The sequence below is a fragment of the Neorickettsia helminthoeca str. Oregon genome (assembly GCF_000632985.1).
Classification (GTDB): domain Bacteria; phylum Pseudomonadota; class Alphaproteobacteria; order Rickettsiales; family Anaplasmataceae; genus Neorickettsia; species Neorickettsia helminthoeca.
Genome location: NZ_CP007481.1, coordinates 461,374 through 519,044 on the forward strand (window position 1 = coordinate 461,374; position 57,671 = coordinate 519,044).

Annotated in this window: 53 protein-coding genes and 4 tRNA genes (2 of these 57 only partly in view); 22 read left to right on the top strand and 35 right to left on the bottom strand. The window is 40.7% G+C overall.

What is annotated here, in order from left to right; translation table 11 throughout:
- Positions 1-472: the 3' portion of a hypothetical protein gene (locus NHE_RS02230; protein ID WP_156927346.1), read on the top strand. It extends 1,085 nt beyond the left edge of the window; 472 of the gene's 1,557 nt are visible here — the last part of the coding sequence; the start codon falls outside the window, past its left edge; its stop codon occupies positions 470-472.
- Positions 473-482: 10 nt separating this feature from the next.
- On the opposite strand, the gene NHE_RS02235 is transcribed toward NHE_RS02230, so the two are convergent.
- The 4 genes from NHE_RS02235 to recA are packed head-to-tail and all read right to left on the bottom strand — an operon-like array spanning position 483 to position 2,883.
- Positions 483-938: an MlaD family protein gene (locus NHE_RS02235; RefSeq protein ID WP_038559549.1), complete on the bottom strand. Its 456-nt coding sequence runs from the start codon at positions 936-938 to the stop codon at positions 483-485.
- Positions 935-1,195, bottom strand: coding sequence for an NADH-ubiquinone oxidoreductase subunit NDUFA12 family protein (locus NHE_RS02240; RefSeq protein WP_038559552.1), 261 nt, complete (start codon positions 1,193-1,195; stop codon positions 935-937). The genes NHE_RS02235 and NHE_RS02240 overlap by 4 nt, the downstream gene beginning before the upstream one ends.
- 13 nt (positions 1,196-1,208) lie before the next feature.
- The gene (locus NHE_RS02245) at positions 1,209-1,832 is read right to left on the bottom strand and encodes a ribonuclease D (protein WP_038559555.1); all 624 of its coding nucleotides are present in this window, start codon (positions 1,830-1,832) and stop codon (positions 1,209-1,211) included.
- A 46-nt stretch (positions 1,833-1,878) separates the two neighbouring features.
- Positions 1,879-2,883: a recombinase RecA gene (gene recA / locus NHE_RS02250; protein WP_198014734.1), complete on the bottom strand. Its 1,005-nt coding sequence runs from the start codon at positions 2,881-2,883 to the stop codon at positions 1,879-1,881.
- Between the two features lie 176 nt (positions 2,884-3,059).
- Between recA and NHE_RS02255 the strand changes: the two genes are divergently transcribed.
- Together NHE_RS02255 and NHE_RS02260 are read left to right on the top strand one after the other, a co-directional pair.
- Positions 3,060-4,661: a sensor histidine kinase gene (locus NHE_RS02255; protein WP_051579581.1), complete on the top strand. Its 1,602-nt coding sequence runs from the start codon at positions 3,060-3,062 to the stop codon at positions 4,659-4,661.
- A 58-nt stretch (positions 4,662-4,719) separates the two neighbouring features.
- Positions 4,720-4,809: transfer RNA gene (locus NHE_RS02260), tRNA-Ser, on the top strand.
- A gap of 261 nt (positions 4,810-5,070) precedes the next feature.
- Here NHE_RS02260 and NHE_RS02265 read toward each other — a convergent pair.
- Complete coding sequence (locus tag NHE_RS02265; protein WP_038560532.1) at positions 5,071-5,841, bottom strand: succinate dehydrogenase iron-sulfur subunit; 771 nt, start codon at positions 5,839-5,841, stop codon at positions 5,071-5,073.
- 440 nt (positions 5,842-6,281) lie between these two features.
- Here NHE_RS02265 and dnaJ point away from each other — a divergent pair, with 440 nt between their 5' ends.
- The 5 genes from dnaJ (at position 6,282) to NHE_RS02290 (ending at position 14,152) form a co-directional block, all read left to right on the top strand.
- Entirely contained in the window at positions 6,282-7,424 is a 1,143-nt protein-coding gene (gene dnaJ / locus NHE_RS02270) for a molecular chaperone DnaJ (protein ID WP_038559558.1), read from the top strand.
- Positions 7,425-7,570: 146 nt separating this feature from the next.
- Positions 7,571-9,088 (top strand): ribosome biogenesis GTPase Der, encoded by a 1,518-nt coding sequence (der, locus tag NHE_RS02275; RefSeq protein WP_051579582.1) that lies wholly within the window; start codon positions 7,571-7,573, stop codon positions 9,086-9,088.
- 209 nt (positions 9,089-9,297) lie between these two features.
- The gene (gene ileS / locus NHE_RS02280) at positions 9,298-12,417 is read left to right on the top strand and encodes an isoleucine--tRNA ligase (RefSeq protein ID WP_038559561.1); all 3,120 of its coding nucleotides are present in this window, start codon (positions 9,298-9,300) and stop codon (positions 12,415-12,417) included.
- Positions 12,418-12,480: 63 nt separating this feature from the next.
- Positions 12,481-13,101, top strand: a complete 621-nt coding sequence (gene pyrE / locus NHE_RS02285) for an orotate phosphoribosyltransferase (protein WP_051579584.1) — start codon at positions 12,481-12,483, stop codon at positions 13,099-13,101.
- A gap of 145 nt (positions 13,102-13,246) precedes the next feature.
- Positions 13,247-14,152: a hypothetical protein gene (locus NHE_RS02290; RefSeq protein WP_038559564.1), complete on the top strand. Its 906-nt coding sequence runs from the start codon at positions 13,247-13,249 to the stop codon at positions 14,150-14,152.
- A 69-nt stretch (positions 14,153-14,221) separates the two neighbouring features.
- Here the strand turns inward: NHE_RS02290 and ffh are convergent, their stop codons facing one another.
- The 5 genes from ffh to NHE_RS02315 form a co-directional block, all read right to left on the bottom strand.
- On the bottom strand, positions 14,222-15,568 hold the full coding sequence (gene ffh, locus NHE_RS02295) for a signal recognition particle protein (protein ID WP_038559567.1): 1,347 nt from the start codon (positions 15,566-15,568) through the stop codon (positions 14,222-14,224).
- 14 nt (positions 15,569-15,582) lie between these two features.
- A complete protein-coding gene (locus tag NHE_RS02300) occupies positions 15,583-16,974 on the bottom strand; it encodes a hypothetical protein (RefSeq protein ID WP_038559570.1) in 1,392 nt (463 codons plus the stop codon).
- Between the two features lie 76 nt (positions 16,975-17,050).
- Positions 17,051-17,659 carry an RDD family protein gene (locus tag NHE_RS02305; protein ID WP_051579586.1) on the bottom strand — a complete coding sequence of 203 codons (609 nt, stop codon included), beginning with the start codon at positions 17,657-17,659 and terminating at the stop codon, positions 17,051-17,053.
- Positions 17,660-17,678: 19 nt separating this feature from the next.
- On the bottom strand, positions 17,679-18,737 hold the full coding sequence (locus NHE_RS02310) for a methyltransferase (protein WP_038559573.1): 1,059 nt from the start codon (positions 18,735-18,737) through the stop codon (positions 17,679-17,681).
- A 112-nt stretch (positions 18,738-18,849) separates the two neighbouring features.
- Complete coding sequence (locus tag NHE_RS02315; protein ID WP_038559576.1) at positions 18,850-19,842, bottom strand: NAD(P)H-dependent flavin oxidoreductase; 993 nt, start codon at positions 19,840-19,842, stop codon at positions 18,850-18,852.
- 207 nt (positions 19,843-20,049) lie between these two features.
- On the opposite strand from NHE_RS02315, the gene ftsY reads away from it, so the two are divergent.
- A complete protein-coding gene (gene ftsY / locus NHE_RS02320) occupies positions 20,050-20,979 on the top strand; it encodes a signal recognition particle-docking protein FtsY (RefSeq protein WP_038559579.1) in 930 nt (309 codons plus the stop codon).
- Positions 20,980-21,044: 65 nt separating this feature from the next.
- Here the strand turns inward: ftsY and NHE_RS02325 are convergent, their stop codons facing one another.
- The 3 genes from NHE_RS02325 to odhB all read right to left on the bottom strand — a co-directional run bounded on the left by NHE_RS02325 (position 21,045) and on the right by odhB (position 23,625).
- Positions 21,045-21,695 (bottom strand): RlmE family RNA methyltransferase, encoded by a 651-nt coding sequence (locus NHE_RS02325; protein ID WP_038559581.1) that lies wholly within the window; start codon positions 21,693-21,695, stop codon positions 21,045-21,047.
- Complete coding sequence (tmk, locus tag NHE_RS02330; RefSeq protein WP_038559584.1) at positions 21,685-22,269, bottom strand: dTMP kinase; 585 nt, start codon at positions 22,267-22,269, stop codon at positions 21,685-21,687. Before tmk ends, NHE_RS02325 begins: the two co-directional genes overlap by 11 nt.
- A gap of 99 nt (positions 22,270-22,368) precedes the next feature.
- On the bottom strand, positions 22,369-23,625 hold the full coding sequence (gene odhB / locus NHE_RS02335; RefSeq protein WP_038559587.1) for a 2-oxoglutarate dehydrogenase complex dihydrolipoyllysine-residue succinyltransferase: 1,257 nt from the start codon (positions 23,623-23,625) through the stop codon (positions 22,369-22,371).
- A gap of 318 nt (positions 23,626-23,943) precedes the next feature.
- Here odhB and NHE_RS02340 point away from each other — a divergent pair, with 318 nt between their 5' ends.
- The 4 genes from NHE_RS02340 (at position 23,944) to NHE_RS04290 (ending at position 27,780) form a co-directional block, all read left to right on the top strand.
- Positions 23,944-25,263 carry a TldD/PmbA family protein gene (locus NHE_RS02340; RefSeq protein ID WP_232214955.1) on the top strand — a complete coding sequence of 440 codons (1,320 nt, stop codon included), beginning with the start codon at positions 23,944-23,946 and terminating at the stop codon, positions 25,261-25,263.
- A 364-nt stretch (positions 25,264-25,627) separates the two neighbouring features.
- A complete protein-coding gene (locus NHE_RS02345) occupies positions 25,628-26,185 on the top strand; it encodes an SCO family protein (RefSeq protein ID WP_038559591.1) in 558 nt (185 codons plus the stop codon).
- 71 nt (positions 26,186-26,256) lie between these two features.
- A tRNA-Pro gene (locus tag NHE_RS02350) sits at positions 26,257-26,331 on the top strand.
- Positions 26,332-26,349: 18 nt separating this feature from the next.
- A complete protein-coding gene (locus NHE_RS04290; protein WP_232214956.1) occupies positions 26,350-27,780 on the top strand; it encodes a replicative DNA helicase in 1,431 nt (476 codons plus the stop codon).
- 78 nt (positions 27,781-27,858) lie between these two features.
- Here NHE_RS04290 and NHE_RS04475 read toward each other — a convergent pair whose 3' ends face one another.
- The gene (locus tag NHE_RS04475) at positions 27,859-28,158 is read right to left on the bottom strand and encodes an HK97 family phage prohead protease (RefSeq protein WP_232214957.1); all 300 of its coding nucleotides are present in this window, start codon (positions 28,156-28,158) and stop codon (positions 27,859-27,861) included.
- 438 nt (positions 28,159-28,596) lie between these two features.
- Here NHE_RS04475 and NHE_RS02365 point away from each other — a divergent pair, with 438 nt between their 5' ends.
- Complete coding sequence (locus NHE_RS02365) at positions 28,597-29,910, top strand: hypothetical protein (protein WP_038559593.1); 1,314 nt, start codon at positions 28,597-28,599, stop codon at positions 29,908-29,910.
- A gap of 166 nt (positions 29,911-30,076) precedes the next feature.
- Here NHE_RS02365 and NHE_RS02370 read toward each other — a convergent pair whose 3' ends face one another.
- The 5 genes from NHE_RS02370 to ndk form a co-directional block, all read right to left on the bottom strand.
- Complete coding sequence (locus NHE_RS02370; RefSeq protein WP_038559595.1) at positions 30,077-31,000, bottom strand: RluA family pseudouridine synthase; 924 nt, start codon at positions 30,998-31,000, stop codon at positions 30,077-30,079.
- Between the two features lie 103 nt (positions 31,001-31,103).
- A complete protein-coding gene (gene trxB / locus NHE_RS02375) occupies positions 31,104-32,039 on the bottom strand; it encodes a thioredoxin-disulfide reductase (RefSeq protein ID WP_038559598.1) in 936 nt (311 codons plus the stop codon).
- A 20-nt stretch (positions 32,040-32,059) separates the two neighbouring features.
- The gene (locus tag NHE_RS02380; RefSeq protein WP_038559602.1) at positions 32,060-32,662 is read right to left on the bottom strand and encodes a peroxiredoxin; all 603 of its coding nucleotides are present in this window, start codon (positions 32,660-32,662) and stop codon (positions 32,060-32,062) included.
- Between the two features lie 27 nt (positions 32,663-32,689).
- Positions 32,690-33,823 carry an FtsW/RodA/SpoVE family cell cycle protein gene (locus NHE_RS02385; protein WP_051579591.1) on the bottom strand — a complete coding sequence of 378 codons (1,134 nt, stop codon included), beginning with the start codon at positions 33,821-33,823 and terminating at the stop codon, positions 32,690-32,692.
- A complete protein-coding gene (gene ndk, locus NHE_RS02390) occupies positions 33,820-34,245 on the bottom strand; it encodes a nucleoside-diphosphate kinase (protein WP_038559606.1) in 426 nt (141 codons plus the stop codon). Before ndk ends, NHE_RS02385 begins: the two co-directional genes overlap by 4 nt.
- Positions 34,246-34,586: 341 nt before the next feature.
- Here ndk and murJ point away from each other — a divergent pair, with 341 nt between their 5' ends.
- The 3 genes from murJ to NHE_RS02405 all read left to right on the top strand — a co-directional run bounded on the left by murJ (position 34,587) and on the right by NHE_RS02405 (position 38,134).
- Positions 34,587-36,107, top strand: coding sequence for a murein biosynthesis integral membrane protein MurJ (gene murJ, locus NHE_RS02395; protein WP_038559609.1), 1,521 nt, complete (start codon positions 34,587-34,589; stop codon positions 36,105-36,107).
- Positions 36,108-36,209: 102 nt separating this feature from the next.
- On the top strand, positions 36,210-37,634 hold the full coding sequence (locus NHE_RS02400; protein ID WP_038559612.1) for a proton-conducting transporter transmembrane domain-containing protein: 1,425 nt from the start codon (positions 36,210-36,212) through the stop codon (positions 37,632-37,634).
- 104 nt (positions 37,635-37,738) lie between these two features.
- Positions 37,739-38,134: a hypothetical protein gene (locus NHE_RS02405; RefSeq protein ID WP_051579593.1), complete on the top strand. Its 396-nt coding sequence runs from the start codon at positions 37,739-37,741 to the stop codon at positions 38,132-38,134.
- A gap of 6 nt (positions 38,135-38,140) precedes the next feature.
- Here NHE_RS02405 and NHE_RS02410 read toward each other — a convergent pair whose 3' ends face one another.
- The 6 genes from NHE_RS02410 to NHE_RS02435 form a co-directional block, all read right to left on the bottom strand.
- Positions 38,141-38,704 (bottom strand): hypothetical protein, encoded by a 564-nt coding sequence (locus tag NHE_RS02410; protein ID WP_038559615.1) that lies wholly within the window; start codon positions 38,702-38,704, stop codon positions 38,141-38,143.
- Entirely contained in the window at positions 38,701-39,867 is a 1,167-nt protein-coding gene (locus NHE_RS02415; RefSeq protein ID WP_038559618.1) for an NADH-quinone oxidoreductase subunit D, read from the bottom strand. Before NHE_RS02415 ends, NHE_RS02410 begins: the two co-directional genes overlap by 4 nt.
- A gap of 92 nt (positions 39,868-39,959) precedes the next feature.
- Positions 39,960-40,032, bottom strand: a tRNA-Asn gene (locus tag NHE_RS02420).
- Between the two features lie 185 nt (positions 40,033-40,217).
- Entirely contained in the window at positions 40,218-41,474 is a 1,257-nt protein-coding gene (serS, locus tag NHE_RS02425) for a serine--tRNA ligase (RefSeq protein ID WP_038559622.1), read from the bottom strand.
- Positions 41,475-41,482: 8 nt separating this feature from the next.
- Positions 41,483-42,412 (bottom strand): tRNA (adenosine(37)-N6)-dimethylallyltransferase, encoded by a 930-nt coding sequence (locus NHE_RS02430; protein ID WP_051579595.1) that lies wholly within the window; start codon positions 42,410-42,412, stop codon positions 41,483-41,485.
- A gap of 8 nt (positions 42,413-42,420) precedes the next feature.
- A complete protein-coding gene (locus tag NHE_RS02435; protein WP_232214958.1) occupies positions 42,421-42,735 on the bottom strand; it encodes a hypothetical protein in 315 nt (104 codons plus the stop codon).
- Between the two features lie 446 nt (positions 42,736-43,181).
- Between NHE_RS02435 and ccsA the strand changes: the two genes are divergently transcribed.
- Positions 43,182-44,999, top strand: coding sequence for a cytochrome c biogenesis protein CcsA (gene ccsA, locus NHE_RS02440; protein WP_038559626.1), 1,818 nt, complete (start codon positions 43,182-43,184; stop codon positions 44,997-44,999).
- Here ccsA and NHE_RS02445 read toward each other — a convergent pair.
- Positions 44,996-46,000 carry a hypothetical protein gene (locus tag NHE_RS02445; protein WP_038559629.1) on the bottom strand — a complete coding sequence of 335 codons (1,005 nt, stop codon included), beginning with the start codon at positions 45,998-46,000 and terminating at the stop codon, positions 44,996-44,998. The genes ccsA and NHE_RS02445 overlap by 4 nt on opposite strands.
- 64 nt (positions 46,001-46,064) lie before the next feature.
- Entirely contained in the window at positions 46,065-47,213 is a 1,149-nt protein-coding gene (locus tag NHE_RS02450) for a D-alanyl-D-alanine carboxypeptidase family protein (protein WP_198014736.1), read from the bottom strand.
- A gap of 74 nt (positions 47,214-47,287) precedes the next feature.
- Here NHE_RS02450 and ruvA point away from each other — a divergent pair, with 74 nt between their 5' ends.
- Together ruvA and ruvB are read left to right on the top strand one after the other, a co-directional pair.
- Complete coding sequence (gene ruvA / locus NHE_RS02455) at positions 47,288-47,866, top strand: Holliday junction branch migration protein RuvA (RefSeq protein WP_038559632.1); 579 nt, start codon at positions 47,288-47,290, stop codon at positions 47,864-47,866.
- Between the two features lie 105 nt (positions 47,867-47,971).
- Entirely contained in the window at positions 47,972-48,958 is a 987-nt protein-coding gene (ruvB, locus tag NHE_RS02460) for a Holliday junction branch migration DNA helicase RuvB (protein WP_408633468.1), read from the top strand.
- A 319-nt stretch (positions 48,959-49,277) separates the two neighbouring features.
- Here the strand turns inward: ruvB and NHE_RS02465 are convergent, their stop codons facing one another.
- The 6 genes from NHE_RS02465 to rpsD form a co-directional block, all read right to left on the bottom strand.
- Positions 49,278-51,956 carry a 2-oxoglutarate dehydrogenase E1 component gene (locus tag NHE_RS02465; protein ID WP_038559638.1) on the bottom strand — a complete coding sequence of 893 codons (2,679 nt, stop codon included), beginning with the start codon at positions 51,954-51,956 and terminating at the stop codon, positions 49,278-49,280.
- 159 nt (positions 51,957-52,115) lie between these two features.
- The gene (locus NHE_RS02470; protein ID WP_038559641.1) at positions 52,116-52,679 is read right to left on the bottom strand and encodes an L-threonylcarbamoyladenylate synthase; all 564 of its coding nucleotides are present in this window, start codon (positions 52,677-52,679) and stop codon (positions 52,116-52,118) included.
- Positions 52,676-53,473: an MBL fold metallo-hydrolase gene (locus tag NHE_RS02475; protein WP_038559644.1), complete on the bottom strand. Its 798-nt coding sequence runs from the start codon at positions 53,471-53,473 to the stop codon at positions 52,676-52,678. The genes NHE_RS02470 and NHE_RS02475 overlap by 4 nt, the downstream gene beginning before the upstream one ends.
- Positions 53,470-53,673 carry a Fe-S cluster assembly protein IscX gene (gene iscX / locus NHE_RS02480; protein ID WP_038560570.1) on the bottom strand — a complete coding sequence of 68 codons (204 nt, stop codon included), beginning with the start codon at positions 53,671-53,673 and terminating at the stop codon, positions 53,470-53,472. Before iscX ends, NHE_RS02475 begins: the two co-directional genes overlap by 4 nt.
- Positions 53,674-53,696: 23 nt before the next feature.
- Positions 53,697-53,781 (bottom strand) — tRNA-Leu (locus tag NHE_RS02485).
- Positions 53,782-53,791: 10 nt separating this feature from the next.
- Positions 53,792-54,409 (bottom strand): 30S ribosomal protein S4, encoded by a 618-nt coding sequence (gene rpsD, locus NHE_RS02490; RefSeq protein WP_038559647.1) that lies wholly within the window; start codon positions 54,407-54,409, stop codon positions 53,792-53,794.
- A 312-nt stretch (positions 54,410-54,721) separates the two neighbouring features.
- Between rpsD and NHE_RS02495 the strand changes: the two genes are divergently transcribed.
- Entirely contained in the window at positions 54,722-55,663 is a 942-nt protein-coding gene (locus NHE_RS02495; protein ID WP_051579599.1) for a D-alanine--D-alanine ligase, read from the top strand.
- Between the two features lie 59 nt (positions 55,664-55,722).
- Entirely contained in the window at positions 55,723-56,439 is a 717-nt protein-coding gene (locus NHE_RS02500; protein ID WP_038559650.1) for a cell division protein FtsQ/DivIB, read from the top strand.
- A gap of 232 nt (positions 56,440-56,671) precedes the next feature.
- Here NHE_RS02500 and folE read toward each other — a convergent pair whose 3' ends face one another.
- Both folE and NHE_RS02510 read right to left on the bottom strand, forming a co-directional pair.
- Entirely contained in the window at positions 56,672-57,214 is a 543-nt protein-coding gene (folE, locus tag NHE_RS02505) for a GTP cyclohydrolase I (protein ID WP_038560576.1), read from the bottom strand.
- A protein-coding gene (locus NHE_RS02510) for a F0F1 ATP synthase subunit gamma (protein WP_038559653.1) crosses the window boundary here: on the bottom strand, positions 57,198-57,671 show its 3' portion. It continues 345 nt past the right edge of the window; 474 of the gene's 819 nt are visible here — the last part of the coding sequence; its start codon lies beyond the right edge, outside the window — the gene reads right to left on this strand; the stop codon is at positions 57,198-57,200. Before NHE_RS02510 ends, folE begins: the two co-directional genes overlap by 17 nt.

Here is a 57,671-nt window from a genome sequence, read left to right on the forward strand (position 1 = left end):
TTCGGCTTCAATGGCCTTTATCATTTTCCAAGCGATCGCGGCAACCACAATGCTCCTTGTTGCAGCCAAAAGCGCCTCTGAGGTGATCAAATATCGTAAAGAGAAAAATACTGGAAATGTTACAGCATCTTTAAATAAGACAAGCCTTGAACTTTTAGTTGCTGGCTCTCTTTCGCTGCCATTTACAATTGCGCTGTTGGGGTTTTATATAATCGGAATTAAGGTAGATGCTACATTGCAATCGTCACTCATGAAAGGGATATCCGTGTGTTTTGTGTGCTCTATTGTGACTGGAATTGCTTTGCCAATACTTTACAAATTATATGCTGATGGGTATTTCAGGGGATCATACGTACCTGAATCCAAAAACTCAGCGGCTGCAACAAAGCCTGAACAAGTGGAAGGGTGTTGGCACACCTCAATCAACGATAGCTCCTTTGTGCCAGGCTTAGTTGCCGGCGCAAGTATCTAGACAATCTAACTTATGCGTTTATCCTCGAAGAGATGAATTCTCTGACTAGCTTTTCCAGATCTAGGACAGAGCGGGTGGCACAAAAAGTGTCACCCGGAGACAATTTTTCATCTTCCCCGCCGACATCGATATCTATGAACCTCGCTCCAACAAGGAGGTTCTTTGTAGATATTGTAGCAACACTATCTACGGGCAACTGAACACTTTTATCTATACACATTTTTACAAGAACTCTTGAAGAATCATCCAAACCTATCTTAGTGACTGATCCGATTTTGACTCCGGACAACAAAATATCACTTCCCAGAGTAAGACCTGAGACGTCATTGAAGCTAGCAGATAGTTCATAGCAAGAGCTTCTCTTTAAAAAATCGAAACTACTACTCAAGAAGAGAAATATAAACACTGTCACTAAGAGCACAAGAGCTCCCAAAAAACTCCCAGAACCCGCAATCACAGATTTCATTCTGGCCTCCAAGGAATATAGGTGTCCATAGGTTTTTTCACCAAGACCTCCTCAATATCTTCAGACGAACCAATAGGTAAATCCTGACTCACTGTAGGGAGGAGATCCGATGCATTATGCAACCACAGATACCACTTTGTAGAAATCGTTGTTGGATCACAATCTTTCGAAGCATAAACCACGAACCTTTTAGTTCCCTTTTTGTAATAGCGGTTACCAGAAGCATCCTTACCAACGAAGGTATCACGATAAAACATTGAAAAATTTCTGTTATTGTATTTTATGACTGAAAATATCTTGTGCCTCCCATCCTAGGAGGTCCAGCTCCGCCCTGTAAGGTAAGAACTGAAAACATGCTTCTGCGAGTTTGAATCTATTTTCTCTTTTAAGCATTCCGTCTAACGCTTCCTTGATGGCGTGTAGATACAGTACATCCGAAGCGGCATAACTCATCTGCTCACGACTCAAAGAAGAAGCACCCCAATCGGAGCTCTGTTTTCCTTTATTAAGTTTCACACCCAGCAACTCAGAACAGAGCTCCTTTAAACTATGGTGATCCGTATAAGTGCGAGCCAACCTGGAAGCAATTTTCGTGCAGTAGCAATTTATTGTAAGCGCTCCGATATAGTGACGTAGGATGGCTATATCAAACCTACCAAAATGAAAAATTTTCGTTACACAGGAATCCAAAAGCAAATCTTTAAGACGCGGCGCCGAATAATCCTTTCCATTGAACTTCACTAGATGCGCTGCTCCATCACCAACTGAAAGCTGAACAAGACAAAGTCTATCACGCCTGTTTATGAGTCCCATAGACTCAGTATCAATCGCAACTGAGGCAGAGATTGGAAAATCTTCAGGTATATCATTTTCATAGATGTAATACTTGTTCACGGCTAATAATAAAAAAAAGAATAGATAATAATGTATCTCGGTTATCTCAGACAGGCACAACCAAAAGAGAGCCTCTTATTTTATCTTCAATCTCTTGGGATAGCACCGGGTTATCTCTCAGATATTGTTTGACATTTTCTTTCCCTTGTCCGAGCTTTATATCCCCGTAGGAATAGTACGAACCAGCCTTTTCTATGATTTTGTTTTTGGCGCCAAGTTCGACCATCTCACCAAGTTTTGAAATGCCCTCATTGTAGATGATATCGAAGTCAACCTGTTTAAAAGGAGGAGCAACCTTATTCTTAACAACCTTAACTCTTGTCTGACTACCAATGACATCCTCTTTTTCCTTAATCGAGCCTACCCTGCGTATATCAAGGCGGACAGAAGAATAGAATTTCAGCGCATTACCGCCAGTAGTTGTTTCTGGGCTACCAAACATGACTCCGATCTTCATGCGGATCTGGTTAATGAAGATCACAACACAATTACTTTTGGAAACAGAAGCTGTGATTTTCCTAAGAGCTTGACTCAATAGTCTTGCTTGTAGACCCACATGCAGATCTCCCATTTCTCCTTCCAACTCAGCTTTGGGAGTAAGAGCTGCTACAGAGTCAATGACTATCACATCTACAGCGCCTGACTTTATCAAACTATCGACTATCTCTAGAGCTTGCTCACCGGTATCAGGCTGTGAGATCAATAATTGATCAATCTCCACGCCCAATCTTCTCGCATAGATCGGATCTAGTGCATGCTCGGCATCAATGAACGCACAAGTACCGCCATTTTTCTGAGATTCTGCTATCACATGAAGTGTCAGAGTCGTCTTTCCAGAGCTTTCTGGACCAAAAATTTCTATTATTCGACCTTTTGGTATTCCACCACCCAGCGCGTGATCCAAACCTATGGAACCTGTAGAAATGCACTCTACCATAGCCGGCTCCTGATTAAAGGTCATGATAGATCCCTTTCCGAATGCCTTCTCAATCTGAGCTATGACGTTCCTGAGGGCACTTTCTCTTTCCATAGAATTCTTGTGTTCACCCATAATGCAGACATTGTATGACACAATTCAGGAGCGTACAATGGCCACCCATTTTCATCACTTTTTCAAAAGAAAATCCAGTATTTAAAAAATATTCCCTTGCATAATTTAGAAAACTCTCTATATTTCCTATTATATTTAGGTGTTGCTAGTGGAAAAAAACTATATAGTGTATACCGATGACCTTTAAGAAGCGTGATATGGATCTCAAAAGATGTATAAGGTACATCAAGTTTCTTCTTTTCTTTCTTGCTTTTGTCTCGATATTTTCATCCTTGGCATACAACAATGGCAACTTAAGAAATTATAATAAGATCAGGGAAATTGAATCCTCCAGTGCGTTTAAAGTCGCGCAGAACACAATAGAAAATTTCTATTCGGGTGTGCAAAACGAAATCTCACTTGTGAACTTCATAGCGGGACACGGAGCACCAACCGATACGAACATCCAATACTTGGATACCATTCTACAATACGGTGGCTTCATGTTTCTGAGTGATACCGGCAAAGTCACCGAATACGAAACAGGCCCGCAGCTGGTAGAAACAGTCAAAGACGACAAGCTTGGAGTAATAAAAAATGTCACTCTCAATAATGCGCTTGTGCATCACTGTGTCAGGCACCAGGACAACCACAATAATTACGATGTCGGACGTGGGCGTATACTTTATCATTTACCTCTTAGCTCCCTTTCACGCAAACTCGCGGATGCTTTATCAAAAATCGGTGAACAAGATAACTTCTCGATTGTAGACAAGAACTACAATGAGATATATCAGTCTAGCAAGGCAGCTGGGAAAGCAAATTTGAAGAAGTGTGGTAGCATCTACTCTTCCTTCGATAGTGGTTTTCACTTTTGCCAGGAGGATTTGAGCTCCATCCCATATAAGGAAAGCATTATTGGAGTCTTTAGTTTTTTATTGCCACTTTCCGTTGCCCTTGTGATACTCTCTTTTTTAAATAGGGTGGAGTTAGCGTTAATGAATAGCAAAGCTGTCGAAACATCGAATGGAAATATTAATCCTCTACTTGCTGATAGGACTCCGAGTAGCTGCAGTAACTTCATCTCCTGCATCACGCATGAGTTGCGCACGCCGCTCAATGTGATAATCGCATTTTCCGAGATGATCAAAGATGAATGCCTTGGAAGCATCAACAATAAACGATATGTATGCTACGGCAAGGAGATTTTTGATTTTGGAACAAACTTGCTGAAAACTGTCGATAATATAATCGATGTCACCAAATCGAACAGTATGCTTTTAACTCCAAATAGGGATTCCTCTAGCATTCAAAAGATCCTGGGTGAAGTTGTGAGAAGTTGCAGAAGTATCATTTTGGAAAAAGAGATAGAGCTATCCAAAGATATCGATCCACTACTCCCTGAAATCTTCATAGATCATAATCAAGTGAAAAAAGCGATCACAAATATCCTTAGTAACGCAGTTAAATTCAGTCCAAACGGAGCTACTGTATCAATAGAAGCGTCCCATGACCCGATCGATGATAGTATCCACATCGTGATAGAGGACTCTGGAATAGGAATGACTATAGTGGAAGGAATGCCAACTCCGGAAAAATCATTAACACAGAAAGCCGATGGCCTTGGCATTGGATTACTTCTGTCAAGAAACATAATACGACTAAATAATGGTAATCTAGAGATATATTCTCAGGTAGGAAAGGGAACTAGAAGTGTCATTACTTTTTATAGGCAGAAGAATGCGGGACTCGAAAACACTTCTCAGGAATCACAGAATGAAACTTCTCGCGTGAATTAGTGTCCTACAAATTCAAAAAAGAATGGTAAAATGCGATAATATGGTATACAATCCTTGTGGAAGAATGGCCGAGTGGTCGAAGGCGCACGCCTGGAAAGTGTGTTCAGATGTAGTACATCTGACAAGGGTTCGAATCCCTTTTCTTCCGTTACCTTTTCTTCCGTTATTATTCTTTCGTTATTGCAGTGCTGCGTTCACATGCAGCTTGGGCACCACGCCCATAGGATGTAGGCTCGCTTTTAGTACCCTGTGCGTTCATCATCTGTGCGCGACAGCTGCAGGTCTCTCGCGTGTGCTCTGTCGTGTGCGCGGTTTATCATCCGCAAGGGCGTACCAGAATAAGAAATAAACCTCTGGAAGGGGAAGAGGAAGAGTCCCAACTTGCTTCTCTTACGTACTCGCTCCAACGCTAATCCAGCTGACGGACAAGCATTTTTTTTATTTCAGCTATTGCCTTAGCAGGATTAAGCCCTTTCGGACAAGTCTGAGTGCAATTCATGATCGTGTGACAGCGATATAGCTTGAACGCATCAGCCAGGAACGCTAATCTTTCCTGCCTTTTCACATCTCTCGTATCAGAGAGCCAACGGTAAGCCTGTAAAAGCGCAGCTGGACCCAAATATTTAGTACCATTCCACCAGAAACTCGGACAACTCGTTGAGCAGCACGCACATAATATACAATCATGCAAGCCAGTCAACTGCTCCCTCTCATCAGGGGATTGAATATGCTCCTTACCATCCTCAATTTTATCCGACTGCAGCCACGGCTCTATAGAATGATAATGCTGATAAAAAACCGCAAGATCAGTCACTAAATCCTTGATCACCGGCATATGTGGCAAAGGATAGATCTTTACTGGACCCTTAATATCAGCCATCGACTTGGTACAAGCGAGAGTGTTTCTACCATCAATATTCATTGCGCAGGAACCGCAGATACCCTCCCTACAAGAGCGCCTGAATGTAAGAGTAGGATCCACCTCATTCTTGATTTTTAACAAGGCATCCAGAACCATCGGAGCACAATTTTTGCTATCTACATAATATGTATCCCGTCTTGGATTTTCATCACCAGGAGAAAACCTGTATATGACCAACTCTTTTGCTCCCGCGAAGGAAACATTATGGACTTTCCCATCAACCACGCGGGAATTTTTTGGTAACCTGAACTGAGCCATATCTCGAATAGGAACGAACCTGAGCATATCCTATCACTTTATCCAATGCACGTAAACAAAACTCTGAAGCCATTTTGGAAGAAAAAGATACCTAGAAAATACTATCAAAGTGGATCCTTTTATACCCAGAAAATCTGCATCTATGCATATTATCTTTATCTTGCATTCCAGGTGATAATGAGAATAATACCTTTTGAAACTTCCCGCGTACGTTGGATTTAAAAAAACAGCTCTTAGATTAGAGTCGCAAGGAAATTCTGGTTTATGTATTAAGCTCAAACTCGAGGTGTCTCAAAATTCCAGATCCAATTCAGGTATGTAGAGCCAAATTTTAAAATTACAGAGAGATTTTTATGCTTTCACCTTGTTTTTTTGGATTTTGATAACTACCTATGTGTAGGATTGCTATTTCGTTCTCATAAGTTCTCCACTAATTGAAAATGTCAGAAAAGAAAAAAGATTATTACGATCTATTAGAGGTTAGTAAAAGCGCTTCGCAAGAGGAGATACGCAAGGCATATAAAAAGCTAGCACTGAAGTATCATCCAGATCGTAACAAGGATGATAAAAATGCAGCAGAGAAATTCAAAGAAATTAATGAAGCCTATAGTGTTCTAAGCGATCCTGAAAAGAAGGTATCATATGATCGATATGGACATTCTGCATTCAATGGTAGCAGCGCTGGTTTTGGTAGTACAGGTGGTTTCTCTGGAGATTTTTCGAGTATGGATTTCTCTGATATCTTCAATGATCTTTTCGGAGGGACAAGAAACAGGAGAAAGGCAGACTTCAGCGAAGCAATGAAGGAAAATGGTTCAGACCTCAGATATGATGTCTCTATCAATCTACAGGATGCTTTTAGAGGCAAGGAAGTAAAAATCTCTTATGCGAAACTCGCTGAGTGCATACACTGTAGCGGCACCGGATGCGAAGGAAAAGCCAAACCTGTACAATGTAACACATGCAACGGGGTAGGAGCCGTAAGATCGCAACAGGGATTCTTCACTGTTGAAAGGACATGCGGCACTTGTGGCGGAAGCGGCATGATTGTTGAAAACCCTTGTAAAAAATGCGGTGGAGAAGGTCGCAGTAGGAAAGAAGTTACCACTTCAGTGAAGATACCACGTGGCATCAGTGACGGCGCAAAAGTAGTTCTTAGAAGTCAAGGAGAGGCAGGCTTAAGAGGTGGAAAAGCGGGAGATCTGTATGTAGTTGTACATGTGAAAGAGGATTCCTTTTTCCAGAGAAAAAATAACGATCTCTACTGCGATGCTCCAATAAGAATGTCCTTAGCTGCTTTGGGAGGTGAAATAGAAGTACCAGCCCCGGAAGGAGCAAAACTGAAAATCAAAGTACCTGAGGGAACTCAAACAGGGGATAAACTAAAATTAAGAGGGAAGGGTATGTATCTACTAAATTCTGAGCATAGAGGTGATATGTATGTCCGCATCACTGTAGAAACACCAGTGAAACTCAGTAAAAAACAAAGAGAAATTCTTGAAGAATTTGAAAAGGAATCCCAAGGTTGTAGCCCAAAGTCTGAGAAGTTTTTTAGCAAAATCCGCTCTATGTTCGGACTCTGATTCATGGATATCCCTCTCGATTTATAGGAAAAAGCTGCAGTCAGCTACTGTGAGAATCGATTCAGGCCTTCGTAGTATAATTCGAGGAACCACGATATACTTAACGGTGCTAGTAATCGTAGTGGTATCCTTTTATCACCTTAAAGATGCATTCTGTTTTTAGAGTCTCCATAGTTGGAAAGGCTAATGTTGGTAAGTCTACCTTATTCAATAAACTCACAAAGCAAAGGTTATCTATCACAATGGATAGAAAGGGTGTAACTCGTGATGTGTTAGAAAAAAAAGTCTCCCTGCAAAATGGCGAATCATTTTTGTTGCTAGATACCGCAGGTTTCAATCCTAAGCGCTCCGACACCATTGATAGGACTCAATATGCCATAAAAAAGAGCGAGATCATTCTGTTCGTGATCGATGATAAAATCGATGCAGAAGATCTGTTTTTTGTGAGCTGGCTCAGGAAAAATGCTGGAAATTCAAGGATAATCCTAGTAAGAAATAAAATCGACTGTAAAAACAAGGATGACTGTTCAGTTTTCGGATTCAAAGAAGTCTTTCAGATCTCGGCTGAGCACTCTACTGGAATTCAAGAGCTCCTCGCGTATATTGAATCCTCATTACCACAGCGTAGTAGTAGCGAAGATTTCACAGAGAAAATAGAGGAAAAATTCAGAAAAATCAGAATTACCATCTTGGGACAGCCTAATGTAGGTAAATCGACGCTAATGAATAAATTCATGGGTACGGACAGGGTATTAGTCTCGCCTGAGGCTGGTACTACAAGAGATCCAGTAAATGATGAATTTTTATGGAATGGTCATACTATATTCGAATTCATTGATACGGCTGGACTACGTAAAAAACGAAAAGTTTCAGATAAATTAGAATCAGTTTCTAACTCAAGAGCGCTCCAGGCTTCAGCTGAAAGCGATGTAATACTTTTCATGTACGATGTCTCTAATTTCACACTCGAAAAACAGGACTTCATACTGATAAATAGAGTCCTGGAAAATGGTAAACCAGTGATCCTCATAGGGAATAAAAAAGATGCAGTCAAAAATGCAGACCTGAAAAATATACAAGACTTCATCAAATTACAGGGTAATAAATTACTTTTAGAAAGGATGCCAACTTTCTTCATTTCTTCATTACGCGAGAATGACTTTTCAGTGCTTTTAGAGGAATGCAGCAAATTATACGACAGCGCAAAGAAACATATCCCCAAACACAAGCTGAATAGATGGCTCCAAGAGGTGATAAATAAACATCCACACCCAATTGTGAACTCCAAATCAGTGAAACTGAAATATATCACCAAAGTAAAAGATAAATTTTCTTTTCTAATCAGAGCAAACCATCCTGACCTGGTTGCCGATTCGTATTTGAACTATATCAAAAATTCCCTAGCGAAAGATTTTCAAATCTACGGGATCCCAATCAAGTTTGTGCTGGAGAAAAATAAGAATCCGTACGCAACAGAGCGGTCGGTTCCACGAGAAAGTCAGCAGTTTGGTACAGCTCCGAAAAGTATCAGAAAGGAGAAAATAGTAGATAGGAAAGTATCTCAATCAAAAAATGCTGTAAGGAATCGTGTAACAGATAAGAACAGGAAAACACTGAAAGCTGTACCAAAGCAGAAATCTCCTCTAAGTAAAGCATCCAGATAACCTGGGCATAATAGCCACTAAATGTTTCCAGAGAGAATGCCAGTCACAGTTAGTTAGAATCTGGAGAGCTATACCGTATTCTAGATAGATTAGGCACAATAAATGTTTACAAAAAAAATACTATTACCAATAGGAAGGAGTAATTGTGGTGTAAGTCACAATTAGTTAGAATCTGGAGAACTGTACCGTATTCTTGGTAGGCCCATAGAATGAAAACTCCGTTTTTTTATCCTGATATACATGATTCAAGCTTTCCGGATATAGAAAGAAAAATTCTGCAGTTTTGGAAAGAAAATGATACCTTTAGCAAATCAATTTCCACGCGGGATGGTCGAAATGAATTCGTATTCTATGATGGACCGCCTTTCGCTAACGGTCTACCACATTACGGCCATCTACTGACGGGTTTTGCTAAAGATACCATAGCCAGATATCACACCATGCTGGGCAAAAAAGTGGAAAGGAGATTCGGTTGGGATTGTCACGGACTACCAGCTGAAATGTACACAGAAAAACAATTAAGAATCTCTGGAAAAGATGAAATACGGAAATTTGGAATAGAGGATTTCAACGCTGAGTGCAGGAAGTCGGTCATGCTTTTCTCCTCAGAATGGGAGGAGTATGTTTCCAGACAAGCAAGATGGGTTGACTTCCATAATGACTACAAGACCATGGACACATCCTTTATGGAATCAGTAATATGGGCGTTCAAGGAAATGTATAGGAAAGGCCTAATCTATGAATCCGTGAAAGTAGTTCCATACAGTTGGGCGTGTCAGACACCTCTGTCGAATTTTGAGACCCGTATAGACAACTCTTATAGGGAAAAGAAAAGTAAAGCAGTAACAGTAGCCTTCAAGCTGGAAGAAGATCTCTTTGAAGATGGAAAAAAATCATATCTTCTGGCGTGGACCACCACACCATGGACTCTACCTTCTAATATGATGCTCGGAGTTTCAAGAAATACAAAATATAAACGATTCGAAAAAGATGGAAGGTATTATATAGCTTCTGCATCTTTCTATAAAGAGGACCCGGAAGGGGTAGAAATCAGTACTGACTTGCTAATTGGGAGAAAATATAAACCGCTATTTGACTTCTTTTCAGATGAGAAAAATGCATTCTTTGTGCAACATGCTGACTTCGTTACGGATGAGGACGGAACTGGAATAGTCCATATAGCACCAGGCTTTGGAGAAGAAGACTTCGAGCTCGCACGTGAATACAATGTTAAACCGATCTGCCCAGTGGACGATTCCGGGAAATTTACTGATGAAGTTCCTCTGTTCAGCGGTAAACACGTCTTTGAAACAAATAATGAAATCATCTCTATACTAAAAGAAAAAAGACAACTAATAAAAGTAGAGGAATATCTTCACAGCTATCCGCACTGCTGGCGAACAGATACACCACTCATATATAAAGTTGTCCCATCCTGGTATGTGAACGTCACAAAAATAAAAACCAGGATGCTTGAATTAAATAAAACAATCAATTGGATACCATCACATCTAAAGGATGGTCTGATGGGTAAGTGGTTGGAAAATGCAAAAGATTGGGCAATCTCAAGAAACAGATTCTGGGGTGCACCTGTACCAGTCTGGAAATCAACAGATCCAAAATATCCTCGAGTCGACGTGTATGGAAGTATCGCCGAAATCGAAAAAGACTTTGGAACAAAAATATCAGATCTACATAGACCTTTCATAGATCAACTTACTAGACAAAACCCTGATGATCCTAGTGGAAAATCCATGATGGTAAGAGTGGAAGCCGTTCTAGATTGTTGGTTTGAATCGGGCTCTATGCCATTTGCGCAAATTCACTATCCCTTTGAGAATAAAAAATGGTTTGAAAAACACTCTTCCTCTGATTTTGTCACGGAGTACGTAGCACAGACTCGTGGATGGTTCTATACCTTGATTGTGCTCTCCACCGCATTGTTCGATAAAGTACCGTTTAAGAACTGTCTAGCACATGGAGTTATATTAGATAAGGATGGAAAAAAACTCTCTAAGAGACTCAATAACTATAAGGATCCAAGGGAAATATTCGATGAGTATGGCGCAGATGCTCTAAGGTTTCTTATGCTATCGTCATCGGTAATGAGCGGAGGCACTCTACTAATAGATAAAGACGGCGTAATGATCAAGGATGTCCTCCGATTAGTTATAAAGCCAATATTCAGTACTTATAACTTCTTCATGACTTATGCTAACTTTCATGCTCTCCAGATCACCGAAGGTGCCTGCAAATCCGATAAAATACTGGATAAATATATCATCTCCAAGTATGCACAGTCAGTCCAAGAGATAAAAATAGCCATGGATGCTTATAATCTACATTCAGCATGCAAGGGCATCCTGGATTTCTTTGATACCCTCAATAACTGGTATATCAGACGCTCTAGAGATCGTTTTATCAATGGTGAGAAAATCGCATTCAGAGTGCTTTATTTCGTATTTTCAGGAGTACTAAAAGTACTCGCTCCACTCCTTCCAATGATGTCAGAGAGAATCTGGCTGGCTCTGAGCAAAAATGGAACCTCTATACATCTGGAGGAGTATCCTCAGGTGGATTCGATAACGGTAGATGAGCAGATCATCGCTAGCATGGACATCTTGAGAGAAATATGTAACTCTGCCCTTTCAATAAGGAATAAGAACAATATCAGGATAAGACAACCACTGAGGCAATTGGAAGTCATAGGAAAAGTCTCGGATTACGCCTCCCTATTAGAAGATACAGAATTGCAAACTATACTCAAAGACGAAGCAAACGTGAAAGAAGTTCTATTCAAAGAACACGACCCCGAAATAAAACAGTCACTCAAGCTGAACTTTCCAGTACTGGGTAAAAGATATCCAGAAGATGTAAAGAAAATGCTTAAGGAACTCAAAGAGTGTAATTGGCACAATGAATCAGGTAGAGTATCCATAGGAGGTAAGCTTCTAGAGAAAGATGAGTACAGTATCATCTTTCATTCCGAAAGTAATGATGTTCATCAGGTTGGCGATCTGGACTTAGTAGTAAGAATAGATCTCTCCATAGATGATACTTTGATCATAGAAGGAAACTCCAGGGATCTGATAAGAATGATACAACAAGTCAGAAAATCAGCTGGTCTTACTATTCATAAAAAGGTCAGGGTAAAATTGTATGCTCCAGAAGATTATTTAAAAGCACTCCGTCATTGGAAAACCTCAATCATTGGAGCCACTTATACAAATGAGATCATCACAACCTCGGAATGTGATTTTTCTGATTGTTCCTTTGTGGGGGAGATTTCTCCATTGATAAAAATAGGTATAATTAGGGGTGATTCTTGATGCTGCTTCAGAGGTGCGACGTCGTGTAGTCGGACTTTGTAGAAGGAAGGGCACTGTGGCTTTATGAAAGAAAAAATAGAAGAGACGGAATTACTGGAAGACCTATATAACTGCAAGGCAATACTCAAAGGACACTTCTTGCTTTCATCTGGATTGCATAGTGATATGTATATTCAGTGCGCACTGCTTATGAAGAATCCTAAACTCGCAACAAAGTTCGCGTCTGCTCTAATCGAAAAGATCCCTGAAAAGGTGAAAAATAAGCTGGATCTTATTGTATCACCAGCGCTTGGAGGCCTAATTATAGGTTACGAAGTAGCACGGTTATTGAACAAAGAGTTCATGTTCTTTGAGAGAGTTGCTGGTGAATTTCAGTTGAGACGGGGTTTTGTCATAGAGAAAAATCAGAGGGTCTTGTTGGTCGAAGATGTAGTTACAACAGCTGGATCATCTGTGGATGTGTTAAGAAAGATTCTAGAACTCGGCGGATTAGTCATTTCAGCAGCATCGATCATCGACAGATCCAGTGGCTGCGCTAAGAAAAAATTCGAAGAATTTGGATGTCATTTTGTAAGTACCATTGAGCTTGAGTGCAACATTTTTAATGCCAGTAGCGTTCCACAAGAACTAAAAGATATTCCGTGTGTGAAGCCAGGCTCAAATACTTTACACATAGAGGAATAGTCGTTTCTTCTCTTTTTTTGTTTACATTGATTTTCCATAATCCAAATTATGTGTTTGTTATTAATGCCACCACTAATGCTACTAATGCTATTGCTATTCATGCTACATTTGATAAGTAGTATAATTATGAGATATCCATACTATTATGTATTATGAGATATCTGCAGTAATCAAATCAAAGGAGGCTAAAATGCAGATGCGAAAAGTTTATAAAATAGAAAAATGCATCAATGGAGTAGTGCGGCAGAAAAATGCAAAAAACTGGGAGTTTGCTGTGGGCGTGCCGTATTCAACCGATGAGCATCTACTGATTGTGGCAAACAATACCACTCCAGAAGCTCTAAATTATGCTGGCCTGCCTGTGAGAGCGATTTTACAGAAAGCTTATGACATTTTTGGCGGACCCGTATCTATGTTGATGTATGACGGAGAGAATGTCGCGCTATTCACAAATAGCCAGAGTAGTTTTTCACTTCTAAGTAAGACCTGCCACTATACTAATTATCGTGTGCTTCGAGGGGTATTAAATACTACACTCTCTGGAACTTTATATATACCTCTGTGGGAAGACGGCAGGTATAGGGTAGAACAGTTCGATAAAGCTGACTTAAAAGTAAGTAAGTTAGCAAATGGCTTTAGGATGGATGTACTGAACATCAAGGATCTTAAGGATAGGGATATCACGCGAAAGTATTCGTTGCCCGGTATCAAAATGGCTTTCGATTCTGGAGAAGAGTACCGCTTCTTTATTGGGGAGTACGGACTTTTTGAACACAGCGGTACTTACTACAACTTTAGTGATACTAGAAACAAATTCAGAAAGCCATCAAACTTCGATGATTTAGTGGCTATGCTAGAGGCGTCTTCTTTACACGCTTTCCGAGACGAGTGTTTCGCTTCCAAGCGCAACGAGATATTATCTAGCAGTAGTAAATGCCCTGGATCACAAGACAGCAGTTTCAATATCACTCCGGAAACATTACCAAATACCACTCTAGATACATCAAGCGCGCCAGACGCTCCTGCGAAAGCAGGCTGTTGCATCATGTGATAAGGGTCTGTTGCAAGGAGATAGAGAGGCGCATGAGTTTTTAGGGTACGCTATGAAAGATGGGAAATCCTATTTTTTAAAAAGCGTCCCTAAATCCTCTGTTTCCAATATCTTCTTTTTCGTGCTAGATTTTCCAAATTTCACAGCGAGCGCTCTTGCCTGCTCGAAGTTTCTCATCAGTTTATTCACATCGACCGTCTTTACTCCAGCGCCGGCGGCTATGCGCAACTTTCTCGACTGATTAATTACATCTACGCATTTTCTCTCCCGCTTTGTCATGCTTTTGATTATAGCTAGGTTCCTTTTGAGCACGGTATCGTTTGTGAGTTGTTCCATTGGAATCTTATTGATGCCCGGAATGAACTTTAATAATTTGGCTATCCCACCGAGCTTATCAATAGTCTTGAATTGCATCACTAGATCATCGTAATCAAACTTGCCAGATTCAATTTTCTTCTTCAGAGAGTCCACCTTTTCCTCTCCCATCTCGGATGATGCGTACTCCATTAAGGATTCAACATCGCCCATTCCGAGTATTCTTCCCGCAATTCGATCTGGATGAAATTCTTCAAGATCATTTACTTTTTCTCCAGCACCACAGAATTTGATCGGAAGTCCTGTACAATGTTTAATTGAAAGCATAGCCCCACCACGAGTATCGCTATCCACCCTACTCACTATTACACCGGTGGTCCCGATTTCATCTTTGAACGTCTTTGCAACGTTCAGGGAATCCTGACCCATCATAGAATCGACCACCTGCAGGATCTCGCATGGTTGTAGGTCCTGCTTCACAAGCTTGAGCTCATTCATGAGCTCAAGATCAATCTGTGAACGCCCAGCTGTGTCCAAGATAAGAACGTCATAACTATCATCGAACATATTCATGGTGCGATCCAAGATCATTCTCACGTCGTCATCTTCGACAATCGGGACACTCGCAACATCTATCTGTCTCGCCAGGATCTCGAGCTGTTTACGCGCTGCTGGTCTATAGACATCTATAGAAGATAAAAGAATATTTTTTTTCTTGAACTTCTTTCTCATGAAGAGAGCAAGCTTTGCTGCAGTCGTTGTTTTTCCGACCCCCTGCAGACCGACAAGCATCAGGATACTTTTCCCGTCTTTTGGGAGTTCAAACTTGGAAACTGTACCACCCAAGATCTTTATCAACTCATCCTTAATGACATTACTTATAGTCACTGACTGCGAGACACCTCTCCTCAAAGATTTACCCACAACTTCCTCTTTGACATTAGAGATAAACTCCTTTGTCACCGAAACCGGAACATCAGCTTCTAAGAGGCTTAAACGCAGTTTCCTGACAAAATTATCAAAATCTTTTTCAGTAACGATCCCTTTACTCTTGATTCCATCAAGAGCGCCACTGATTTTTCTGGAAAGCGAACCAAACATATAATCAAATAAAGTCAAATACCTATGACTAGGAGTAACGCAACAAAGCCGGCAAATAGGAAAGTAATAAAACTCAACGAGACACTAAACAAATTCCGATAATAAGGTAAAGCACCAGTGCAGAACAACAAAACACGCCGCCTCACAGAATGAAAAGCGGCTACTGGATAACTTCCAAAATGTTTTGAAAGCTCCGATAGACTGCGCACGTACGCTTTAAAGTAAGAAGCAACACAACAAAAGAAACACTTTAGCTTTGAAAAGGCAAAACTGTATACAACCCATACTAACATAAATAGAGCAGCTTGAGTGAGTATTTTACGGAAACTATAAATTTCCAATGAGAATGGAAAAAGTAAATACAGGGAAAGACAGATAATAGAAAGCTTCTCCAGATGAGTAGTATGGATTCCTATGCTAGGAGCACGTTTGTTGCAATATGCGAGCCGGATAAATTTCAGAGGTACTAGAAAGACAAAGATATAAGAGAGGAAAGATATAAAAACCGAAAATATGAATCCCATATTATGTAGAGCTATGGCTTTAGTTGCAAACCCGATAGTCGGCGGGATACTGAAATTACTTACAAGACTAATGAAAAGCAAAATAAACGAGGCGTTAGAGGATATTCGAAGTCTTTTGAGTTGAGAGAATTTACTAATTCCAATGGCACTAAGTTTCGCGGAAAAAATATAAAACCCCATCTGATGTACAATTGAAGAAGCAAGATAATAATGTAGTACCTCGCCACCTGAGTGAATCATGAAACCTACTAACCCAACATGACCGATTCCATTTGCCAGCAATGCGTTCGGTATGCTATCTTCAACTGACATCCTGTAGAATGCATAGACTAACGTAAGTATACTCAAAGCAAGCAATAACTCACTGGGTCCAAAGGTGAGCTTACTAATCACAGCTAATGAAGTCTTACTAGCAAAAATCACAATGAATGGGAGCACTGTCGCACTGACGGATGAATATGCAGTAATCACTATCGGGGCCATGAAAAATGCTCCGGCATGAAGGAAAATCAAACTATTGAACAACTGTCCCATCAAAGGATGGTAGTGGAAAAAGTTGATATTAGTACTTAAAGTTGATAAATCATGTGGGATCAATGCGAGCATCCCAGCTCCGGCGGTAAAGTTGAGTACGGAATATAACACAGCGATCCGAATACCACCATTTGCAGCGATTATAAGCGAGTAGAAAATTGTAAGGAGTTCAAATCCCAGAAAAATATAGAAAAGATTCTGTGCAGACAGGATGATCAATGAAATAATCAGAACAAGACTCACACAAATCAGATTGAACGAGTCCATTTCCCTGTAGAAGAATGCGTGCAGACATATAAAAGCGAAAATAAAGCTTATACTAAGGAAAAATATTCCACTAAACAACATTCTGAATGCACTAACCTAAAGAATAGACGCGAACAAATAGTATCAACAAAAAACAATTTACCAAATATCGTCTCACCTAATTCTTTTTGAAGATAGGACTGGTGTTCAAAACGACTACTGTACCAGCTACAACATCATGCCAGGCCCTACCCTTCTTATCGAAAATGATCCAGAATATACCAAGGAACAAACAGCCAACCGATATAGGAAACATAACTGCCCTCTTTACACAAGCACTTAGCGAAGGCCTACCTAATGTTACATCGTCTAGTACCCTCAGTCTTAATATCCATTTGCCGGGGGTACATCCGAACCTGTGCCAACTTGTTATCACCAACGAGACAAGTAGGAGTAACTGAATAACCTGTATGAAAAGCATCTTCTTATAGAAATTCGCCATTAACTCATTATCCAGTGGACTCACGGGAAGCGCAAACCTATAACGTTCAATCACCTCCATCGGGAAACTTATATCAACAAAACTAGATAGTACATATCCACTACACTTTAGAAAAAGGATACAAAAAAGCAGATCCGTAAGAATGCTAATGGAACGCTTAAACTGACTCGCATATAACACACCTCTATCATCACTCTTATACTTATGTGGGAAAGAAAATACTTTATGAGGAAAATCAAATATCTTCTTTATAAAACCACAGAGATAGGTAAATATATTATCCATATAAAGCAAGCGTCTAATACTAAGACTCCACAGAGCTATTTTTGATATAAAAGGCGATTATCCCCTCACATGCGCTCTTGAACGTACACTTTCTGACTACATGACTTTTGATATCAAGTCCCTTAGCTAAGTTGTTCATGTATTCAAATGAGTAGGAAAAAGCAGTCTTATGGAGATCGAATATATAATCAATCCCCTCCTGCTTGTGTGAACGCACTAGGACTACCAATACACCATCATCGTTTAACGCATCAACACACTGTGGAATGACATCCTGTAGATCTCCAAGATAAGTAAACGAATCTGCAGCAATGATTAGATCATATTTATCCTTGTTCGAAGAAAGAAAAGATCCTATATTCTCCTGTGAGATAGAATCAAATACCGCCTTTCCATCTGCTAGGCAGCGTTTAGCGATCTCAAGCATATTTTCGGAGATATCGACACCACACGTATTACCTACTACCCCACTCAACTTGAGGAAATGTGCGCACACACCTGTTCCGCAACCGAGATCCAAAATCGATGAACTCATGAGGGCTTCACCTAGAATTGCTCTAAGACCTTCGAATATCAACTTATGACCAACATACTGCTTACCTATGAGGAATTTCTCCACATAGTCCTGAGCTAAGTACTCAAACTTTTCCTTTACAATGAAAATGGGTATTCTGGAGATTGGTTGCCCGGAAATAAAATTCAGAAAAAATTTCACCTCCTCGTAGTCTTTGGAGTTCTTAGATAAAATATCCTCGAAGGTCACTTTAGCCTTATCCTTATCACCGGATAGCAAAAGACATCGAGCTAAATTATATGCAGGCAGTGGTTTGTCCTTGTAGATGGCATTAAGAATCCTAAAACGAAACTTAGCATCAGTTATGTTTCCCTTATGAAAATGATACAACCCCAAAGACAAGTTATTTTTATAGAATTCCCTGAAATTAGAAGAGGTTTTGAGGCCCTCTTTAATAGTGTCATAGACTTCCTCTTTGCCCTTGAACAGGGAAAAAAAAGACAAGAACAAATTATAAATATCCTTTACGATCTGTGAGAGTGAATTAAGAAACGAACTAAACACTGAATCTGATACTAAAAAACACGAACAATCGAAATGCAGAAAGAAACAATTCATCCAGACATAGAGCTATTAACAGCGAAGCGTTAACGATCAGTTTACCAGAGAAACTCAGCTATAAGTATTGATTAATCGACACCACTAAGTCTCCTAGAATTTCCTTAACTGTACGCTCATATTTAACAAGTCCAACCACCTCCCCGACCATGACTGATCCCTTGTCTACATCACCATCGATGACGGCGCGACGCAGACTACCGGCCCAAAATTTTTCTATTCCAAGCTGCGCCTCGTCTTTTGAGATCAGGCCGGAATCAAATTTATGAAGCACTTCCTTTTGAAACTCCATGAACTCCATTGTGGCACTGTTTTTCAAAGATCGGACAGGGATAACCGTAAGCCTCGGATCCAGTTGCACAGAAACAACTGTATCATGAGATGAAGCACCGATACACTTTTCCTTGAATTTAGGATGCGCTATTGACTCCTTGGCGCATGCAAACAACGTTCCAACTTGGCACCCGGATGCACCCATATCCACGTAGCTTTTGACTATACTACTACTACCTATTCCACCAGCAACGAAAATCGGGACATCTTGACACTCCGGTAGAATCTCCTGTGCTAGAACAGAAGTACTTACCCTAGAAATATGTCCGCCCGCCTCTCTCCCCTCTATTATTAGTGCGCTAACGCCGAGTCTACACATCTTTTTCGCAACCGAGAGAGATGGAGCAAACACCATTACCTTGATATCTGCATCCAAGATCAGATTCAGAATCTCCTTAGGCGGAATACCACCTGCAAGGACGATATGTGTCACTCCAGATTGCTTACAAACACTTATTAGGTCCCTTATCTGCGGGTGCATAAGAATCAAATTCACACCAAATGGATTCCCGCCCACAAGGCCTTGCGTTAGGTGTATCTCTGTCTCCAGCTGTTCCGGCTCCATCGCAGAACAGGCAATCACGCCGAAGGCGCCTTCATTTGAAATCGCAGAGACCAGTCTATGCTCAGAAATCCAACTCATTGCGCCACCCATTATGGAATACTTAGTTCCAAGGAACTTTCTTCCGCGATTCCACAGCTCTGCAATATGGGACATCAATCACTCGCTCGCCTTGCTCTGCGGATATTCTTTCATAGCACTATTAACATTGCAATATCTATTTTTCATCAGCTAGAATTTTCTTCTTCAGCAACTATCGAACATTTTCGCAAAGATATATAAGACAGGGAAGCAATATCAGATATATTCATCGGACCTTTGAATGTGATAGAGTTAGAACAGTCGTCTGTTTAGAACCAGTCTGTGTTTAGAAATATTGTTTCCTCTCTAAAGAACTCGATCGAAAAAAGTAAAGAGTATTTGTCCAGCGGTATTGATCGTATTTTCGTGAAAGAGAAGATCAATGACTCAACTATAGAAGAGCTGGAGGAGCTATTATTATCCGCTGACATCGGATCAACGGTCACTGATAAAATCATCATGGAGGTACGAAAGATCAAAGTAAGCGATGGTGAGTCGCTTAGGCAGGTAAAAAGCGTGACATCCAAACAAATAATCAGAATATTAGAACCCGTGGAAAAGAGCTTTGCTGTCACTGGAGTCACACCACAAGTAATCGTGTTTTGCGGTATCAATGGTAATGGTAAAACTACTACAATAGGGAAGCTATCGTATAAGCTACAACAAGAAGGAAAAAAAGTAATGATTGCAGCATGCGACCTTTTCAGGGCTGCTGCCGTAGAACAATTACGTGTATGGGCTGAACGCTCGTCTGCTCTATTTTTTTCTGATGAGACAAGTAAAAGCGCCTCAAGCACGGCGTATAGAGCGCTGGAAAAAGCAATAGATGAGAGAGTCGATATACTCATAATAGACACATCTGGGAGACTCCACACACATAATGAGTTAATGGAGGAACTCAAAAAGATATGTAGAGTACTTTCAAAGCTCATCCCGAATGCTCCACATGAAGTGATCTTAGCTCTTGACGCTAGCACTGGGCAAAACGCACTGAGTCAGGTAAAAATTTTCAAGGAAACAGTGAATCTCACTGGCCTTGTCGTAACAAAGCTTGATGGAACCTCAAAGGGAGGAGTGATAGTCGCATTAGCAGAGAAACATCCCGAACTTGGTATCTACTTCATAGGTACCGGGGAGAAAATTACTGACTTACAGGAATTCTCAGCAGCTGACTTCGCAACTAGCCTCCTCGAGGTTGATGTACAGTCATAGATCAGCTTTCCTTCAGTAGATCCATTTTCACTGACACTACTGCCTACATCCAGCGACGAAGTAGCTTACTTTCCTTGATCTACCCTACCTCGCATTACTAGATATATCTCTCTGGAGGCCTTTCTACTGGAGTTTGGCTTAAAGTATTCTACTTTTTTGAATTTTTTCTTAAGTAAGCGTATTAACTCATATTCATCCTCACTGCCTTTTAGAATTTTCATCACTACTGATCCATCTCCTTTCAGATACTTCCTAGCATAATCCAGAACTACTCTTGAAAGCCTGATAGAAGCAATACTATCAGTAGCACTGCTTCCCGAAGCATTCGGAGCTAGGTCAGAGAGAACTAAATCGAATTTACTACTATTCAAATACTCATCCAGCACTGATGCTTGAGCCTCAATATCAAGCTTTAGGAATTCAACGCCTGATATCGGATCCATTTCCGTGAGATCAGCTGCCACAATTCTACCAGTACCATCAAGAATCTGAGAAATAACTTGCGTCCACCCACCAGGTGCACTTCCTAGCTCAAGTACACTCGAGCCCTTTTGTATAACTGTAAACTTTTCATTTATTTCAAGAAGCTTATATGATGCCCGGGACCTATAGTTATCACTTCTTGCTTTCCTTACAAACGGGTCATTAATGTGTCTATACAGCCATCGATTGGAAGATAACTTCCTACTTTTTGGAGATCTGAGCCTATTTTTCACTTATCTTTTGTTGAACCACTTTTACAATTTCACTGTGAGTCTGATTGATTCCCATGCGGTTGATCAGGTGAATATTATCATATTGTCTTGCAATTTCTTCATAGCCATTCAGAACCCTATTGAAGTAGTCTTCTGACATTCGTTCGAAATTGTCTCTACCGACTCGTCTTTTCCTTGGTGGAGCTAGTAAGATTGTCAGATCTACATCTATAATACATCCCAACATCTTATGTAGATCCAAGATCATTTGAGGGTCTATTCCCTCTCCATAGCCCTGGTACGCTAATGTGGAGTAGATAAAACGATCACAGATAACGACCTTACCACGTTCCAGTGCAGGAAATATGACCTTATTACAATGTTCGATACGTGCAGCAATAATCAGTAGGAGTCTGGATAAAGGGTCCAGAGTAGAATCATGTAATATCACAGATCTGAATTTCTCAGCAGAAGGCGTACCACCTGGTTCCCTAGTGCAAATACAAGGAAAACCTCTATTTCTAAGGAAGTCTTCTAGACGCCGCATCTGAGTACTTTTGCCAGCCCCATCGACACCTTCGAAAACTATAAACATCTAGAAAACCCTCTATCTAAAACAGGAATAAAGCCTCGAATCAGAAATAACTCACGCGAGACTACCACTAACACAGTGACGATGAAATCCTCAGCTATATCATACCTTTAATAAAAGTCTTTCTGGATTTTCTACATACTCCTTAACACGAACAAGAAAGCTAACAGCTTCTTTTCCATCGACTATCCTGTGATCATAAGACAATGCGAGATACATCATAGGTCGCACAAGAATCTGACCATTTATCACGACTGCCCTCTCTTTGATTGCATGCATACCCAGTATTCCAGACTGTGGAGGATTAATAATTGGCGTCGACATCAACGATCCGTAAATACCGCCATTCGAGATAGTGAAACTACCTCTTTGCATATCATCTGGTTGTATTTTACCATCTCTTGCTTTCTTCCCATACTCCAGTATTGCCTTTTCGATTCCAGCAAAAGAAAGATCCTGTGCATTCCTTATCACTGGAACAACTAACCCATTTTTACTCCCTACTGCTACACCGATATTATAGTAATCCTTATATACTATGTCGGTATCACGGATCTCAGCATTAATTTCCGGGAATTCTTCTAATCCCAGAATAACAGCCTTAACGAAAAAAGACATGAATCCCAATTTCACTCCATGAATCTTCTCGAAAGTATCCTTATACTGCTTTCTTATCTGCATGACATTTCCCATGTCCACTTCATTGAAAGTAGTCAGCATTGCGGCAGTGTTTTGAGATTCTTTTAGTCTGTAAGCGATCTTCTGTCTTAGCTTCGACATCGGAACAATTCTTTCAGGGAATTCCACAGTATGGCCTCCATCTTGATCTTTTTTGAGAGTAGGAGGCTGTGCTTGAGTATGGACACCTTTAGCAAGACGATTTAGTACATCTTCTTTTGTTATTCTGCCGCCCTTACCTGTAGCAATTATATCAGACGCTGATAAAGCATTATTCGCCATGAGTACTTTAGCCGCAGGTGCATCCTGCTTGGAACAAAGTACAAATTCGACTGGAGCACTTTGAATTATAGGTTCTACACTTTCATTTTTTCCCACACTTTGCTCTATAGGTGCAGAACTATTAATATTCGTTGCATACGAAGCACTAGTTTTTGGAAGTGTCACATTATCATCAATAGTTGCCAAGATATCATCTGGACTTACATTATCACCTACCATCACCTTGATCTCCCTTAATATGCCTGTAGCTGGAGAAGGAATTTCCATAGAAGCTTTATCAGTTTCAAGTTCAAAGAGTAATTCATCTGCTTGGACCGGATCTCCAATATTCTTGACGATTTTTGCGACGGATGCTTCGGCAATTGATTCACCCATTCTAGGTACAACGACTTCTTTCATAGTTTGTGATGCAGATTGATTTTCCAATTAGTTATTCGAGCTAATTATAAACCCACTCCCGATTAATAGACATATCCTAGATTCTACAGTCTGTCATTACATATTTGATGCTGGATTTAAAATTATTACACAACTAATGTTTTGAAATGAAACATCATCAATGTAATAAAAATTGGATAACATCATGAATTGTAATAGCAAGATAACATTAGTAATGTAATGAAATCTATAAAACATCACATGATGTAATAACGCAATGATTGAGAACTAAGAGTTTGGCTATTACCCTCTTTAATTGAAATTCAAATGATACTTGGAATGAAAACCGAAGAATGCATAACCTATATACTGAACGAAGCACATCGAAAAAATTGTCAGGCCGATGTTTTAGTTTCAAAGATTGAAAACATCATCGTAAATACAAGAAACCTCGTAGTAGAAAAACTCGAAGAGTCATCATTTTCTGGTCTTACATTCAGACTAATCAAGGATAAAAGAAGTACATCAGTTCAGTGCAATACCTCAGCGAATCTGAAACAGATGTTCTCACGTGCACTTGAATCGCTCGAGCATGTACCTGAAGATCAATATATTTCGCTGCCAGAACATAGCCACCATGTCAGCAACACAGGGAATATTTCCGACAATATTGGCATAGCTGATATATTGAAGGAACTGGCAATCAAAACTGAACAATCTGCCTACTCAGAAGGAAAGCTCAAAACAACAGAAAAAATAGAGTTCGAAGCAAAGACAATAGAAAAAATCCTCGCTAATACCAATGGATTCTTTGGGACATTTGACACGCAGATCTTCTCTGGAGCAGTAACAGTGGTCGCCGAAGCAGAAGGAAATTTGAATTCGGGATTTTCATATCTCTCAAGCAATATATTAACAGATCTAAATCCTAATGAATTGGGAAAAGAGGCGGCAAAAAGGGCTTTTGAAGGGCTGAAACCCCGAAAGATACAAACGTGCAAACGAGAGGTAATATTTGATTTCAGATGTGCTTCGAACTTTCTGAGTAATTTTGGAGATTTCCTTAGTGGAGCATCTGTAGCACGTTCAGCGACCTTTCTAAAGGATCAGATGGAGCAATCAATACTTCCAAGGAGTATAAGTATATTCAATAATCCGCTGGGCGAGCAATGTAGAATTAAAACTTCAGATTTTGACGATGAGGGAAATACTACTATTAACAAGCTTCCATTAGTCGAAAACGGTGTTCTAAAACGCTGGATACTAGATCAATATAACGCAAACAAACTCAATCTACCTCCAAATGGTCTTGGAAAGCGCAGCTTAAACGGCTCTATTTACCCTTCTATCACAAACATCTATTTGGAAAGCACAGATGACATCTCAGAAGCTGAGCTTATCTCTCAAGTAAAGGAAGGTCTGTACGTGACAAATTTATTCAGCTGTGGAGTCAATCCAATTACTGGCGACTACAGTCAGGGAGTCCAAGGCGTATGGATTGAGAATGGTGAACTATCTTTTCCGGTAAGTGAAATAACCATAGCTGGAAAGCTAATAGATGTCTTCAAAGAAATGGTTGCAGCGAATAATCTAAAATTTTTTGGAAGATCAAATTCTCCATCACTTTTTCTGGGAAAAATGATGATCAGCGGCATATAACCGCACACAAAACAAATACCCAGATAAAACTAGGTCTTTATAAGACCTAGTTTTATCTGGGATAATTTCATCTTACAATCTAGGGTGTTATCTATCCTACAACAAGAAAGGTGTAGATCCTGTATTCAGGATACTATCAGATTACTTCTACTTCTATATATCAAATCCAACTAGTTCAAGTATCACTTTAAATAAATCAATAAGACCGAATCTATTTAAAGCGATACTTTAAGTAGATTCGATATAACACCCTTTTCACCAATATAATAATGACTACTTTAAATTTCAGACTTTAAATTTCAGAAAATTTTTTTTACTTTAAGGAAAATTTGAGATATAATATTTTCTTAGCATAAGGAATAAGATGAAGAAAATCTGGCTCGCCTTGAAATTGATGATAGTAGTCTCAATTATTGAATTACCCTATCAAACAATAGCGTTAAATAGGGCAACCACTGTTGCGCCTGTAGAGATAGGTGGCACTTTCGACCTTACTGATCAAGAAGGGCATCAAGTAACCGAGCAAATACTGAAAGGAAAATATAGTATAGTACTCTTCGGCTTTAGTAGGTGTCCACATGTCTGTCCAGTACAACTATCAATCCTAGCAAAGAGCTTAGATGCTTCACCTAAACTGCAAGCCATCTTTATCACTCTTGACCCAAAGCGCGATACAGTAGAAAGACTCGATGAGTTCAGTAAATCATTTCACGAAAGAATTTTAATGCTCACCGGTACTGAGGAAATGATTAAAAAAGTTGTAAATGATTACAAGGTATACGTTGAGGCAAATGAAGATCCAGAAAGGTTTAATCACTCGACGATCATGTACCTCATTGGACCAGATGGAAATTACGTAACACATTTCACGCCTAGAGATGAGGATGAACTTCTTGCTTACATTAAAGAATATGCTCATTAGAAATCATCTAATAAGTGGATTTCGTACGATTGACTACAAGCGCAGTTTAGTTTAGAATCTCAAGCTGCCGCCGGAGTGTAGCACAGCCTGGTTAGTGTGCTTGGTTTGGGACCAAGAGGTCGGGGGTTCGAATCCCTCCACTCCGACACTTTATTACATCTTCCTTGCCATTGAATAGTTCCATCCCTGAGCTTCCGAACAACGTCGAAGCAGAACAGTTAATACTCGGGGCTCTACTGACAAACAATGATGCATATGAGGATATTGAAGAACTTATCTCTCCCTCTTCCTTTTACGTCCCAGCGCACAGGAGGATCTTCGAAATAATTTTACACCTCCGTTCGAAAGAGCTCGTTGCTAATGCTGTGACACTTAAGAACTACCTTAATTCGAGCAATGAGATAAAGAATGTAGGCGGACAAGAATACATACTTAGCATCATAGAGAAGGCAAGTATCATAATTGATATAATGAGCTTAGCTCGCGTGATACAAGATCTCTATCTGAAAAGACAGATCATTCTTTTAGCACAGAGAATGATCTCAACAGCCTCAGATGAAGAATCAAAAAGTAGTACAAGCGAACAAATAGAGGAAGTTGAGCATTCACTCTATCAGCTTGCAAGTTCTGGTGAATTCGACCCTACTTGTCTTCACATTTCGAAATCGATTGAGACAGCAATTGAAAGAGCAAAAATCACTTTCAGGACAAAAGCTCCGTTTCAGAATATTTCCACTGGCTTCAGGGATATAGATAATTTTCTCGGCGGCCTACAAAACTCTGATCTAGTTATCATCGCTGGACGTCCTTCCATGGGGAAAACGTCTTTAGCAATTAGCATGTCCCTTAGAGTCACCTGTGCATTGGAAAAACAAGGAATGTCCGCCTGTTTTTTTTCCATGGAAATGTCTGCAGACCAAATTGCATCTAGGATGTTATCCGTTCACTCAGGTGTGGATGCTTTTAGTATCAGGACAGGTAAAAAATTCTCTGAGGAGGGATTACAGAAAGTCATTGAAAGTAGCAAGGAATTATCAAGACTACCTCTTTTCATTGATGATACACCGGCTATATCTATTTCAGCCCTACGCACCAAGCTGCGCAGGCTACATAGAAAAACAAAATTGGGCGCTATTTTTGTAGACTACTTACAGCTCATAAAAGGCTCCAAGGGTTCAGAATTTAATCGTGTACAGGAGGTTTCTGAGATTACTAAAGGCTTGAAGTCCATCGCTAAGGAATTGAATGTACCAGTCGTCGCGCTATCACAGCTTTCCCGTTTAGTGGAACAAAGAGATGATAAACGACCACAGTTGTCTGACTTAAGAGAATCTGGATCAATTGAGCAAGACGCCGATGTAGTTATGTTTGTCTTCCGGGAGGCTTACTACATGATGAGGAAACAACCTTCGAATGAGGACGAAAACTATGAGAATTGGCAATTTAAGATGGATGAGGTCAAGAACAAGGCAGAAATCATCATAGCAAAACAGCGGAATGGTCCAGTTGGGACTGCTCTCTTATTTTTCGATCAGTCCACAACAGTTTTCGATGACCTTTCGCTTTTTGATTATGAGTCGGCCAATCACAGATAGAAAGATTTTAATTCCTAAGAATCGCGATAATCTGGTTGATTTTTCTCCTGAGTGTACTCGGATCTCCAGTTCGTTGTTTTACTGAACTGACCCTTGCATATTCATTTCATTTGCAGGAAACGTCACAAGACTCACTTCTATAAGTTTCACGGCTGTTATGATTCTTGTACCGGTTGCCTTATCGAGTCTGTAATCCTTGAGGATATATCCAATGGAAAGGCCATTAAGTACGCCAGATTGAAGTAATTTATATGCTTCATATCCCTGTTTTACTTCTGTGATGATCTGACCTTTTAGATAGAGACCTCTTTCTGTTTCTTGCATTTCGAGAATTTTCCCGATTGGCTGACCCTGTTTATACTGGCATAGAAGAGTCACATTGCCGGATTCTAAATCGAATGCACCACTACTATTCCTTGCCGATCTACCACTCCGAATACACTCGCATAGCCATAAAAGATTCCTTCCCCATGGAGACCCTTTTTATCAAAGTTAAAAATGAATTTCTTTTTAATCATATCTAATTCTTTTCAATCATATCTAAGTGTTACGAAACACTTAATCCTGTTTGAAAAATCCTCATAACGTAAGCAAATTCATGCGAGTTCTGTAATGTTATTCTATTGTACTTATAGAATCTCAGTGATATGCTCTCCTTGTGATCTGGTTTGGCGGAAATTGAATTATTTCTGCTATGACAGAGTAAGTGTTTCGTAACACTTAGATAGGGTCACACTTTAGAACACGAAAAAGCACGGATTTGCCGTTTTTTGTGTACAGCTTTTTTCTTTATATGCCGGAGTGGAAATATTTCCTATGCCAGTTCTAGATCAAATTGTACCCGACGACACACCTAATGCAGCAATTGTCCCCTCGAGTCTCCGAGAGGTTGGATGGGAGCATCTTAAAAATTACAATGTTACGTTTTTGCGTTGTAGCCCCTTAACCAAGTTTACACACAACATTACTGACAAAATTGTGAATGCCGTCACTAATGTCACGAGAAATGCCGCTGAGATTCTGTCCAATACAGAAGGAACAAGCGCCACTCTATTTAAGACTACTTCGACTCAAGCAGATTCGAGTACTCGGCTTACTACAGTTTACTCCCAGGAGCTCCAGGAGGGTATAGAGAGGTACTTTAAAAATTATGGCCACACCCCCGCTTTGCGTTGTGTGGTAGCGTCGTATCCCACTGCAAATCGTTATTTCAACGCGGATGGTACAAACCATGCAACTCAAGCGGCTTTAAACAAGGTTAGGCGCGGTATTGCTGGCAAAGTTGTAAATACCGTTGCTAGCGCCACAAGGAGTGCTGCTGAGGCTTTCTTCGCTACAAAAGGAACAAATACCACTCCATTTGAGGCTACTTCGACTCAAGCGGCTTTAAACAAGGTTACGCACAGCATTACCGAGGAAATTATGAATACTACTAACAAGGAAATTATGAACACTACTAACAAGGAAATTATGAATACCGTTGCTAACGCCACAAAAGGTGTTACTGAATTTATCTCCGATACATTTCTCTCCCCTGCAGGAATAAGTACTGCTACCACTCCTTCCGCTAATAGCACTATCGTTGCTACCCGGGCACCCGCTAATAGTCCAGTAACTAATGAAGCCCAGGGCGTTTTCGGTAGCGGTTTCAACAACTACAACATAGGGGTGATTGCTGCTTGTTCAATAGTAGCTCTCCTACTACTCGGTATTACTTGCCGCTGCTGTATGCTTTGTCTCAATAGAAGAAGGAGGACTAGGAAAACCATGAATGTAGATATAGAACGAGGTCCCGGAGAAGATGCTCCACAAGCAGATCGAATTGTTCTTTCGATTCGTGGTGCTAGTAGCACGCCTTCATATAGCTCAGATGCAAGAGAACGCCTTTTAGAGGGACCCGAATCCTCCGCAGAGCAGTCGCAATATGAACGTGCTATTCTCGGGACTTTACCTAGGCCTTCGCTGTCAAAAAGGGCATCAATGCGCCTATCAAGGCGAGAACGATCCACTCCAGGGGATTCAAGTGTGTCTTTCCAATTATCGCCGAATACTAACACAGGGGGAGTCATCGTACATGGCAAAACTGAAAATCAAAGAGATCTTTGCGTCTCTGGAGGGTTCAATATTTAAAGTCAATCTGCTTAAAGTGGACGCGAAGGTAGAGGGAAAATCTATTTCTAATCTATTTCTAAGGTTATTGATCTCGTAGGATAGGCATGCTTTTGGCAGATCCCTGGAAGTCCGGGGGGTTCCAGATTGATCATGGAAAGTGCTCCTATTGCTCTCCTTTATGGGTTCAGGCGCTTTCCCTTTTTGGTGTGTTGTCCAAAAAATGCCCCGGAAGCCTCGCTTTGATGGTGATGGATTTTCCAAAAAGCTCGAATTCTGACTCAATAGCATGCAGGTTCATTTTTTTGTTGGGCGTTCCATTTATGAAGGCGTGTTTTCTCCCATATTTACCATCGTTTAGTATTGGGTATCCTATGTTTGCCATCTGCGCCCTGATTTGGTGTTTCCTTCCTGTCACTGGATAAAGCTCCACTAAAGAAAGATCGTCAAAACACGAGACCGCGCGAAACCTGGTTATAGCCCTTTCACCATCTCCAATATTGTTGCATCGCATTATCTCTTCTCCCTTATAAAGAGTCTTCTTTATGAAACAGTCGATCTCTCCCTCCTTCTCTTCTACTTTACCAACCACTATTCCAAGATATTTCTTACTGATCAATCTATTGGCGAATAACTGCCAAATTTCTCTGGTCGCTTCCAGAGTTTTAGCGAATAATAAAACACCAGTGGTATGTTTATCTAATCTATGAACAACCCGATATTCGGGATTGATGGCTTTCATGATGCAATCGATGCTATTGCTTACCTTATTCCCAGATTGCACTGAGATACCAAATGGCTTATTGATAGCCAAGATATTCTCGTCCTCATATATTATGGAAGAAATAATAAGCTCAATGAGTCTGCTATCCACTCCGTGCTTCTTTTCGTCTAAGACATCCAACGAGGATATTATGTTTAGGAATCCAGGGTTAAGGAAAATCGATTCACCTTTGGTGACGGGGGTTGCCGCATCAGCGCGCTTACCATTGAGTTTAATTAATTTTTTCCTAAGCGCCTTCTCGAGCGCAGATTGAGGGAATGAACCAAATCTCAGTCTTAAGTACTTATCTAACCTCTGACAATCATTTTCTACAAGAAAAATTCCCATCTAACTCACACATCCAACTACACAAAAACGATCGGAGCTGCTGAACAGTCCGCAGACTAAACACCCAATATATTTACCCAAGAAATATATCGGACACAGAAAGCTACAAAGAATCAAGAAATCTCGCAGCATCAAGAGCTGCCATACAACCACTACCAGCTGCAGTGACAGCTTGTCTATATACAGCATCCCGGACATCGCCGCACGCAAAAATGCCCGGAATATTAGTAGTGGTACGCCCTGGATCTGGAACAATAATATATCCACCAGGATCCAAATCCAGAACTCCTCGAAAAAGTTCAGTATTCGGGCTATGCCCAATAGCAACAAATACTCCAGAAACAGAAAGATCCCTGAGTGAATTATCAATAACCGAACGTAGTCTCACACCAGTCACTGATAATGGATTTTCAGTTCCAAGAACCTCCTTAAGTACGGAGTTCCAAATTGGCTCTATCTTTGGGTTATCAAACAGACGCTGCTGAAGAATTTTCTCTGCCCTGAGGACATCTCTGCGATGTAATAAATAGACTTTTTTAGCATGCTTGGTCAGGTAGAGCGCTTCTTCGACAGCAGTATTACCACCACCAATGACAATCACATCCTGGTTTTTAAAGAAAAACCCATCACACGTAGCACATCCAGAAACACCATAACCTCTATATTTCTTCTCGCTTTCGATATCAAGCCACCTTGCCTGAGCACCAGTAGCAACTATGATACTTTTCGCCTTATATTCGTTTCCCGACTCACCTCTAAGGGTGAAAGGTGGGACATAAGGGGATTCAATACTGGAAATATGATCATTAATAAAAGAGCAACCGACATTGATAGCTTGCTGTTGCATCTGCTCCATGAGCCAAGGTCCATGTACAGGAGATGCAAAACCGGGATAATTCTCGACCTCAGTGGTAATAGTGAGCTGTCCACCAGACTGATTTCCACTTACGAGTACCACATCCAGTGCCGCCCGAGCAGCATATATCGCCGCGGCACAGCCAGCTGGCCCAGAACCAATCACCAGAACATCAGACTCCATAAGTCCAGACTTCCTTGTTACTAGAGCTCATCCTTATTCGAAGCCAGATAATCAGAGACACCCTCATGTGTTGCTCTCATGGCCTCCTTACCTTTATTCCATCCGGCAGGACAGACTTCTCCATACTCAGCACTATGTCTTAGTGCATCTAAAATACGCAAAATCTCATCGACATTACGACCTATATTAAGGTCGTTTACAGCGGCAGATCTGACGTTGAAGTCAGGGTCAATAATGAATGTAGCCCTCAGAGCAACTGAATCATCAATCAGGACCTGGTAGTCACGAGAAATTGACTTCTTCAAATCTGAGACAAGAGGATACTCAATTTCCCCTATTCCGCCGTCTTTTACGGAGGAATTCCGCCAGGCAGCATGGGAGAAGTGGGAATCAACGCTGACACCGATAACAACGGCATCCCTCTCCGTGAAAGCAGAAATCCTATTATTAAAAGCAATAATCTCTGTTGGACACACGAAAGTAAAATCTAACGGGTAGAAGAATAAGACACCATACTTACCCAACAATTGCTCCTGAAGATTAAAATCATCACAAAATGAACCACCTTTCATTACGGCTTTTGCGGTAAAATCAATCGCTTTTTTCCCAACTAAAACAGACATATTCTTCTTTCCAGGAACCTTTTCCGCTTACGATTGTAGCCTATTTAACTGTGGACTTAAAGCTTTTAGTCTGCTCTGCAACAATATTTTTTGATCCACATCGATTCTCAAGAGGACACCCAGCGCAATCATTGAAATCAATGCTGCACTGCCACCGTAGGAAATCAAAGGCAAAGGCATTCCGACCACAGGTATTATGCCTGTTATCATGGAAGCATTGATGAGAAAATGTAGAAAAATCATCGTCGTTATTCCAGTAGATAGTAGTCTCGTGAAGACTGCCTCACTCCTGGATGCAATGATGAGACCCTTAACAAAAATTACTAGATAGGAGATAGTGAGAATCAAAATAGCAAAAAAGCCTAATTCCTCAGCAATCACTGAGAGAACAAAATCTGTATGTCTTTCTGGGAGGAACTTCAACTGAGTCTGAGGCCCGGAGACAATCCCGAGACCACAGAAACCACCGGACCCTATAGCTATTTCAGATTGGAAAATATTATATCCCGATGATCTTCTATCCTTGCTTGGATGAAAAAAGGTCATAATCCTCTCCTTCTGATAGTCCTTAACGCCGTACTTCCATAGGAATGGGGAAATAAGGAGTCCGAGCAGTACTAATCTCAGAAAAAAGGAGTAACGAACGGCTGCACTGTAATATATAGCGAATATGAGAATCAGCAAGAAAATGACCGTTCCCAAGCTAGGTTGCCTGATGATTAAATACAATACAGGCATCAAATGGAGAAAAGGTAGAAACAAAAAAGTACTTCTCCTTAAATCAGAAGGCCTAGCAATTGAGAAATATCGAGAAAGCATCAAGACTGTCGACAATTTGAGAAGCTCAGTGGGTTGAAAGGTCACGCCCATAATTTGTATCCACCTTGTTGCGCCCATACTGGTTTTTCCAATGGTAGCAGCTAGGACAAGTAGGGAAATCGCAAGAATATGAATCCCAAAAGCCTTATCATAAAAAAAGGAAGTGCCTAAAAAAAGAGCTCCAAGGAAAAAAGGCAATCCTACAGCTATGAGTACCACTAACTGGTGAAGAAAAAGTGGCCCTATCTCACCATTGGATGCAGAGTATTGAACGTAAAGACCTGCTGCAATCTGGAGGAAAAAACATAATAAAATTCTAGGATCCAGAAATCTTAATATCACCTCTCAAAGATCTCACACTTGCTAAAAAAGAATGCAATTTCAGTTTCAGCATTCTCTAAACTATCCGATCCGTGCACACAATTCGCATCTATACTTTCAGCGAAATCACCCCGGATAGTCCCTCTATCAGCTTTTCTAGGATCTGTGTCGCCCATGAGCTGTCTATATCTACTGACTGCATCATCACCGCACAGGACCTGCACAACTACCGGACCAGAAGTCATAAACTCAACTAAATCCCCGAAGAAAGGTCTATCCTTATGGATTGCATAGAAATTCTCAGCTTGATCAATTGTGAGAGTCATCTGCTTAATCGCAATGATCCTAAGACCTGCAGATTCGATATATGAGTTAATCTTACCTATGATATTCTTGGATACCGCATCAGGCTTGAGAATAGATAAAGTCCTTTGCATATACATTAAAATAAATTTTAGCAGCCGCCTTGCAGCAGATAAGATACCTTTGAATGGGAAAATGCTCTAAAGGGGCCAAACTATCTTCTAATAGAATAGAAGCGAATTCAATACACTTAGCGATCCGTTGAATTTAAGAGCACCAAGGAAGCAATCAAAAGTTTATAATCCACTGCGAGAATAATTAGATTTGCTTTCCTGAATGTGAAGAACTTGGCGAAACAAATCCATATGTCCACTATCTAGATAGGTAAATATGATGTACTAAGTATTCTAGCAATGAATCCTAGTAGAACGTAGACAGCCTGAAAAGCATCAGACGTTTTCAGGGCTGATTCAAAACGATCATGAGAAAGCATTTATCCATTTTCAGCGGCATCACGCTTTTATCGAGGTTTTTCGGATTACTTAGGGATATGCTTATAGCGAATGCTTTTGGGACCTCGATATCATCCGATATCTTTTTTGCAGCCTTTAGAATTCCCAACTTACTCAGATCAATATTTGCAGAAGGCGCCTTCAGTGGGGTTTTTCTTCCGATTTTTTCCAGGCTTTACGATCGAAACCGAGTAGCTGCATTGGAATTCTCATATAAAATTCAACTCATGCTGATGGGAGTACTATTCATCACTTTCATCACCGCTGAAATCTTCATGGAAAAAATTCTACTTTTCTTTGCGCCCGGTATTATGGGTGCGACAAGTAGGGATACGTTTCTCACAATCGCCAGGATTATTTTTCCATATATTATTTTCATAGCACTTACATCTCTCTACTGCGCGATGTTGCAGTCACGGAAAAAATTCGCCCCGACCGCCTTTTGCCCAATCATCATGAATATCTGTCTTATAGCAACTGTTCTCCTGACCACTGGGACTGGCACTGTACTATTGTTCCATATGAGCTATGCCATCGTCCTGTCTGGAATAATACAGATGCTATTTCTGCTACTCCTCCTGGAGAGGAATGGGATGCTTCCATTACCCTCTCCATTGAAGTTCGATACGAATAGCACGATATTTTTCAGGAAATTCTTGCCAGCTGCGTTGAGTGCGGAAATGTATCAAATTAATATTTTTGTTGATACATTTTTTGCTAGTACAATTCCGTGCGCAATTTCTTTCTTATACTACTCTGATAGGATAATTCAATTACCACTTGCACTAATAGGAATAGCATTGAATACAGTGATCTTATCGCTAGCTTCGGACGCGGTAGCTAGAACTGACACTGACCGTTTAATAAAGATCCAGAACAGGGCATTGGGGATCGCAATTATACTGGGAATCCCAGCAACAGTCGGAGTGATCTTTACTGCGCAGCATATTATAGAATCACTGTTCTTGCTCGGAGGAAAATTCGATTCAGACTCCGTTATCAACACTACAAAGGCACTCAAAGTATTTGCTTTCGCGCTCCCAGCACATATACTGAACAAAATTTTCCTAGCGGTATTCTTCGCAATTGGGAATACTAGGATTCCAACTATTTTTTCTCTCATTTCGGTTCTATTGAACATAGTAATGAACTATATATTCGTACAGTATTACTCATATGTTGGGATTATTATTTCATCGTGCATAGCAGCATGGTTCAATGCAATTCTGATGATTGTGTATCTAAAAAAAGAGCAAATATTTAAGCTAAGTAAGAAGATCCCAACGCTACTTAGAGATGTTTTTTTCTCGACATCTTTGATGATTTTCTTTCTGCAACTCTGTAACGCCTTTACCGAAAGCCATCAGGGTATACTAGAAGTCTACGTATTGAGAATAGCTTCACTAATGGTAATTTGTGCCACAAGCGTAGGGATATATTTTCTTACTCTTACCGGGCTCAATAAGCTTTGCAAGAACAAAGAGTATTAGATTATGCGGTTATTGTACTGTCCACAAACGTGGTAATCACATCTAGACGGTATACCTGAGTAGATGCCTATGTTTAAATGATTGGGTATTCTGGAACATGAAATGAGCATTTTAATTTTGATTGCCATATTTGGGCACTTGTTTCCGTGTATAGCTTATCTGATAGCTGGAAAACGTGCTCCATTCTTTTACTACCTTATCAGTACTACAGCTTCGATTGTGAGTTTTCTTGCGACCCTACTGATCGCAACAAGGAATCATGATTTTTTCCCCTTTAAGTTGTTCAGTATCACTGAGCAAATTGGGATAGCATTTCATATCGATCAAGCCGTAATAGTATTTGCATTATTATGCTCATTTTTGAGTATTCCAGCATCAATCTACGCGATCAGCTATATGCACTTGAACGAAGCAAATAAAAAAGCCTCCTTCTTTAGCAAGATACATTTATCTCTGGCATTTACAATGATGCTAGCTTTTTCAGGGAACTTAATCACACTTTTTATTTTTTATGAGCTCTTAACTTTAGCGACCTATGCCCTGGTCAAGCACGAAGATACAGAAAAGTCAAATAAATGCGCAAAAACCTACTTAAGCTATCTGATACTGCCATCAGTGGCGCTATTTCTCCCAGCAATCCTGATAACGTACACTCTAACAGGCACATTCACTTTCAATGAAACACTGCATGTGGTCAGTAGTGGTACTCCCAGAGTGATGTTGTTACTGATGTTCATATATGGAATCTCGAAAGCAGCTATCTTTCCGATGCATGGATGGCTTCCAAAGGCGATGGTAGCACCTACCCCAGTGAGTGCATTACTACATGCCGTAGCGGTGGTAAAAGCTGGGGTCTTTTGTATTACGAAGGTGGTAATCTATGTTTTCACAATGTCCGATCAGGCAAATACACAACTCGGAAGCATATTATCCTATATATGTGGCTTTACAATCATCTTTGCGTCCATAATGGCCTTGAGAAAAGAATCGTTAAAAGAAATTTTAGCGTACTCAACAATCAGTCAGCTTTCATACATCACCATCACTTTGGGTATTTTTACAGCTAATTCCGTGCAACATGCACTTTCCTATATGCTGATGCACGCTTTTGCGAAGATAACGCTATTCTTTACCGTCGGAGCGATTTTTTCCGCAACAGGGAAAATGAATAAATCACAAATAGATGGTATAGGACGACATATGCCCATAACGATGATTTCCTTCACTATAGGAGCACTTGCTATGATAGGACTTCCGCCGACTGCGACACTGTTGTGCAAAGCTCACATATTCTCTGAAGCACTATCAGTAAAGAACTATTTCATTATATTCACTCTGATAGTAAGCACTGGACTTAATTGTGGATATTTCCTCCCTATCGTGTTTAGAGCTTTCTTTGTTGATTCCGGACCTATAGTCAGAAAGAGAGTATTACCATACTCACTCATTTTTCCTTATCTTTTAACCACGACAGTTTGTATAGGATTATTTGTGTATCAGCTCTACAAGAATGGGATCCTAGTATAGGAGAGTATAATCTAATTTATAAAAGGAACTATGCATTTTATTACCACCTATAAACATTTATCCAACCAGGTTGATATAGAACTTTCTGCTCTTTAAGTGACACAATGCTTTTTTATCGAATACTATTATTTTCATACTTAATTGAATCACTTCTCGCTTTAATACCAAAATTGATACTTGCTGCAGCATATTTATTCATATCCAGTATAGTGCTCATCAGTCTATTGAATACAAGTATCACAGTAACAAAATATGCAATACTGAGCCCAGGAGCAAGTCTATATTATCTAATGGGATATCTAAAATGGCTGTGGCTCAATAAAAGAAGTATCAGTTTAGAACATTTTATCTATACCTTCATTGCTTTTATATCTCCGTACGTAGCGTGGAGATACCTCAAAAAAGGAATCAGGAAGGCTGCACAATGCGCATTGCGCCTGTACAGAAGAAGAGTACTAACAAAGCTTCGTAGGAGAAAGAAATCCATAGAAAACAACTGACAGCTATTATTCCGAAATGGCTTTCAACAACTTGGAGGCAAGATCTCTAACATACGGGTTTGCATCGATAGCCGCAACAACATTACTCAGAGAAGCACGCACCTCATCAACCTCATGACCTGAAGAAAAGCGCATGAAAGCATCTAGAAATCGGGCTGTAAAAGCATAAACAGATTGGGGATCTACATTACCGTCGGTGATTTGTACATTCAACTGAGCAAGTTCACGTACATACACTGAAGGTGATTCCAAGGAAACGCGCTCATAAATCTCACTTCTTTGAACTTCGTCATCTGCTGAAACTAATAACCATGAAAGCTGCATCGCTGCAATACTCGAATAGGGTTCAATTTTTCTACCCACTATCCGATGCAGAGCCTCTTTAGACTTTGATGTATCAGAAATATTAAGAGCATCATACAATGCAACGCTCTCCATTAGATAATGGGTCTTGTCCACATATCGGTAAATGGCAAGACCAGCTAATCCTGAGACAAGTAAAACCAAAAACCCGAACGTAATATAGAACCTCCTACTTCTCTCAAGCACGAGAGCATACCAATCGATCATCTATCCACCTCACCAAAAACGATATCCAAAGACCCGATAATCGCTGGAATATCAGCAAGCATATGACCTCTAGAGAGAAAATCAAGAGCCTGTAAATGCACAAATCCTGGAGCTCTTATTCTGCAACGATATGGCTTATTGGTACCATCAGAGACAATATAAACACCGAATTCACCCTTGGGTGACTCAACTGGAAGATATAGTTCACCTTCTGGGACATGATAACCCTCAGAGTACAACTTGAAATGATGGATAAGCGCCTCCATCGAAGTTTTCATTTTATCTCTACTAGGTGGGACAATTTTAGGGTCATCAACAACTACTGGACCTTCCGGTAGCGCCTCTAAGCATTGTTTGGCTATTTTAACGGACTCATACATCTCCGCCATTCTTACAAGATACCTATCGTAACAGTCACCGTTTTTGCCAACGGGGATCTTAAACTCAAGGGAATCATACACCTCATAAGGCTGACTTCTGCGCAAATCCCAAGGTATCCCGGAGGCACGTATAAGCGGCCCAGAGAACCCCAGCATGACCGCCTCCTCTTTGGTGACTCTACCTATATCCACTAGACGCTGCTTAAAAATGGGATTGTTCGTCAGGACATCTGCAACATCATCGAGCTTTTGGGGGAAATTCTCCAAAAAGGACATTATCTCCTCATCGAGCCCTTCAGGGATATCCGCTGAAAGACCTCCTGGCCTGATATAGGCAGCATGAAATCTAGCGCCGGAAGCTTTCTCATAAAAGGAAAGCATTTTTTCACGTTCTTCGAACATCCAGAACAGCGGATTCATAGCTCCGACATCCAGCGCATGCGTGGTGACATTAAGCAAGTGATTCAGAAGACGTGTAAGCTCGAGAAAGATGACTCTTATGTACTGCGCCCTTATCGGAGCCGTTATACCAAGCAACTTCTCTACGCACAGAGAATAAGCATGCTCCTGCGCCATCGGAGAAACATAATCCAACCTATCGAAGTAAGGAAGAGCCTGCAGATACGTCTTATACTCTATTAATTTCTCTGTCCCCCTATGCAGGAAACCGATATGCGGATCAGCGCGCTCAACTGTTTCACCATCGAGCTCCAGTATTAATCGGAGGACTCCGTGAGTCGCAGGATGTTGAGGGCCAAAATTCAGCTCTTTTGTTTCAGTCATACGGAGAAAAGCCAAACACAGGAAGATAGCAACTCAGCATCGAAGACGACAACCAAGGAGCAGCACTCAAACCACACACAGAAGAAGGAGCGCTCCCCGGGCCGGGCTCGAACCAGCGACCCTGTGGTTAACAGCCACATGCTCTACCAACTGAGCTACCGAGGAAACTGACATGATTCTACTATAAAAGCACCGTTGATACAACAGGACATCAACACGGAATAGACAACTGATGCAGCTCACAGATCAAATAATCAAACTGCACACTTTTTGTCTGATATTGATATGGCATTACCCTGAATCATATTCCTAAAGAAACCCACTGTTTATTGGGAACTTCGACTATCGCGTCACTCGGAGGCAACTATAACCTCAGAACCAAACATCGATTGCAGTACCTCCGGTACCTCCACCGAACCATCTCGCCTCTGATAATTCTCTAATATTGCGACAAGCGTCCTTCCTAGAGCAAGGGAACTACCATTAAGAGTATGCAGAAACCCCTTCCTTTTACCAAACTTATACTTTATCGATAGACGCCTTGCTTGGAAATCGCCACAGTTTGAACAACTAGAAATCTCCCTATAGCAGCCCTGAGACGGTATCCAAACTTCGATGTCGTACGTCTTTCTTGCGCAGAAACCTATATCTCCAGCACACAATAGAACAACACGATATGGTATACCCAATTTCTGTAACAGATCCTCCACTATTTGGACCATTCGCTCTAGTTCCTCTCCGGATTCTTCTGGGGTAGTGACCCCTACAAGCTCTACTTTCCCAAATTGATGCTGCCTTATCATACCTTTAGTATCCTTGCCACTGCTACCAGCCTCCGAACGGAAACATTCACTGTAGGCAGTCATCCTAATGGGAAGCTCCTCGGCCTGGAAAAAGTTATCAGAAACAAAATTAAGGAGAGTCACTTCACTTGTGGGAATCAAGCGCATTCCGCCATCCACAGCGAAAGACTCAGAAGAAAATTTAGGTAGCTGACCTGCTCTATACATCGCCTCTTCCTTAACCAGATAAGGAGGAAAGTACTCCTTGTAACCATAAGCCCGATTGTGCTCCAACATGAAATCCTTGAGTACTCTAACTAATTTGGATCCCTCTCCTATCAAGCTGGAAAATCTCGCTCCGGAAATCTTCGAAGTATTAATAAAATCCAATATGCCGAGCGATACCCCAAGTTCGTCATGCGATTTTGGGATAAAAGAGAAATTCTTCGCTACACCGCTCGATCTAACTTGAAGGTTGAAACTCTCATCTTTTCCAGGAGGCACATCCTCAGATAAAATATTAGGAAGATTCAGTAGGATCGTATCGAGTCTCTCAGAAACTATCTGGATCGCTTCCTTAATCTTTGCAATTTCTGAGTCAATGAATTTAGATTTCTCAATAATCTTGGATCTGACTACATCCGGATCTGAGAAGGATTTTGCGAGATCATTCTTCGCCGCTTGTAGTGTGTTCAGAGTAGTGATTTGTTCCCGCTTTTGTTTGTACAAATCGATAACAGAGGTAGGATCAAACCTCAAGCCCCGTTTCTCCATCATTTCAGCGAATCGCTTCGTATTAGATGCTATATATTCTAGATCGTTCATTTCGTGTTTTACGCACAGTACTTTCTAAGAATATAGTCCCTAACACCTTCAGAGTCACCAAAAACCTTCATACCACTGAACTTATTCCGAAACCATGTGAGTTGCCTTTTCGCATAGTGACGTATACTCTGTTGACTCTTACTCACCATCTGCTCGAAGGAAATCTCGGATCGCAAATAGGATGCTATCTCCCTGAATCCACAGATCGTTGTAACCGCAGGATTTTTATATATCTCTTCGTCCTGTATAAGTGCCTTCACTTCATCCATGGCACCGGAATCTAGAGCCTCAACAAAACGCTCATTGATTCTAGAATAAAGTACTTCCCTGCTTTCTGGAATGACAGAAACAACTTCTATGGAACTATACGGCACCCTGAAAATTGTGGACCCGTCATACAACTGCTGAATCGTTTTTCCTGTATGAACTAGATATGCAACATCGCGGACCAACTTGTACTTGTCACTGGGGAAGAGTGAAATATCTAGATTAAAGCCTGCTACAAAGGAGCTGAGGAAAGAGGAAGAACCAAGACGATCATACTCTAGCGATAAATCACGCAGCAAGCTGGGTGGAAGAGATGGAAGAAGATTAACTCCATGTATCAGGGAGTATATGTACATCGGAGTACCACCAACAACCAAGGGTATCTTACCCTCCATCCAGACTGTCTCTAAAGAATCAGCGCAATCCCGCATCCACTCAAAAACAGATGCCCTACAAGAGGAGAAAACTGAGAGATATCCATACAACAAACCTGAATCCGCTGGTGCTTGACTTGTCAATACAGGAACTTCTTTATAGACCTGCTTTGAGTCTGCGTTTATGACGGTGAAGATCTCATTGGATTGATGTAAACTACACGCAATAGCAGTCTTCCCGGCAGAAGTCGGACCTGTGAGTACAAGAACCCTGCGCGAATTGACAAACCCACACACAAACGAAACTATTGAACAAGCTCTTCTTCTTTCTCATGAGAGGCTTCACACTCCAACTCAGATGAAGATGAGGTATCCTTAGACTTCTTTGATCCCCTCATGACGCCGGTTGGAATTTTTTCAAATGCCTGCGTCCTACGATTCCAAAAGTACTTTCTCATTATAAGCTTGGACTCAAACAAGATGATCTGATCATTGCTATCGATGAGCATATCTTGATCTCCAAGGACAACCGCATTGTAATACATCTCTTGCAATTTATTTCGAAAAGCTTGTCTTATTGAGTAATCTTCATCAAATCTCAGTTCTTCATTCATACTCATCAATCCTTGGTTAAATCTTTAAAATGTTAAAAAAGCTATTTATTGCAATAATAGTATATTATATCACGAATGTAAACATCTACTTAATCGGTCAGGACTTTATATTAACAACAAAACAATTCATTCAACCTATAAAAGCAGAGGAGAGTTTCTCACAATAACAAAAACAGATTTTGATCAATGATAGAAATAAGGATAAACATAGTAGAGCAGTATTCATATAAAGACTAGGTGATACTTTAACTACCATAAAATTAAATTTCAATAAACCAGTCATTCTATTTATATGCAAAAGAATATCTAAAGGCACTAGATGTGGTGCATATCAACGAATCCAAAATTCAATATGTGTCCCTCTGCGCTGTATTTTTAAGTCGTCCGTGCATTCTAGACAACTCGAGTCTATCATTATAATGACTTAAGTAATAGCGCTACTGCTGCGTAGTATGATTTCGATTCCTCATCATTACATCGGGACAACTCTGTTGTACCTTAGTCTACTCTCGAGCCTCTTTAGGAGAGTAAATATTTCTCTATTCCTCAATTCCATTATTTTCCTTACTCTTTTTCACGCATATATATCGGATAATTTTCTTTTGCAGAATGTATATTTGAGCTCCCATGCAAATTTGCCGTTCTACTACAAGATCATAGCAAGCTGGACGACGCATGAAGGTTCGATGATTCTGTGGATATGGTCACTCTCTTTGTATTTGTTCCTGTTTTCGAAATTTTATAGAACGTCACAAATTAGACAGCTTGTCATTACAACGCAGTCTTACGTTTTATCAATATTTCTAGTTTTTATAATTTACTCAGGCAATCCATTTAAGAAAGTCATTCTTTCATCTACTAATGGACTAGGTCTCAATCCTATATTACAAGATCTAGCCCTCATGATTCACCCACCGATCCTCTATTTAGGATATGTTGGCACTTCTATTTGTTTTTCCATTGCGATTGCAATCCTACTCAGCAGCCGATCACGTGAGGAAGAATTTAAAATCCTGAATCATTTTCTATTAGTCGCATTTACATTTCTCACGCTTGGTATAGGTCTTGGAGGGTGGTGGTCATACAGGGAGCTCGGATGGGGAGGTTTCTGGAGTTGGGATCCAGTAGAAAATGTTTCCTTGATGCCATGGCTACTCCTATTGGGAGCTTTACACTCGTCTTTTCTATCTGCGAAAAGAGGTCTGTTTAAAGGATTATCTATCATACTTTCAATTCTCGGATTCATTGCAAGCATCTGTGGAACTTTCATCACTAGGACGGGTATGACAGAGTCGCTACACACCTTCAACACAAACGCGGAAAGCGGGGTATACCTCCTGATCATTACTCTGGTACTATTTGTTACTTCCATGTGGATTCTCATTACGAGACATAGGAGCCTGTACGCCGCTGAACCTAAAGATATCCGATTTTCCGGGAACATGGTGGCACACTTCATATTGATACAGAATATTCTGTGCATTTTACTGTTCGTAGTAATCTTTACTGCTACTATCCTACCTGCTGCATCAAAACTACTTGGATATGATGCAATGTATATTGATCAGTCTTTTTATAATTCTATTTTTGGGCAAATTGGAGCAATTTTGGGGATCTGTTTATCTCTTTTCATCGGATTAAAGAGTTACAAGAAGCTATATCTCGAATTCATCATTCTTATATTGCTGGCATCATTACTTTCGTTAGGGAATTTTAACAACACCCTGACTGCTTTCCTCTCATTTTCTGGAATGCTTACCATTCTAAGTGTCTCCGTGTCCTATATAAGAAACCTGAAAAAAGAAGTACGGATCACTGCTATAGCAACAAATAAAATGAACAGTTCTTTCCTGACACACTTAGGCTTTGGTTTACTTCTTTATTCGATTGCAGGATTCGCATCTCACTCAGCAGAAGTAAAGAAGTACTTCAAACCAGGCGATCAAATCACAATAAAAACCTACAACATAGGCTTAAAAGAATACAGTAAAATAGACAACCTCCTCTTTACAGGTATCAGAGGGGTTTTCACAGTGAACCAGACAGGCAGACTGGAGCCAGAATTCAGGTTTTATAAACAGGAGAAAACCCTAAACACAGAATCAGCGACAATCCACTACCTCCTTGACGACGTACAAGTAGTGATCAGTGGAGTAGATGAAAAGTTCGGGCTAGCAGTGGAGATCTACTATAAGGAGAAAATACAACTGATCTGGCTAAGCCTGATAATTATATTATTCGGGGTTCTGTACAAAATCTGCGATCCTTAATTGCCACCAAGATCGGCACAACCAAGACTTATAGCACTGAATTTTGTTGCTCCATCGCTAACATCCATACTATCAAGCTTACTATTCACTATCGCGTGTTCACCAATACTGGAAAACACTTTTATAACTCCAAGAACTATTAATGCAGATAGAGATATTGCCCTAATGATATATCCGACAGGTACAGTACCATTACCTGTGCGCCCAACCACGATAGCACCTGAATTTTCCATACTTTGCACTACCTTTCCGATGGTGCTGCAAATTACAAGCAAACAAGCAAGCAGCGGCAGAGCAAAGTAGGAAGAAAATCGTCCCTGCTTTTTAGATGGGTCACTCTCCTTTTCATCATGTTCCCTGCGACGTTGTTCATCCGCCACCATGATCTTCAGTACGGAAGCGACTATCACAAGCGTTAACGCACTAAAATCCACAGCACTTTGTAGATTCACAGGTATTCCAAGAGATTTATGGCAATTCCTTAAACCGTACGGAACAAAAATCTCGATAACTGCGATAAGTTCGCTAGCAAGGAAAATCAAGGACGCTGCAAACTCAAAATTAAACGCTGCCCTTTGCAGGAAACAAGGAGCTTTTAGACATTTTTCTACAAGCTTAAGGTTTTCTTGATACTCAGCATCTTCTATAGCTGAAACTTTATCTAACTTATGAATTTCATCTAGTTCAGATCGTAAATTAGCTTTTCCGCGCACAACATAACAACGAGACACAAGATGCATTGCCACACACGTAACTGCCAACACCAAAGATACTATCTCGATGAAAGTCCATACCTGCTCCTTGAGATCACGTCTAAAAAGTCCGGCCTGAGCAAGGCACGCAGCGACATAAATAAAGACAAAAGTTGCAATACCGGAAAAAACACTTAAGACCCCAAGGTAGACTTCTAACTTTTTTATACGCTCACACTTGGCAAGCAAACGATCTATAGGTTGCACTGATTTATCTGCTAAAAGTGGTATTTTTTCTTCATTTTTCATAAAGGCCTCCTATCTCCAGGACAAACAGAAACGGATAACGCGTCGAAATAATTGAAGAGATCTCTCAAAAAAGGAACCTGAATATTAGATATAAGGGGGAAAAGAGCTTTCCAGCGCCTTCATCGACTGCCAAGGGAAAAATCTTTTCTACAAAAGGAGTCGTAAGGATTAATTCTCCTACTATCTCACCTTTCCTTACAGGTGCAGGGACGCAATCACGATACTTCAACGTGACTGTGATACCCTCTTCAGACTTTCCATAAACCGCGTACACATCCTTCGGGACCGTAATTGGTAAAACCCTCTTACTAGAGTATAGCACATTTAGTATGGCAATGTGTTCACCTTTTGAAAATATTCTTTTACTTTTAAAATTCGCCAGTGAGTAACGAGCAAGCTTTTGAACCTCAGTGCTCCTATCTCGCTTACTCTTCAAACCATTCACTAGAATAAAGAACCTCCTTCCATCAGCCAGAAAAGAAACAACTACACCAAAACCACCAGCATCCGTGCTTCCAGTCTTGATTCCGTCGAATTTTAAATCTCTTTGATGATACAATGATAGCATCTCATTGGTATTGTTTTGTTTAATATTATTAAACATCAAACCTTTTTCTGAGAATAGATAATAATATTCCGGGAAATCTTCATATATTTTGACTGCTAACTTTACTACATCTCTCGCGCTCATATAATGATTCTGAGCTGTAAGGCCTGTAGTATTGACAAAACTGGAATTACTCAAACCCATGGATTTTGCTGTTTGATTCATTTCCTCAACGAATGCCTCTTCCGACCCCATTGAACCTTCTGCTACAACTACACTTGCATCGTTCCCTGAAAGAATTGCGATTCCCTTTAAAAGATCCTCGACTTTAACTTTTTGCCCCTCTTTTAAAAACATTGTAGATCCACGTTTTTCCCAGGCATTTTTACTAACTCTATATACATCATCCATTTTTACTATTCCGGCTTTCAGCTTGCTAAACATCAGATATAGAGTCATCAATTTGCTCATGGAAGATGGATGCATAATCTCATCTGCATTGTGCTCAAATAAGACTATGTTGTTAGTATAGTCCAGGATTAATGCCTGCTTTGCTGAGGTTGTAAAATCCGCTGCAGAACTTATACTTAGCACTAGCGTGAATAAACAGAGCATCAGAATCACATGCTGTCTTAAGACAGCCTTTAATTTCAGTATAGATTTCATTACAGTGGACTTCTTGGTGTCTGCTGGAATACTAGTTTCTTTTGTTCTTGCACTCAACATTTTGTCACTTTCATATGATAGGAAGGCTCACCGGTACAGTTAACGAAATAAATTCAGATTCCATCATTCTGGATGTTGGGGGTGTCGGATATAACGTCTTCACAACACGCAGAGCAATGGAGAACCTAAGAACTGGGCAGAAACTATCTATATATATAGAACATTATATTGCAGAGAACACCATCAAGCTATATGGTTTTCCTTGCAAAGAATCACAGGAAATTGCAAAGATCCTGGTAAAAGTGAAAGGTATAAACTACAAGATAGCCCTGACTTTACTGGATCACCTAGGAGTGAATGAACTGATTGCAAGCATCCGTGATAAAAATGAGGTCAAATTAAAAGTCAAAGGGATCGGGGATAAGTTGATCAAGCGCATCATCACGGAAACATACGAAGAGTTCCTAAAACTCGATTACTCTGAAGATCATGTGAATAATGTACACACCTCTTTAAGCAATGAAGCGGTCTCTGCATTAGTAAAACTTGGCTTTCAGCAAAAATCTTCACAGAAGGCTGTCTCAGAGATCATAGCAAATAATCCCGATATCGAAATAAATGATCTGATAAAACTTGCACTAAAGATGCTCTAGCTCGATCGCATGCTGTACTTGGGGGAACTCAAGATAAGATCTTGGTAAAAAGGGCTGTATTGCTACTATGAATCGTAGTAGAGTTACGTTAGTTGGTGGTGTGTTATCAAAACAGTGAGAAACGAAGTGCTTAATGAGAAAGATATACCCCATGATCCAAGTGTTAGACCACAATCCATGGAAAAGTTTGTTGGACAAAAACACGTGATAGAGAATTTACAAATTTTCATAGATTCCGCACAGAGGAGAAATGACGCATTAGATCATATTCTTTTTTATGGTCCTCCAGGTTTGGGTAAAACGACTCTGGCACACATAATCAGCAACGAACTACGAAGTAAAATCTATACAACTTCAGGACCCCTATTATCGAAAGCTGGTGATATAGCAGCAATACTCACGAACCTACAAAGAAACGATATCCTTTTCATTGATGAAATACATAGGTTACCTTCAACCGTGGAAGAGGTGTTATATCCGGCTATGGAAGATTATTGCCTTGATATTATTGTCGGAGACGGCCCAGCGGCTAAGAGCATCAGAATAAATCTAGCAAAATTCACTCTAGTGGCTGCGACTACGCGTATAGGGATGTTATCCAATCCACTGAGAGATAGATTCGGCATTACGATGAGATTGGAATTCTACACTATAGATGAATTAGTCGAATTACTACGTGAAGCCTCAGATAAATTATCGGTTCGCATCGAGGAAGATGGAATAGTAGAGCTCGCCAAACGCTCCAGAGGAACACCCAGAATCGCCTTAAGATTATTGAAAAGAATACGCGACTTCCTCGAGGTAAGTGAAAATGATCTTATTACCACTGGTTTCGCTGATTACGCACTGAATAAAATGGAAATAGATAAATTTGGCTTAGATAAGCTTGATTATACCTATATGAACTTCATCTCGAAGCATTACTCAGACTCTCCTGTGGGAATCAAAACTATTGCCTCAGCCATCTCAGAAAAGGAAGACTCAATAGAGGAAATGATAGAACCCTATCTAATCAAAATAGGTTTTTTACATCGCACACCTAGGGGGCGCAAATTAAGCAAGAAGGCGCTTGATTATCTTGCCTCCAAGTGAGTAGGGACTTAGGTACCATATTCTCGCGCATTTCTCGAGGCGAGCTCCACGGACTGATTAAGATTGAGACACTCACCACAAGGAAAAATACCAATCCAGACAGCGGAATATAGCTCCCACCGAATCAGTCAGTGTTGAGCAAGATTGGTACACCTACTGCAGGCAAGAATACCATCGCAGATAGTGACCTTCATAACAAACAGCATCCCGCGGCAAGTATGATATCCCACGCCATTGGCGCTCTAAATTCAACACCTCCTCCATTAAAGTAACCACACAAGGTATAACATAGCAGCACCCACGGAAGTAGGATCACATCCTAAAGAGTCAGCGCCCCTCTTACCAAAGCGTTCTGCGAAATAACGTGATCATTCATGAAACCCTCTGATGTAGCTGCCGCAGCTGCACGACCGACGTATCTTAGTTTCCTTGAGCAATAATCTTCAAACAAAGGAGCAACGAAAAACCAAGCCCCCATATTCTTAGGCTCTTCTTGACACCAAAGCAGCTCAGCATCCTTATGAATCTTCACGACTTCCAGGAGCTCTTCCTTTGGAAATGGATAAAGCTGCTCAATCCTTACCAAGAGTATTTCACTCGAATTAAGCTCCGCTAAAAGGTCGTAATATACCTTCCCGCTGCAGAAAATCACTCTACGGATACTGTCACGTTTGGTGCGATCGTAGATCACATTTTTAAAGCTACCATCTGTAAAGTCACTCAATGTAGATACAGCCATCTTGTGCCTCAACAGAGACTTAGGACTGAAAACAATTAATGGCCTGACAACATCACTCAGAACCTGCCTACGGAGAGCGTGAAAAAAATTCGCAGGCGTAGTGCAGTTTATGATACGCATATTGTTCTCAGCCGCAAGCTGAAGGAACCTTTCTACACGAGCAGACGAATGTTCCGGACCCTGTCCTTCGTATCCGTGAGGTAATAACAATACTAGACCGGTCCTACTCAACCATTTTATTTCACCCGAGGAGATATACTGGTCTATCATAATCTGTGCGCCGTTGGCAAAATCCCCGAATTGCGCTTCCCAGAGCACAAGCTTCTTTGGTTTTAATAGACTATAACCATACTCAAATCCTAAAGCTCCGTACTCTGATAGAGGGGAAGTAACAACGTCAATTTTCGCAGAATCGGAGAGAGTATTCAGCAGACACAGCTCCTCTCCTGTAGACTGCGAAAACAAAACTGCATGCCTATGTGAAAAAGTCCCTCTTTTACAGTCCTGTCCGGTGAGTCTTATCGATATTCCCTCATTTAAGAGCGATGCAAATGCAAGACTCTCACCATTTCCCCAGTCTATATTGTCACCAGCAAGGATTGATTCTTTTCTTTGGAGTAGTAATCTAACCACCTTTGAATTTGCATCAAATTCTCCTGGAACATTATTGAGCTTCTCCGAGAGGGTAACAAGAATCTCTTTGGATACGCTTGTATCAGTTGAAGGCTCATCCTTTCTTTCTTGTCCGAGACAGCCCTCCCACCCTTTTCGCATGAGAAATTCCGGTTCTGGCTTATATTCTTTACTTTTATTTAACTCAGTTTCCAGGAGATCCCTGAAACCGCCCTTGCGTGCTGCGACATCAGCGGCTGAAATAACACCCTCTTGTATCAACTGCTCGGAATAAAGGTCAACGACCCTCTTATGCGAAGCAATCACATCATACATTACAGGCTGCGTGAATTTTGGTTCATCCATTTCATTATGTCCATACCGCCTGTATGAGACGATATCTATTACCGCACTCTTATTGAACTTGCTCCTAAACTCCGATGCCAGTAGAGCAACATATAAGACTGCTTCAGGATTGTCAGCATTCACGTGAAAAATTGGTATATCAAATGACTCACCAAGGAAAGATGGAAAAGGTTGCTTCCGCGCATACTGAGGGGGGGTAGTGAATCCTATCTGATTGTTTACTATGACGTGCAAGACTCCACCACTCTGATATTGTTGAAGGCTTTCCAAAATCATGGATTCATAGACTACCCCTTGACCAGAAAACGCTGCATCACCATGAAATAAGACTGGGAATACGGTCATACCCTCATCCTGCATTGCCCTAGCATATCCGAGTAGCACTGGATCAACAGCTTCCAAGTGAGATGGATTATGCAACATCATGGCCGAAATCTCTGTATGACTCAAAAACGACTTGTGAGTACAGGAAGCACCAAAGTGGTACTTCACATCACCAGAGACTGCAAACTCAGCTGGAAAAGGTGCACCACCAGCAAATTCAGCGAATAGGGCTTTATATTTTTTTCCAAAAATATTTACAGCAAAGTTTAGTCTTCCCCTATGTGACATTCCGAGTAAGACATCTGTATGACCGGAAATAGCGGCAACTTCTATGATTGCCTCCATAGCAACTAAGGCTGCATCGCAACCCTCCAGCGAGAAACGCTTCCCGCCTTTGAACTTAATGTTAAGAAATTCTTCCAGTCCATCAGCCTTTACTAAAGTATCTAGGAGAGCCAACTTGACTGAAGAGTCAAACTCCGTACGGTAAAATGGCCTACTTTCTAATCTTTCTTTGAGCCAATCTACTTCCTTATTCTCCGAGAGAAACATAAACTGAGCAGAGATATTTCCGCAATAGACAGCATGCATAGACTCAACTACCTCAGCGACAGTAGGACTGCTCCTATAAGACACATCATCTAGCCCATGAAAGGATGGATCTAACTCAGCCTTCCTATATGCCCTCGCCAACCCAAGAGGATCCAGATCAGCTGCAAGGTAGCCGAACCTACGATAAGAATTCTTCAAAGCTTCGATCTTATAACCTAGCAGGGACTGATCCGTATGTTCACTGCCTTCTTGGGCCATTTTGGCCCGAACATTAACTGATTTTTTTGGCTCAAAAAATGCTCTCCAACTCGGATCTACGGAATTCGGGCTATCCAGATAAGATTGTTGAATTTTTTTGAAAAGCTGATTATCTGCATTCCTTATATCGGGCCTTATATCGGGCATCTCTTGTATCAATTGTGTATATACCTTCAGTAGTTATTAGACTATAACTCAGCCAGATAAACAACATTGGCTCAGAAAAGAAATTTAAAAAAAAGTAGTCCGGATTCTGACTCAACTCACTATTGCGAGCTGTGCACTCTGAATTGAGAGCCCCTCTTGCTAGGATGTAACATCAATGATGCCTCTTCTCATAGGAACAATGCAGCTCTCCGAAATGTCCACGATTGATGACGCGGTGCCACTGACACCCTGATTATCACCAATAATATAGTCAACTCTTTTCCTTATATAGCCATCTATCCGTGTAAAATTCGTTGTCGGAACCTTACTGGAAATATTCACACTAGTCGCACATATAGGTCGGTTGAACAATTGAAGTATCCTCAACGCAATCTTTGAATCAGGAATCCTTACGGCAATCTTCCTGGGAAAATGAAAGCGCAAATGAGATGTATCCTTCCTGGGAACAATGAATGTCACAGGACCTGGAGAATACCTTCTTATGAGAGATGACTGATATTCAGTAAGCTCAGCTAATCTCGATATCCAAGAAAAATTCCATACCATGACTGGCAGATTTTTTTTTATATTTCTCTGCTTGAGCCTATATATACGTAGCTTTGCATGATAATTCGATGCGTCACAAGCAAGTGCATACACGGTCTCAGTTGGAAAGATAATTACTCCACCAATACGTAAAAAATTAACTGCCTTTTCTATCATACTTCGAATGAGAGTCCGTCATATGCCGGCATTACATGCGAAACACCTCTAGCACTGAGATTAGCAATTAAATCTTCATAACCCAATTTGTGCGTCATATGAGTTAGAAATGCCCGCTTAGGAGCAACGATTTCTATATATTCCAATGCCTCATCCAAATTAGAGTGAGCATGTGCTTTTTCATAATCAAAACATTCAATAATGAAGACCTCCAAGGAACATGATCTCATGATTTCTAGAGCTTTTTCTGGAATCAATCGCACATCTGTACAATAGACAAACTTGCGATCGAGGATAATACCGCAACTATTGATGTTTCCATGAGTCTGCGGAAAGATCATGCAAGAAATATCACCGGCGAAGAATTCCTCATAATATGGGACAATCCTTGCCTCTAGGTAGCACCGCTTCCACGGAGCTCCGCCTATATGAGACTGACGGAATAGGTATGAATAAACTTGCTGTATATGGGAAATAGTAAATTCATCTCCGAGGACTCGTATAGATCTACGCTCATCAATTGGAGTGAAAGAAGAGAGCTCATGTATACCGGCCGTGTGGTCGAAGTGTATGTGAGTATAGAAAACCTGATCCACACTCGAAAAATTCTCGCGTATGGCCTGGAGCCTCAAATCAGGGGAAGTGTCGATGAGCAATCTAGAGGAGCAACTCTCTACAAGAACTGAGCACCTCGTCCGTACATCTTTGGGGTTCGATGAGAGGCAGACTCTACACGAACATCCAAGAAGCGGAACACCAACAGAGTTACCACAACCCAGAATTCTGATTCTCATTCCCTATCTTCTCTCTCAGAAATCCAAGCTGCCTGTATGGCTTCGAGGATTTTTTCGCTACAGGCTTCTGGGGAACCAACGAATCCTTCCAAGGAAACAATCCAATCACGCAGGTCGGTGAAACGCAGATTTATATTATCCTTGTCACCGTACTGATCCTCGAGTGCAACTGCTATCTCCTCAATGTCACTCCATTTCATAAAAAGGCTAAAAACACACAGAATACCCATGGGGAGACTCGAACTCCCAAGGCCGCAAAAGGCCCGCGGATTTTAAGTCCGCTACGTCTACCATTCCGTCACACGGGCAGAAACAAAATCACATTTTGCTAGAGAAGTATTCAGTGACCAGGTTTGGCTCCATCACGGCCGGATACGGGACATCAGAAAACTTCGGAGAGACTAACAACTTCACCGATCTCTTCTCTTTATCGACTTCCAAGTAATGCGGGTGCTCATTACTACTTCCAAGTGCCCCGGAAACGCAAGGAATACTCGCAGCTCTATCTCTAATTTGGACGACATCACCCTCTTTTAATTCGAAACTGCAGACATTCACTATCCTGTTATTGACTGTCACATGTTTATGTGAGACGAGCTGTCTAGCAGCAAAAATCGTCGGAACCATTCCTGATCTGTATAGAATCGAACTCAGCCTCCGCTCGAGCAATGATACTAAATTATCGTTAGTATTTCCCTTACCTCTATAAGCCTTGGCAAAAATGTTCGAAAATTGTTTTTTTCCGATAACGTAATAGGTCCTGAAAGCTCTCTGCGCAGCATTCTGCTTATAGAAATCCGAGATCTTTTTTATCGGAGACCTCCCGTGTTGTCCCGGGCCGTAATTCCTCTTATGGACAGGATCCTTCTGCGAACCCCAAAGGCTCGCTTTCATCTGCCTACTCACTCTGAACTTTCTTCTTATTGTAGTTGTCATCGCTATATAAAATTACTAGTTACTTCTAACATGCCACGGCTCTTTGAGCAACAAAAAAAATGAACGCGCGCCAGTACCTTATACCAGAAGTACAGAGAATGCGCTAGTAGCAGATCAACGTGACCTAGCCTTCAGAGATTTCTAAGTGGCTTCCCTATTGCGCTGCTTGGGCATCATTTCCACAATCCTCATTAATGCTATTTGAAGGATTGCCTCCTCTGCGCTTTTGTTGTATCATTGTCGTTTCGGTTTTCGAAAGCTAGAGCTCAGATGTTACATCCAATCTGAGAGAATTTTCCGTAGTTTCATAGTATGAAATCCAGCCTTTCCAGAAAAACAGTAGCACTACTGTATGGTGGCTCCTCGCCTGAGCGTGACATATCCCTTTTAACTAAAGAGGTCGTGGAGGCATCCATAGTGAGGCTAGGTCATGGAGTGCTCCCAATTGATGTAGCAGATATCAGTGCAGCACGTACAATCCCGACATTGAAGTGTGATCTTGCGTTCATGGCAATGCACGGACACAATGGCGAAAATGGGTGTATCCAAGGAATGCTCGAGATGAGTGGAATACCTTATACACATTCTGGTGTTCTTGCTTCCTCAATATGCATTGATAAACCAGCAGCGAAACTTTTTTTCAAAGGTTTGGGTGCGAATGTTGCATATTCGAGGCTTGTGACAAGAGAGGAGATATTACAAAGAAAAGTTTTATATCCGAAAAAATATGTACTAAAACCTACGAATGAAGGTTCGAGTAGGAACATTGTTGTCGTGGATGGAGAAAGCCATCTTACTGAACAGAATTATCCTTTCGATGGACCCGTGATGCTAGAAGAATTCATTTCAGGATATGAACTTAGTGTAGCCTTTCTGAGTGGGAGAGTCTTGGGGGGATTGGAGCTTGAATTAAATGGATCTGAGTATTGTAGCTACGATGCAAAGTATAAAAAGGGATTCGCAGAGTGGGTCCCTATCAAAAATATTCCGGATGAGGTTTATCAATCTGCTCTTACGTTAACGGAAAACATCTGCAATATTCTGCACTGCAGGGGCGCTGTAAGGGCGGATTTTAAATATGACGATAAGGAAAGCAAACTCGTCATACTCGAAGTGAACACCTGTCCAGGTATGACCATTTTACCGAAAATTGCGAAAGCATGTGCAAACATGGAGATCGACCAGGTAGTACAAGAGATTATGGAGGACGTCGATTATGGAGTTGCTGCTATGGAATCTTTACACGTACAGTAGACACTTCTCGTATGAAATCTTAAGATGGGGCAATTTAATTTTTATTGCCACAGCGGATAATGCGTAATAAGAGTAGAAAATACGTCATTACATTATCTTACGTACTGCTCTTCACGTTTTTTTTCTTTACTGCCGCGAGTTTTACTGATAGCGTGAAGAACTTCACCAATGGCTTATTAGTTAGACACGGATACTTGTTAACTGATATAAGGATTTCGGGAAGCAATAATTTACGTTTGGACTCCGTTCACAAGATGATGGAAAACTATAAAGACCGTAGTATTATTGCTATACCAATTTCTGGTATTAGGAAGGAGCTACTAAAACAGAAATGGGTTTCTGGTGCAACGGTCATAATGAAGCTCCCAAATATCATAATGATCTCGATAGATGAGCATAAGCCTTTCGCTATTTTCGGCAATACGAAAATAGTAGCAGATGACTTGAGGGCACTTATTCCAATAGACGCTGAAGAAGAAAAAAAATTTACTGGTCTATTGAAGGTTTACTCACAGAATTTTAAGAGGACTTCAATACTTTTAAAAACACTCAAGACAAAGTTAGACAAAGGGACATTAGATAAACTTGCATCAATTGAAGAGATTGCAGACAGACGGTGGAATCTCACATTTAAAAACGGAACAGTTATAAAACTACCGGAAAAGAATCTAGATCTTGCACTGAATCGCGTAAACAAGATTTTACAGAAAAATCCAGATCTGTTAGGACTCAAGAACATCGACTTGAGACTCTTAGACAAAACATTCTTCAGCTAAGAAAGGCTACACAAACTCGATATAAACAATCTAGATGTAGGTTGACGCGCTATCCTTTGGATCATAGGACAGCTTAAGGGTAAAAGCACCTTGAAAAGTCGATGAAAACCCAGTAACACATAGAAAATTCCCGCCTTCAGATAGAGCAGCGCTCACTAGGAAAAGTCATAATACACACGAAATCCTACTGGAAGGAATTCCATACCCAGAAGAGTCAGGATTAAAACTTATCTCATTTTTTAATGACGCAGAAAAACTCCTGTATCTCTGTCCGCTGATTATCTAGGAAAACCCCTGTTTTAGCAGAAGCGTCAAAGATACCATCATTGTGCATCATGCACATATGCCTAGCAGTAGCATAGACTATCACACCTTTTGGAGATAGAACCCTATCGAGAGCAGTAGCAATCTGAGTACATATCCTTTCCTGCATCTGTAGTCTCCTGGTGCACGCATGCACCAACCTCTTTATGCTTCCTATACTGGTAATGAAAGCATCAGGAACATATCCAACAGATATATTTCCAGAAATAGGGAGGATATGATGCTCACAGAAGGAAAAAAATGGAATATCCTTCAAGACAACAAGCGATTCGGTACAACAGCTTTCCATTGGAGTGATTAAGGAATCTAGGCTGTTATGCGCATAACCGGCAAAACACTTAGTAAGAATCTCTAACAGTAATCTAGGTGTATCCTTCAGTTCTCGTCGATCTGGATCATCCCCTATCGCGGCAATGAATCCGCGAATATCATCCTCAGATAACTTCCGCACCACTCACTACCTCAACTAATTCCCTTGTGATTTTCTCCTGTCTTCCTCTATTATAGAGACGCTTGAGATCATCTGCGACGTCCTGTGCATTTTTAGTTGCAGCATCCATTGCAAACATCCTACTCATATTTTCGCTTACCTTGGCCTCCTTCAGGCATTCATAGAGCTGCGCGCACACATACTTCCCGTAAAGAAAGGCAAACAATTCATCACGTTCTGGCTCTAGACCACACATATGCGACTCATGAAAAATAAAGCTATCCCGTGTAGGAATCCTCAATAACTCTGGATGCATGGTCATTGCATTGAAAAATCTCGTATAAAGAATGCTGAAGGTAACTTCATCTCCGGCAGTTGTAATCAGATCAATAACAGAAGCAAAATCCATTTCACTTTCAAGTACATCCATAGTATCCACCAAGAACTTGCTTGAGAGAGCAACTTTTTTCCCTATAAA

Excerpts from the sequence above, each read along its gene's own strand:
- NHE_RS02235 (WP_038559549.1), bottom strand. The coding sequence starts at position 938 with ATGAAATCTGTGATTGCGGGTTCTGGGAGTTTTTTGGGAGCTCTTGTG.
- NHE_RS02240 (WP_038559552.1), bottom strand. The coding sequence starts at position 1,195 with ATGTTTTATCGTGATACCTTCGTTGGTAAGGATGCTTCTGGTAACCGC.
- recA (WP_198014734.1), bottom strand. The coding sequence starts at position 2,883 with ATGGGTGAACACAAGAATTCTATGGAAAGAGAAAGTGCCCTCAGGAAC.
- NHE_RS02255 (WP_051579581.1), top strand. The coding sequence starts at position 3,060 with ATGACCTTTAAGAAGCGTGATATGGATCTCAAAAGATGTATAAGGTAC.
- NHE_RS02265 (WP_038560532.1), bottom strand. The coding sequence starts at position 5,841 with ATGGCTCAGTTCAGGTTACCAAAAAATTCCCGCGTGGTTGATGGGAAA.
- dnaJ (WP_038559558.1), top strand. The coding sequence starts at position 6,282 with ATGTCAGAAAAGAAAAAAGATTATTACGATCTATTAGAGGTTAGTAAA.
- der (WP_051579582.1), top strand. The coding sequence starts at position 7,571 with ATGCATTCTGTTTTTAGAGTCTCCATAGTTGGAAAGGCTAATGTTGGT.
- ileS (WP_038559561.1), top strand. The coding sequence starts at position 9,298 with ATGAAAACTCCGTTTTTTTATCCTGATATACATGATTCAAGCTTTCCG.
- pyrE (WP_051579584.1), top strand. The coding sequence starts at position 12,481 with ATGAAAGAAAAAATAGAAGAGACGGAATTACTGGAAGACCTATATAAC.
- NHE_RS02290 (WP_038559564.1), top strand. The coding sequence starts at position 13,247 with ATGTATTATGAGATATCTGCAGTAATCAAATCAAAGGAGGCTAAAATG.
- ffh (WP_038559567.1), bottom strand. The coding sequence starts at position 15,568 with ATGTTTGGTTCGCTTTCCAGAAAAATCAGTGGCGCTCTTGATGGAATC.
- NHE_RS02300 (WP_038559570.1), bottom strand. The coding sequence starts at position 16,974 with ATGTTGTTTAGTGGAATATTTTTCCTTAGTATAAGCTTTATTTTCGCT.
- NHE_RS02305 (WP_051579586.1), bottom strand. The coding sequence starts at position 17,659 with ATGGATAATATATTTACCTATCTCTGTGGTTTTATAAAGAAGATATTT.
- NHE_RS02315 (WP_038559576.1), bottom strand. The coding sequence starts at position 19,842 with ATGTCCCATATTGCAGAGCTGTGGAATCGCGGAAGAAAGTTCCTTGGA.
- tmk (WP_038559584.1), bottom strand. The coding sequence starts at position 22,269 with ATGTTTATAGTTTTCGAAGGTGTCGATGGGGCTGGCAAAAGTACTCAG.
- odhB (WP_038559587.1), bottom strand. The coding sequence starts at position 23,625 with ATGAAAGAAGTCGTTGTACCTAGAATGGGTGAATCAATTGCCGAAGCA.
- NHE_RS02340 (WP_232214955.1), top strand. The coding sequence starts at position 23,944 with ATGAAAACCGAAGAATGCATAACCTATATACTGAACGAAGCACATCGA.
- NHE_RS02345 (WP_038559591.1), top strand. The coding sequence starts at position 25,628 with ATGAAGAAAATCTGGCTCGCCTTGAAATTGATGATAGTAGTCTCAATT.
- NHE_RS02365 (WP_038559593.1), top strand. The coding sequence starts at position 28,597 with ATGCCAGTTCTAGATCAAATTGTACCCGACGACACACCTAATGCAGCA.
- NHE_RS02370 (WP_038559595.1), bottom strand. The coding sequence starts at position 31,000 with ATGGGAATTTTTCTTGTAGAAAATGATTGTCAGAGGTTAGATAAGTAC.
- trxB (WP_038559598.1), bottom strand. The coding sequence starts at position 32,039 with ATGGAGTCTGATGTTCTGGTGATTGGTTCTGGGCCAGCTGGCTGTGCC.
- NHE_RS02380 (WP_038559602.1), bottom strand. The coding sequence starts at position 32,662 with ATGTCTGTTTTAGTTGGGAAAAAAGCGATTGATTTTACCGCAAAAGCC.
- ndk (WP_038559606.1), bottom strand. The coding sequence starts at position 34,245 with ATGTATATGCAAAGGACTTTATCTATTCTCAAGCCTGATGCGGTATCC.
- murJ (WP_038559609.1), top strand. The coding sequence starts at position 34,587 with ATGAGAAAGCATTTATCCATTTTCAGCGGCATCACGCTTTTATCGAGG.
- NHE_RS02400 (WP_038559612.1), top strand. The coding sequence starts at position 36,210 with ATGAGCATTTTAATTTTGATTGCCATATTTGGGCACTTGTTTCCGTGT.
- NHE_RS02405 (WP_051579593.1), top strand. The coding sequence starts at position 37,739 with ATGCTTTTTTATCGAATACTATTATTTTCATACTTAATTGAATCACTT.
- NHE_RS02410 (WP_038559615.1), bottom strand. The coding sequence starts at position 38,704 with ATGATCGATTGGTATGCTCTCGTGCTTGAGAGAAGTAGGAGGTTCTAT.
- NHE_RS02415 (WP_038559618.1), bottom strand. The coding sequence starts at position 39,867 with ATGACTGAAACAAAAGAGCTGAATTTTGGCCCTCAACATCCTGCGACT.
- serS (WP_038559622.1), bottom strand. The coding sequence starts at position 41,474 with ATGAACGATCTAGAATATATAGCATCTAATACGAAGCGATTCGCTGAA.
- NHE_RS02435 (WP_232214958.1), bottom strand. The coding sequence starts at position 42,735 with ATGAGTATGAATGAAGAACTGAGATTTGATGAAGATTACTCAATAAGA.
- ccsA (WP_038559626.1), top strand. The coding sequence starts at position 43,182 with ATGATTTCGATTCCTCATCATTACATCGGGACAACTCTGTTGTACCTT.
- NHE_RS02445 (WP_038559629.1), bottom strand. The coding sequence starts at position 46,000 with ATGAAAAATGAAGAAAAAATACCACTTTTAGCAGATAAATCAGTGCAA.
- NHE_RS02450 (WP_198014736.1), bottom strand. The coding sequence starts at position 47,213 with ATGAAATCTATACTGAAATTAAAGGCTGTCTTAAGACAGCATGTGATT.
- ruvA (WP_038559632.1), top strand. The coding sequence starts at position 47,288 with ATGATAGGAAGGCTCACCGGTACAGTTAACGAAATAAATTCAGATTCC.
- NHE_RS02465 (WP_038559638.1), bottom strand. The coding sequence starts at position 51,956 with ATGCCCGATATAAGGCCCGATATAAGGAATGCAGATAATCAGCTTTTC.
- NHE_RS02470 (WP_038559641.1), bottom strand. The coding sequence starts at position 52,679 with ATGATAGAAAAGGCAGTTAATTTTTTACGTATTGGTGGAGTAATTATC.
- NHE_RS02475 (WP_038559644.1), bottom strand. The coding sequence starts at position 53,473 with ATGAGAATCAGAATTCTGGGTTGTGGTAACTCTGTTGGTGTTCCGCTT.
- iscX (WP_038560570.1), bottom strand. The coding sequence starts at position 53,673 with ATGAAATGGAGTGACATTGAGGAGATAGCAGTTGCACTCGAGGATCAG.
- rpsD (WP_038559647.1), bottom strand. The coding sequence starts at position 54,409 with ATGACAACTACAATAAGAAGAAAGTTCAGAGTGAGTAGGCAGATGAAA.
- NHE_RS02495 (WP_051579599.1), top strand. The coding sequence starts at position 54,722 with ATGAAATCCAGCCTTTCCAGAAAAACAGTAGCACTACTGTATGGTGGC.
- NHE_RS02500 (WP_038559650.1), top strand. The coding sequence starts at position 55,723 with ATGCGTAATAAGAGTAGAAAATACGTCATTACATTATCTTACGTACTG.